Origin of the sequence: Marinobacter zhejiangensis, assembly GCF_900114775.1 — a bacterium.
GTDB classification, from domain to species: Bacteria; Pseudomonadota; Gammaproteobacteria; order Pseudomonadales; family Oleiphilaceae; genus Marinobacter; species Marinobacter zhejiangensis.
Genome location: NZ_FOUE01000004.1, coordinates 169171 through 226210 on the forward strand (window position 1 = coordinate 169171; position 57040 = coordinate 226210).

Sequence of the window (57040 nt, forward strand, 5' to 3'; positions counted from 1 at the left end):
ATCAACGACTGTCAGCAACTGAGCATTTTGCCATTGCCGAGGCGTTGATTATTGGAAACCGGGGGTGGGTCACACCAGCCCAGTGGCAGGTGTTCCAGCAAACCGGCACGATTCACCTGGTGGCTATCTCAGGGCTCCACCTTGGTTTGATTGCTACTGGGGTGGCGTTCCTTGCCCGTTGGATTCTCGGTTTTCTACCGCTCTCCTTGGTTTCTCCGGCTCGCCAACGCTGGTGCCTGACTGCCTCGGTGTTGATTGTCTGCCTTGGGTATGCGCTGCTGGCGGGCTTTACCGTTCCGACACGGCGGGCACTGATCATGGTGGCCGTGGCTTGTTGGGTGTTGGTTTGGCCTCGTCAGTCCCGCCCCTGGGCCGGGTGGCAGGTCGCCTTGTTCCTGGTGTTGTTGGTTGACCCTTATGCGCCTCTGGATCAGGGCTTTTGGCTCTCGTTTGGTGCGGTCGCCGTTCTGATTCTGGTCTTCAGTGGGTGGGTTGGGCGCTGCCACTGGAGCCTGGCTCTGATTCTGGCGCAAGCGGCCGTCTTTGTTGGGCTCTGGCCGGTACTTGTGGCGATTGGTCAGCCCCAGGTGACCATGGGAGCGCCGGCAAACCTGGTAGCGGTACCCTGGGTGTCGCTGGTGGTGATGCCAGTCGTGTTGTTGGGCGGGGCAGTGATCGCCCTGGTGCCTGACTCGGCCCACGTTGTTGGCCAGGGGTATGACCTGGTATTAGGAGTGCTTTGGCAGTTCTTGTCCTGGCTGGCGGTTTGGTCGGACCCCTTGCCTGCAGCTGGCGTGTGGGTCCCATTCCTCCTTGGCGTGCTTGTCTTGGTGTCGTTGGTCATCCCGGTTCGATTCGCCCGGGGGCTGGCTTTCGCTCTATGTGGCGTGTGGTTGGCGACGGGCGTCTTGGGTGGCGGCGAGAAGAAAGTGGCTAACCCGGACGTTGATGCGCCAGAGGTGTGGGTATGGGATGTGGGCCAAGGGTTGTCGGTGCTGGTGCGTCATCAGAGGGGCGTGCTGATCTATGATACCGGGCCGTCATATCCCGGTGGCTACAGTGCTGTTGAAAGTGTCCTGTTGCCCAATCTGTCTCGCCTGGGTGTTGGTCAAATAGATTGGTTGGTCGTCAGTCATGGTGATGCTGACCATGCTGGAGGGCTCGCGACGCTGTTGTCCCGATTCCTGGTTGCTGAATTTGCCAGTGGTGAGCCTGAGCGGGTTCGCCAACGGATTGGGGATGGCTATTCGGGACAAATCTCGTCGTGCAGCGGCCTCGATGGAATTCGGGTGGGGGAGATAGAGGTCACAGCCTGGCAACACGCCAACGTGGCGCCATCAGGGGGGAACGATCGATCATGCGTGCTAACCCTTCGCTATGGGGGTGTTGAATGGGTTTTGCCCGGCGACATATCTGCGGACACGGAACGGGCGTTTCTCGACGAAGTTCCACCCCGGTCTGCCTCCTACCGTGCTGTGGTTGCGGCTCACCACGGCAGTAAAACATCGTCGGATACGGCCTGGGTTAACGCGCTGAAGCCTGACTTAGTGATCTTCAGTGCGGGTTACCGCCACCGCTTCGGGCACCCTCATCCAACCGTTATCGATCGTTACCGGGAAGCCGGTAGTGCGCTATTGAACACGGCGGAAACCGGAGCGATACACCTTCGGTTTGAAACCGAGGGCGAGGCAATTGATGTGGCCCGTGACCGCCAGCCATTCTGGATAGCTCCACCGCCGCTGTCAGCTGCATATCATTAAAATACCGTGACATTCCAGGTGTGGCCTCTGTCGGTAGCTATGCTAAAGTAGCGCGGCTTGTTAATTATCATGGAGACCAAGCGTGTTCGAGCTCTTGAAAGCCGGTGGCATCCTTATGGTGCCGATCATTGCCTGTTCCGTTCTTGCCCTAGCGATCATCCTTGAACGCTTCTGGACCCTGCGCCCATCCCGTATAGCGCCGGAGCAGACCATTAATGAATTGTGGCGATGGATCAAAAAGAAAGAGCTGAATGGCAGAAAACTCAAAGAGTTGCAGGGTTCTTCTCCATTAGGTCGCATCCTTGCTGGCGGGTTGATGAACGCCAAGCATGGCCGTGAAATCATGAAGGAAAGCATCGAGCATGAGGCCAGTCAGGTCATCCATGATCTTGAGCGTTTTCTGAACCCCCTGGGGACGGTGGCTACGATTACCCCACTGTTGGGCTTGCTCGGTACCGTTATCGGTATGATCAAGGTATTTGCGGAAATCCAGCTCGCTGGGGTTGGTGATGCCGGCAACCTGGCGGGTGGTATTTCGGAAGCGCTGATTACGACCGCATCAGGCCTGAGCGTGGCCATTCCTGCCCTGATTGCTCACCGTTATTTCATTCGTCGTGTTGATGAACTGGTGGTTAACATGGAGCAAGAGGCCATCAAGCTGGTGGAAGTTGTTCATGGTGACCGAGAAATCGACGTGGAAGGAGCCTGAGCGCCGTGAAATTCAAGCGCCAGAGGAGTCAGGAGGTTGGGGTAGACCTGACGCCTCTTATCGATGTGGTCTTCCTGCTGCTGATCTTTTTCATGGTGTCCACGACATTTACCCGGGAAAGCCACCTGAAGGTGGAGTTGCCGGAGGCGAATGGCGATGTCGTGGAAGCTGAGGTCCGTCAGATTGATGTGGTCATCAATGCCCAGGGGCAGTACTCCCTGAATGAGCGTGCGCTGGTGAATAACCGCCTTGAGACACTCGAACGTGCCGTTCGTGAGCTGTCTGAGGGAGATAGCTCGCTGCCCTTTATCATTACGGCTGATGCCAATACGCCGCATCAGTTCGTTGTCCGCGCCATGGACGTAGCCGGACGTTTGGGGTTCGCCAAGTTGAGTATTACAACCGAGCGAATCAGTGAAGAACGTTGATCCTGAACCTGGAGCGGACATGGCTGACCAGCCCTCCAATTGGCAGACCTACAAGCGTTTGCTCAAATACGTGCGACCCTTCTGGGTCGCCTTTGTTTTTGCGGTTATTGGTAATGTTATCTATGCGGGAGCGTCAACTGCCATGGCGGCCGCCATGGAGTACGTTATCGAGGCCATCGAAAACCCGACGGATCAGAACCGTCTCCTGCTGACTGGGTTGATCGTGGGCGTTTTCGCCATGCGCGGGCTCGGTACCTTCATGAGTCAGTATTTCATCAGCTACGTTGGGCGGAACGTGATCAACGCACTGCGGGTGCAGTTGTTTGACCGCTTGCTGACTTTGCCTTCCCGTTATTTCGATGACAACGCTGCAGGGCGCCTTGTTTCCAAGCTCACGTTCAACGTTGAGCAAGTAGCGGAAGCAACGACGGATGCTGTTACGATCACCCTTCGGGAAGGGCTGACGGTCGTTGGTCTACTGGGTTTCATGCTCTATACCAACTGGAAGCTGACGGTGGTTTTCCTGGTTGTTGGACCGGTGATTGGCCTGGTGGTCAGTTACGCCAGCAAACGCTTCCGTCGTTTGAGTAAGCGCATCCAGGGTTCCATGGGTGATATTACCCATGTGGCCTCCGAAGGCATTTCCGGCTACCGGGTCGTACGCACCTTTGGCGGCGAAGACTATGAACGCGAGCGCTTCCACCAGGTCAGCCAGCACAACCTGGTACAGAGCCTGAAAATGGCGTCGACTCAGGCGATCAGTGTTCCGGTCATCCAGGTGCTGGTTGCCCTGGCTATTGCATCGCTGGTCTGGTTGATGCTCTCGCCGGAAATCCGCGGGTCTATGTCGACGGGTGAACTGATCGCCTTTATCACCGCCGCGACCACCATGGCCAAGCCGGTGCGTCAGGTCACCTCCGTACACGCAAAAATCCAGAAAGGTGTGGCGGCAGCCCATGATGTCTTTGAAACCATGGACCAGCCAACGGAGGAGAATAGTGGCCAATATGCACCTGAGCGGGTAACCGGCCAGATTTCCCTGAACCAGGTTTGTTTCCGCTATCGCGACCAGCTGGATGATGTGCTCCACAACATCAGCCTGGACATTCCTGCCGGTCAGAGTGTGGCGCTGGTAGGGCGCTCGGGCAGCGGTAAATCGACTCTGGTCAGCCTGTTGCCTCGTTTCTACGAGTATACCGGTGGTGAAATCTCCATCGACGGCCATGCCCTTGGTGATTATGAACTCAGGGCGTTACGCAGTCAGATTGCCCTGGTGACACAGAATGTTGTGTTGTTCAACGACACGATTGCGGCCAACATCGCCTATGGGGCTCTCAAGGATGCCACTCGTGAGCAGATCCGCGAGGCGGCTGCCAAGGCTCATGCCCTTGAGTTCATTGATCGCATGCCAGATGGTCTCGACACAGTCATTGGTGACAACGGCGTGATGCTTTCCGGGGGGCAGCGACAGCGGCTGGCGATTGCCAGGGCGTTGCTGAAGAATGCGCCGATCCTGATTCTGGACGAAGCGACCTCGGCATTGGATACCGAGTCAGAGCGTCACATCCAGGACGCGTTAGAGACTGTGATGGAAGGTCGAACTACCTTGGTGATCGCTCACCGGTTGTCGACCATTGAGAAGGCAGACCGAATTGTGGTTATGGAGGCTGGGCAAATCATTGAATCCGGTCGTCATGAGGAGCTTCTGGCGGCGGGTGGCGCCTATGCCAACCTTCACCAAACCCAGTTTTCTGAGTCGGCATGACCCTGTCGGTTGATCGCCTTTGGTATGGGGCGGGTCGCCCGCTGTGGTTTCTTTGGCCGCTGGCATGGCTGTTCCGTCGCGTCGCCCGTGCCCGGCGCGACCGTGCCGTAAGCCAGCCCCCAAACCCAAAGTTGACTCTGCCTGTGGTTGTCGTTGGCAATATCACTGCCGGCGGAACCGGGAAGTCGCCGTTGACCGCCTGGCTGGTTGAGACCTTGAGGGAGGCCGGTTGGTCTCCGGTGATACTGACCCGTGGTTACGGTGGAAGCTCCGATCATTACCCGCTGCTGGTTTCCCCAGACTCCGACCCTGCCGAGGCTGGAGATGAGCCGGTGATGCTGGCGCAGCAGTGTGGATGCCCAGTCGTGGTAGATCCGAAACGGTATCGTGGTGGTCAATGGGCTATCCGCGAGCAGCTTGGCAACATCCTGGTTTGTGACGACGGCTTGCAGCACTATGCATTGCCACGTGATCTGGAGTTGGCTGTATTTGATGGTCAGCGTGGCATTGGTAACGGGGCGCCGATACCGGTGGGCCCACTCCGGGAGCCGGTCGATCGCCTCGAGAGTGTTGATTTTGTCATCACCAATGGCCAGCTCCCCCTTCCTCTGGAACATCGGGCCCAGTTCTGCATGGCATTGAAGCCTGCGCTTATTCGGAACCTCTGTTCGGGTGAATCTCAACCCTTGGAGTGGCTACAAGGCCGTAAAGTGCGGGCTGTAGCGGGTATCGGCAATCCCCAGCGGTTCTTCGATACCTTGGCTGAGCTTGGGGCACTGGTGAGATCGAGGGCGTTGCCGGACCATCATCGGTTTCGCGGTGAAGACCTTGAAACGGCGCAAGATGAAGTGCTGTTGATGACCGCCAAGGATGCCGTTAAATGTAAGGCCATTGCGCCGGCGAATACCTGGGTACTGGAGGTAAGGGCGGAGCTGCCCGAAGCGTTCCGAAAAGACCTGCTGGACAGGTTACAATAGCCTGAGCCGAACTCCGGTGGCGTTACTGAATAGAACCTGAACCATTTGCGAGACCATAATCATGGATAAGAAACTGTTGGGAATGTTGGCATGCCCAGTGTGCAAGGGTGAACTCAAGCTTGATCGAGAACGCCAGGAGCTGGTTTGTTATGCCGATGCCATGGCTTTTCCGATTCGCGAAGGCATCCCGGTCATGCTGGCGGTTGAAGCCCGTACCCTTGGATCGGAAGAACGGCTTGAGCGCCACTGAATCTAGCCCCAACACTTTTACAGGGTAGCACCATGTCATTCACGGTAGTGATTCCAGCCCGCTATTCATCCTCTCGTTTACCCGGCAAGCCCCTTGCGGATATTGCAGGTAAGCCGATGATCCAGCATGTTTATGAGCGGGCTACTGAGAGCAAGGCTGACCGGGTTGTCATTGCAACGGATGACCAGCGGATTATGGACGCCTGTAAAAGCTTTGGCGCAGAAGCGGTAATGACCTCGGCGGACCACGCCAGCGGGACTGATCGCCTGGAAGAAGTGGCAAGAACCCTGGGTTTCTCTGCGGATCACCGGGTTATTAATGTCCAGGGTGATGAGCCGATGATCCCTCCCGCGCTGATCAACCAGGTAGCGGCCAACCTTGGTAGTAACCCTGAAGCATCCATCTCGACGCTTTGCGAACAAATCGACGATGTGGCCAGCCTGTTTAACCCCAATGTTGTAAAGGTGGTGTTTGATCACCGTGGCATGGCCCACTACTTCAGTCGTGCCCCGATCCCTTGGGCGAGGGACGCATGGAGTGAAGGCCAGCGGCCAGACAGCCTCCCCGAGGGCGCCAGTTATTACCGTCACATCGGGATCTATGGCTACCGTGTTGGTTTATTGACAGACTTTGTCACCTGGTCGCCTGCGCCCATTGAAACCACGGAGTGCCTGGAGCAGCTTCGTGCGCTGTTCAACGGAGCCCGCATTCACGTTGCTGAGGCTTGTCAGGCCCCGCCAGCGGGAGTGGATACCGAAGAGGATCTTACCCGTCTTCGTCGCCTGATGGCTGACACGGCCAACTCTTAACTCAGCAACCGGGGAGTGTCACCGCCATGAGTCAGGTAAAGGTTCTGTTTGTTTGTCTTGGCAACATCTGCCGCTCGCCGTCTGCACAGGGGGTGTTTGAGCGGGTCGTCGCTGATGCGGGGCTGACAGGGCAGGTCGTTGTGGATTCCTGTGGTACCGGGGACTGGCATGTGGGTAAGGCGCCTGACGCCCGCGCAATTGACGCGGCCCTTAGGCGAGGCGTTGATATTCGCGGCTTGCGGGCGCGGCAATTTGCGGTGGGCGACCTGGATACCTTCGACTATATCCTGGTCATGGACCGGCAAAATCTAGCAGACATAAAGTCGTTCTGGCGCCAGCAGGGTGGGACAGAGCCCCAGCTTTTCCTGAGTTACGGTGGTCAGTCGACTTTGCACGAAGTGCCTGACCCTTACTATGGCGGTGAGCAAGGCTTTGAGGAGGTTCTGGACCTGATTGAAGAGGCCAGCCGTGGATTGCTTGGGGCCATTCGGGAGCACCATTTGTGAGTGCTTCGCTGGTTGTTCGTGAATCGGTAGACCTGTCTCCCTTCAATACCTTGGGTATTCGTGCGCGTGCTCGATATTTCACTGAGGCCAGCTCCCTTGAGCAGCTCCGGCAAGCGCTTGACTGGGCAAATCAGCGGGCGCTTGAGGTGCTGGTTCTGGGTGGCGGCAGCAACTTGGTGTTTGCCGGGGATGTTGATGGCTTGGTGGTTCGTATCACGATTTCAGGACGTCGCTGGACCGAGGTCGATAATGACCACGCCAAACTGATTCTTGGGGCAGGGGAATGCTGGCACGATGCGGTGATATATGCTGCCAAGGCGGGTTACCGGGGCATTGAAAACATGGCTCTGATACCGGGCACAGCCGGCGCCGCACCCGTGCAGAACATCGGCGCCTATGGGGCGGAGCTCAAGGATACGCTGTCCAGTGTAACAGCCTGGGACAGGGAAAATGATGAGGTCGTCTCGCTGTCGAACGAAGACTGTTGCTTTGCTTATCGCGACAGTTTGTTCAAGCAATGCCCCGGCCGATACATCATTCTTGACGTTACCCTCTGCCTTTCTCGCAGTGCGCCGTTAAACCTGGGTTACGGCGACCTCAAGGACTACTTTTCAAACCGAAGCGACGACAAGCCGTTGACGCCCCTGGACGTGGCCGAAGGCGTCATGGCAGTACGTCGCCGGAAACTGCCGGACCCCGCAGTGCTCCCCAATGTAGGGAGTTTTTTCAAAAACCCAGTGGTGCCGCTGGAAACCTGGGATCGGTTGCGAGCGGATTTCCCGGATATTGCTGCTTATCCTGCCGAACATTCCGTTAAGCTGGCCGCCGCGTGGCTGATTGATCGTTGTGGATGGAAGGGGTTTCGCAACGGCAAGGTTGGGGTGCATAACCGCCAGGCCCTGGTGCTGGTCAATCATGCTGGGGGCAGTGGCAATGACATCCTGTTACTGGCTGGCAGGATAAAGGACGATGTCCGAGGGCGTTTTGGGGTAGAGCTGGAGATGGAGCCGCAGGTGGTGCTGGCGACAAGCGCCGCCAGCACCGACTTTCAATAATATCCGCGGGGATCAGAGGCCGCTGCGTGGGGATGCGTTGACCAGGAAGGACAGCGCGTCGGTAACCGCGATATCCTGTTTGTCGGCGTCACGGCGTCCCTTGTACTCCAGTGTGCCTGCGCTGAGGCCACGGTCCGAAACCACAAAGCGGTGAGGGATACCAATCAGTTCCATATCCGCAAACTTCACGCCTGGCCGCTCATTACGGTCATCCAGCAGAACATCGTAGCCGGCCTGACGCAGCTGGGTGTAAAGCAGTTCAGCGGCTTCCATCACCTCCGGCGATTTATGGGCGTTCAGGGTCACAATAGCGACTTCAAACGGAGCGATTGCGTCGGGCCAGATGATGCCGCGGTCATCGTAGTTCTGTTCAATGGATGCGGCTACGATGCGAGATACCCCGATGCCATAGCAGCCCATTTCCATAATGGCGGTTTTGCCGTGTTCATCCAGAACCGTGGCATTCAGCGCTTTGCTGTACTTGTTACCAAGCTTGAAGATATGGCCCACTTCAATGCCGCGCCGGATTTCCAGGGTGCCCTTGCCGCAGGGGCTGAGGTCACCTTCAACCACGTTGCGAAGATCTTCGACGCGCTCAATAGCGACATCCCGGCTCCAGTTGACGCCGGTGAGGTGGTAGCCTTCTTTGTTGGCGCCGCACACGAAATCTGCCAGGTGAGCCGCGCTGCGATCCACGATGACGGGAATGTTCAGACCAACAGGGCCAATGGAGCCAGGTTTGCAGCCAACCGCCTGTTCGATCTCTTCATCGGTTGCCATGGTCAGCGGCTCGGCGATGCCAGGTAGGTTCTCCGCTTTGATCTCGTTGAGAGAGTGGTCACCCCTGAGGATCAGGGCAATCAGGCCACCTTCTTCATCTTCCTCGACTTGCGCCTTTACAATCAGCGTTTTGACCGTTTGAGTAGCGTCAACCTTCAGGAAGGTTGCAACGTCGTCAATAGTACGCTGATCGGGTGTGGCAACTTCAGCGAGGGCCTCACTGGCGGCTGGGCGATCCCCGGCAGGGGCCACGGCTTCCGCCTTTTCGATGTTGGCCGCGTAATCGCTTTCGGTACTGAAAACGATGTCGTCTTCCCCTGAACTGGCCAGCACGTGGAATTCGTGGGACGAGCTGCCGCCAATGGAGCCGGAGTCCGCCTGCACAGGTCGGTAGTCCAGCCCCAGTCGGTCGAAGATGGCGCAGTAGGTGCGGTGCATGACCTCATAGGTCTCATCCAGGGATTGCTGGTTGAGGTGGAAGGAGTAGGCGTCCTTCATCACGAATTCCCTGGCGCGCATGACCCCGAAACGAGGGCGGCGTTCGTCGCGGAACTTGGTCTGAATCTGATAGAAGTTGGCGGGAAGCTCTTTGTAGCTTTTCAATTCATTACGGACCATGTCGGTAATGACTTCTTCGTGGGTTGGGCCAAAGCAGAATTCCCGACCATGGCGGTCATTGAGGCGCAGGAGTTCGCCGCCGTATTGCTCCCAGCGGCCAGATTCCTGCCAGAGTTCCGCCGGCTGCACGGCGGGCATAAGAACTTCCTGGGCGCCGCTCTTGTCCATTTCTTCACGGACGATGCGTTCAACCTTGCGCAACACCCTGAGACCCATTGGCAGCCAGGTGTACAGGCCAGCGGCCAGTTTACGGGTCATTCCAGCCCTGAGCATCAACTGGTGGCTGATGACCTCGGCATCGGCGGGGGTTTCTTTCAAGGTAGCAATCAGGTAGCGGCTTGCTCGCATCGTGTTTTCCGTTGTCAGTGAACCAGAGAATGCTGCCCTACAGCATCTTGCCCATTCGGACCTTGGTATTAGGCAGCTTTATTTGTTACATCGTGGGGGGTATTGTACGGAGCCCGTGGGTTAAGGTACAGATTGGGAGGATGGCTTCATGAGTCTTACTGCGATAGATATTGAGACGCTGATCAGGGATGGGGTTCCCATGGCCAACGATATTGGGTTTACTGTTGAAGAAGCCCGGTCCGGTTATGCCAGAACCCGCCTGAAGTTTTCCGACCGCCAGATCCGGCCCGGTGGAACGATCTCCGGCCCGGTGCAGATGGCGCTGGCGGATGCTTCTATGTATGCGGCAGTTCTGGCCTCTTTGGGCAAGGTAGAAATGGCGGTGACGAGTAACCTATCGATTAACTTTTTGCAGCGACCAGCGCCAGGTGACCTTTCCGCTGAGGCCATTGTGCTTCGGATGGGGCGGAGGCTGGCCTTCTGTGAAGTGCGTTTGATGTCCGGAGAAGGGAGTGATGAGCAGTTGGTGGCGCATGTCACCGGAAGCTATGCGCTCCCGGCCTAGTACAGAGAGCTAGCACCCTCGCCCAATACCCAAGTCTAGCCGCCCGGCCCAGTAACACAGCAGGACCCAGGATGAATGAAGAAAACATCGATGTAAAACCGCGACGCACGCCAGTACAGGCCCGAAGTCGAGAAAGGGTGAGTGCAATCCTTCGTCACGCGGCAGGTATATTCAATGAATTTGGCGTTGATGGTACCAGTATGTCGGCCATAGCGCGCAGTTCCGACATGTCACTGGCGTCCCTGTACCGCTACTACCCGAATAAGGCGGCTATTGTTAAGGCCATTGCTGAGACCCATGTAACAAAGATGGAGCAGGCATTGCGGGAGCGTCTTGCCGAAACCGATATGGTGCAGGCTGTCGATGTGCTGGTTGATCTGTATTACGACTTCTATCGAAATGAGCCGGCCTACTCGGCGATCTGGAGTGGAGTTGGCTCCATGCCTGAGTTGAGAGAGCTTGATCTCAGCGAGCTTCATACCAATGCCAGGGATCTGGATGCACGCCTGGAAAAAGATTTGCCGGAACTGTCCAGCGAACGTCGCTGGAGTGCCAGTCTGCTTTTACCCCGGTCCGTCGGAACCATGTTGAGGTTGGCTGTCACCTTGCCTGAACAGGAGGCGGAAAGCCTTGTGCGCGAGATTAAAATCATGGCGAAAGCCTATCTAGCCACCTTGGCCAACTAGCGTTCGAGGGAGGTGGCGATCTGGCGGTCTTGCGTCAGGTCAGATACCCCAAGGGCAGCGCCGTGTTGTCAATAACCCGGCGCAGAACAAAGCTTGAATGGACACCGCTAACCCCTTGAATCCGGGTTATCCGGTTGAGCAGGAAGTGGTGGTAGTGATCCATGTCCGGTACCACCACTTTGAGCATATAGTCAGCGTCGTGACCGGTAATCAAATAGCACTCCTGAACTTCCGGGTAGCCGGACACCTGCTCCTCAAAAGCGGCAAAGCGCTCTGGGGTATGGCGGTCCATGCCAATCAGCAGGATCGCCGTTAGCGACAGTCCCAGTTTCTTGTGATCAAGAATGATCGCTCGCTTCACGATAACCCCCGCGTCCTCAAGAGCCCGTACTCGTCTAAGACAGGGCGAGGGTGACAGCCCCACTTTTTCCGCCAGCTCCTGATTGCTCAGGGACCCGTCTTTCTGGAGTTGTTCCAGGATACTGCGGTCCATCTTGTCCAGTTGTACCAGCTCTTGCTTTTTGATCGACATAATCTGCGCTTTTTCCTTCGAATGGCGATAGGATATTGCGCACAATAGAGGGAATTAAGGCGAGAACGCAAGCAACTTTCGACTCGCTTAGCGTAATCTATAGATCTACTAACCCTCTCGGACAGTCCTTCAGAAGGAAGTGCTCAAATGTCTTTCGATCACAGCAAGTACGTTGCGTTTCCCCCCATCAAAAAAACAAACCGGCGCTGGCCTGACCAGGTTATCGAAAAGGCACCGACTTGGTGTGCGGTTGACCTGAGAGATGGCAATCAGGCTCTCGTTAAGCCGATGACGGTTGCTCAGAAACAGAGAATGTTTGATCTGTTGGTGAAGCTTGGTTTTAAAGAAATTGAAATTGGTTTTCCGGCGGCCAGTCAGCCCGATTTTGATTTTTGCCGCAAGTTGATTGAAGAGCAGCGCATTCCCGAGGGTGTGACCATTCAGGTTTTGACCCAGGCCCGTGAGGAACTGATCGAGCGAACATTCGAAGCTTTGAAGGGTGTGAGTCGTGCGGTGGTGCATGTATACAACTCCACCTCTACGGTTCAGCGGCAGCAGGTGTTCGGCATGGATCGAGCGGGGATTCGAGAGATCGCCGTCAACGGGGCAACGCTGGTCAGGGACATTGCCCGAGGCTTCCCGGATACGGATTGGACGTTTGAGTACTCCCCGGAAAGTTTTACCGGGACCGAGCTGGACTTTGCGGCTGAGGTGATTGACGCCGTAAACGACGTCTGGCGTCCGGATAACGGGCAAAAGGTGGTCATTAACCTGCCGGCGACCGTCGAGATGGCCACACCCAATGTGTTTGCTGATCAGGTGGAGTGGATCTGTGACCATATTCGGTACCGCGAGCATATCAGTATCAGTGTCCATACCCATAACGACCGTGGTTGCGCGGTGGCTGCTGCGGAGTTGGCGGTAATGGCAGGGGCTGACCGGGTTGAAGGTACCCTGATGGGGAATGGCGAACGTACGGGCAACATGGATTTGGTGACCATGGCCATGAACCTCTATTCCCAGGGTATCGACCCAGAGCTCGATTTGTCTGGTATGGCTGAAATTGCCGATGTTGTAGAAGCCTGTACCGAAATCCAGACCCATCCACGCCATCCCTATGCCGGGGAGCTTGTGTTTACCGCGTTCTCTGGCAGCCACCAGGACGCAATACGGAAGTGTCTCGCCCAGCGGGAGCCGGGGCGGGCCTGGAATGTTGCCTATTTGCCAATCGATCCCAGTGATTTGGGACGGCGCTATGAGGAAGTGGTTCGCATCAACAGTCAGTCCGGGAAGGGCGGAGTGGCCTATGTGTTGGAGCGGGATTACGGCATCAGTCTTCCGCGTTGGCTGCAGATTGAATTCAGCAAGCTGGTTCAGCGGGAGGCCGAACGTAACGGCGGAGAAATGGGACCGGATGCCATCCACGAGCTTTTCAGGACACACTACCTGGATGTTCAGCGGGACTGGGAATTGACGTCATACGATTTCCATCGTGATGACCAGGGGGTTCATGCTGAAGTTCGTGTTGGCGAAAAAGGTACGGTACTTTCCGGGCAGGGGCTTGGTGTGGTTGAGGCTGTTGTCCAAGGGCTCGGCCGGCAGCTGGGTGTGTCTGTCGCCGTAGAGGCTTATGATGAGTTCGCTTTAGGGGAAGGCACTGCAGCCAACGCGCTGGCATGCATTCGGGTTGTTTCCGGAGAGCAGGTGAGCAGTGCGGCGGCGCTGGCAGAAGATACCGCATCAGCTACCGTTCAGGCGTTGTTGACGGCTGTCTCAAAATTGGAACAGGTCGGACACGTTGGTAATGAAGCCGACGAAGCAGCGGAAGCGTTGGTTTCCTGACTCGAGGATGGAGACAATAAAAAGCCGGCTTACGCCGGCTTTTAAATACCACAGCCCGTGAGGGGCAGGGGGCAGAGTGAGAACATAACCTTAGACCGGGGTTACGTTTTCTGCCTGAGGACCTTTCGGACCCTGGGTCACGGTGAACTGTACCTGCTGACCTTCGGTCAGGGTACGGAAACCGGATGAGTTGATTGCACTGTAATGAACGAATACGTCACTACCGCCTTCCTGAGCGATGAAGCCAAAGCCTTTCGACTCGTTGAACCACTTAACGTGGCCAGTTTTAGTATCAGACATCGATATTTCCTGTATTTCTGAAGTTGTACCCTCACGGGACCTACGCTATTCCTGACGGAACAGCCAGTGCTGAGAAATCCAGAGAGTACCGAGGATGGAGCAACGAAAGCTGGCGAGCAGGACGTTGGAACACAACCACTTAATACCGCTGTCTTTTCACAGCAAATTCAGTATAGACCCTGTTTGAGGGTCGTCAACGCATTTTTTGGGGCTTTGATCACCAATTTTTACAGATAGAAAACAACACCTTGTAATATTCCCGGCCGGTATTGGATCTGGGCGTTTTAGGCGCCCCGATCCAATATGCTCGGCAGGGTTAGCTGGTGAAATGCTGGCTGATTTCCTCAAGAATTGCCGGGTCATCAATGGTGCTTGGCACGGAATATTGCTGGCCGTCTGCAATCTGCCGAATGACTCGCCTGAGAATCTTTCCAGAGCGGGTTTTTGGCAAACGGTCGACGATAATCGCCTGGCGGAAGCACGCGATGGCGCCAATGCGTTCCCGGACCATATCAACCAATTCCTCTTCCAGCTCGGTCTCAGAGATAGTGGCGCCATCCTTGATCAGCACCAACCCCAGTGGAACCTGGCCTTTTAACTCGTCGTTGGCACCGATCACGCAGCACTCCGCGACGGCTGGATGGGATGCGATGATCTCTTCCATTTCTCCGGTTGACAGGCGGTGTCCGGCCACATTTATGACATCGTCGGTTCGGCCCATGATAAACACGTAGCCATCTTCATCAATGTAGCCCCCATCCCCTGAGCTGTAATAGCCAGGAATCGGTGCCAGATAGGTGTTTTGGAAGCGGGCGTCGTCACCCCATACTGTGCTCAGGCACCCAGGAGGTAAGGGCAGCTTGATCGCGACATCGCCCTGTTCGCCAGCGGCCACGGGAATACCTTCCGGGTCCAGCACTTGAACGTTAAAGCCGGGAGATGGGAATGTCGCCGACCCAGGCTTGGTCTGTACCATGTCAATGCCGGTGGGGTTGCAGCAGATGGCCCAGCCAGTTTCTGTTTGCCACCAGTGGTCGAGTACGGGCAGGCTTGTGTGTTCCCGCAGCCATTCGTAGGTTGGCGGGTCGAGCCGCTCTCCGGCGAGATAAATACGTTTGAGCGAGCCGATGTCGTAGCGGTGGAGTTGATCGGCTTCGGGGTCTTCCTTGCGCACGGCCCGGAAGGCGGTGGGGGCGGTAAACAGGATGTTGACCTTGTGATCTTCACAGACCCGCCAGAATGCGCCAGCGTCGGGTGTGCGGACCGGCTTGCCTTCGTACAGGATGGTGGTGCAGCCGGTAAACAGCGGGCCGTAAACGATGTAGCTGTGACCGACTACCCAGCCCACGTCTGAGGCGGCCCAGAAAACATCACCGGGGCTGGCGTCATAAACCAGGGACATGCTGTAGCGTATGGCCACCGCATGACCGCCGTTGTCTCTCACCACGCCCTTGGGCTTGCCCGTCGTTCCTGAGGTATAGAGGATGTACAGCGGATCTGTCGACTTGACCGGGACCGGGTCGACGGCTTCAGCGTTGGCGACGAACGCATTCCACTCCAGGTCGCGCCCGGCTACCAGGCTTGCCTTGGCTTCTGGGCGCTGGAACAGAATGCAGCACTCGGGTTTGTGCTCAGCCTCTTTGATGGCATCGTCCACCAGTGGCTTATATTCGATGACTCGGTTCACTTCAATGCCGCAGGAGGCCGTAATGATGGCTTTCGGTTTGGCGTCGTCGATTCGCACTGCCAGTTCATGGGCCGCAAAGCCACCAAACACAACGGAATGTATGGCGCCAATGCGGGCACATGCGAGCATGGCAATGACCGCTTGCGGAATCATGGGCATGTATATGATGACGCGGTCACCTTTGGTGATGCCCTGGGCGCGCATTGCACCCGCAAATATGGCGACCTGATCGCGAAGCTCGAGATAGGTGAACGACTGCTGGGTGCCGGTTACCGGAGAATCATAGATCAGGGCGTTCTGTTCGCCCCGGCCAGCTCGAATGTTGGCGTCGAGAGCAATGTCGCAGGTATTCAACGTGCCGTCCGGGAACCAGTTGCCATGACCGTTATCGAGCTTTTCCCACATGATTTTCGGGGGCTGGATCCAGTCGATTGCATCGGCCTGTTTACCCCAGAACGCTTCTGGCTGGTCGATAGAGCGCTTGAATTCGGCGTGGTAGGTCATTCGTCCACCTCAACTCAATGTTTGTTGTCATTATTTTCCTGATAGGCTGATGACAGACTTTATGTGGTTTGAGGCGGGGAACCAGTAGACCAAAGGCTAAGGCAGCGCCAAAGGCGCCGCCCCCGTAGCCTTCAGGACGGGTTTGGGGTTGTGTTGGTGACAGTCGCGGTGACGCTGCCTTCCGCGACTCGGGCGCGGATCTGGTCCCCGGGGTTTAATTGGGAAACCTGGCGAATAATGGTGCCTTCACTGTCCTGGAGGATGGCGTAACCCCGGTCGAGCGTCGCGAGGGGGCTGACGACATGAAGGGTTTGGGCCGCGTGGGTAAAGCGCTCCTGGTGTTGGCGTAAAACCCGGCGAACGCCCTGGTGGAGCTTGGTTGTAAGCTGCTCGATCTCGCTCATGCGGGTTTTGAGTAGGCGGTTGGGCGACTGGGCGAGCAAGCGGGCCTGCTGATTGTCCAGGCGGTTGGCATCCTGGCGCTGTCGGATGGTCGTCAGGAGCCTGATCTCAAGGTCGTCCAGGCGTTGGGCTTTTTCCTGCAGCTCACGCCGGGGGTCTCTTAATCGTGCGGCCAGGTGCTGCAACTGGTTCTGCAGGCGCTGGGTATGGCGTGTAGCAGCCTGCCGCAGCCTGACTTCCTGATCCGCCAGTCGGCGCAACCATTCGCTTTGGTCGGGAGACACTTTTTCGGCAGCGGCTGAGGGAGTGGGTGCCCTAAGGTCGGCCACGAAGTCGGCAATGGTTACGTCGATCTCATGGCCCACGGCGCTGACCGTTGGGATAGCGCACTGGGCAATGGCGCGGGCCACTGCTTCTTCATTGAAACACCAGAGATCTTCCAGTGAGCCGCCCCCGCGACCAATGATCAAAACGTCCGCTTTGTTGTGGTGCTGTGCCAGCGTAATGGCGTTAACAATGTCTGTCGTGGCGGCCTGGCCTTGAACAGCCGTGGGATACAGGGTTACCGGAACCGCAGGGCATCGCCGGGCCAGTACGCTCAGGATGTCATGAATCGCTGCGCCCGTTGGTGACGTGACAACGCCAATGTGCCGAGGAGGAAAGGGGATGGGCCTCTTTCGCTCAGGGGCGAATAATCCTTCTTGCCCAAGCTTTACCTTGAGGGCCTCAAAGGCCTGCTGAAGCGCCCCGAGTCCGGCAGGCTCCATGTGTTCCGCGATGATCTGGAAGTCCCCTCGATTTTCGTAAAGGCTTACCTTGCCGCGAATTCGAACCAGGTCGCCCTCGCGGGGGATTGGCTGAATGCGCTGGTTGAAGCCCCGGAACATCGCGCACCGGACCTGACATTTGCTGTCCTTGAGGGTGAAATACCAGTGCCCTGAGGATGGGCGGGAGAAGCTGGACAGCTCACCTTCGATCCATGCCTGCATAAAGCTGGTTTCCAGCAGATGGCGGACCTGGTGGTTCAGCTCGCTGACGGTGAGCGCTCTGGGACGGGCGGGATAGTCGAAATTATCCATGGATTCCTTCAGGTTAGGCCAGTTACACGTAGGTGATTGCCGAAAATATGGGGCACCAAAAATAGCCAAAATTCAAAAAGATGCAATCCCGAGCCTGTATTGGTGCGGTTTACTGTTGTCAGTGACCTAATTTATAATCGCCCGATTAAGGTATTTGCTTTGTAACGGCCACCGGAAATAACGTTCCGGCGTTCGGGCAAATCCTCAACTTAGCATGTTCAAAAGGCGGGTCCCAATGCTGCGAATTGCCGAAGAAGCCCTCACATTTGATGATGTCCTGCTCATCCCCGGACATTCTGAAGTTCTGCCCAAAGATGTCAGCCTGAAAACCCAGCTGACCAAGGAAATTTCCCTGAATATTCCATTGGTCTCCGCTGCCATGGATACCGTGACCGAAGCTGATCTTGCCATTGCCATGGCTCAGGAAGGCGGTATTGGCATCATGCACAAAAACATGACCGTGGAGCAACAGGCTGCGGCGGTTCGCAAGGTTAAGAAGTTTGAAAGCGGCGTGGTCAAGGACCCCATCACGGTAACACCCGCGACAACGGTTCGGGAGCTGGTGGACATTACCTCCGCCAACAACATCTCCGGTTTGCCGGTTGTTGATGGCAAGGATCTGGTCGGCATTGTTACCGGTCGCGATATCCGGTTTGAGAGCCGTATGGATACGCCGGTCTCCGAGATCATGACGCCGAAAGACAAGTTGGTCACCGTAAAGGAAGGCGCCGATCTGGATGAAGTGAAGGAACTGCTTCACAAGAACCGGATTGAAAAAGTGCTCGTGGTTAACGACGACTTCGAGTTGCGTGGGCTGATCACGGTCAAAGACATCCAGAAGGCCAAAGACTACCCGCTGGCGTGTAAAGACGAGCACGGCCAACTGCGCGTTGGTGCTGCTGTGGGTACGGGCGGCGATACAGAGGCCCGTGTGGCGGCACTGGTTGACGCTGGTGTTGATGTGATTGTGGTGGATACCGCTCACGGTCATTCAAAAGGTGTTATTGACCGAGTTCGCTGGGTGAAGCAGAGCTTCCCTTCGGTTCAGGTTATCGGCGGCAACATCGCGACAGCCGAAGCGGCCATTGCATTGGCTGATGCCGGTGCTGACGCAGTGAAGGTAGGTATTGGCCCGGGTTCCATCTGCACCACCCGTATCGTCGCGGGCATTGGTGTTCCTCAGATTACCGCGGTTTCAAATGTAGCGGCAGCGCTTAAAGAGCGCGGTATTCCGCTGATCGCTGATGGTGGTGTTCGCTTCTCCGGCGATATTTCCAAGGCCATCGCTGCTGGGGCTTACTGCGTCATGGTCGGTAGCCTGTTGGCTGGTACTGACGAGGCGCCGGGTGAAGTTGAGCTGTTCCAGGGGCGGAGCTACAAAGCTTACCGCGGCATGGGATCTCTCGGGGCGATGGGGCAGGGCTCCAGTGATCGCTACTTCCAGGACGCAAGCGAAGGTGTTGAAAAGCTGGTTCCAGAGGGCATTGAAGGTCGTGTGGCGTGCAAAGGTCCGATGCGCAATATCGTGCACCAGCTGATGGGCGGCCTCCGTGCGTCCATGGGCTATACCGGAAGCGCGACCCTGGAAATTATGCGAACCGAGCCCCAGTTTGTCCGTATCACCAGTGCTGGCATGCGTGAGAGTCACGTCCATGATGTGACCATTACGAAAGAGGCGCCTAACTACCGCGTCGGCTAAGCCAACCTGCTTTGGCCTGACCCATTTCCGGGTCAGGCCATCTACTTTTTGACTTGAGGAACACATGGCTCAGAACATCCATGACCACCGCATCCTGATTCTTGATTTTGGCTCCCAATACACCCAGCTGATTGCGCGCCGTGTCCGTGAAATCGGTGTCTACTGTGAAATCCGTGCATTCGATATTAGCGACGATGAACTTGCCGAGTTCAATCCCAAGGGGATCGTATTGGCCGGTGGCCCCGAGTCGGTTACTCAGTTGGGTGGGCCGAGGGCTCCAGAGGGGCTGTTTGAGCGGGGTATTCCGGTCTTGGGTATCTGTTACGGCATGCAGACCATGGCGGAACAGCTGGGCGGCAAGGTTGCCAGCTCCGACAAGCGAGAGTTTGGCTACGCGCAGGTGAAGGTTCGTGCCGAAGGGCCGCTACTCAGAGACATCACGGACCACGTTGGTCCGAACGGCGAGTCGTTGCTGGATGTCTGGATGAGCCACGGCGACAAGGTCGTGGTTATGCCTGAAGGGTTTGAGCTGCTGGCCTCCACAGAAAGCGCGCCGATTGCGGCCATGCAGGATGTCAGTCGCAACCTGTACGGTGTTCAGTTCCACCCGGAAGTAACGCACACCCTGCAAGGTAAACGCCTGCTGGAGCATTTTGCCCTTGATATCTGTCAGTGCGAGCCACTGTGGACACCGGCGAAGATTGTCGATGATGCCGTTGAGCAAATTCGCGCCCAGGTTGGCGGCGACAAAGTTCTGCTGGGGCTGTCCGGAGGGGTGGATTCCTCGGTTACCGCCGCGCTCCTGCATAAGGCCATTGGTGATCAGCTGACGTGTGTGTTCGTTGATAACGGTCTGTTGCGCCTGAACGAAGGCGAGCAGGTGATGGACATGTTTGCCCGGAATATGGGCGTGAAGGTTATCAAGGCAGACGCCGAAGACCTGTTCCTTTCTCGTCTGACCGGTGTTCAGGATCCAGAGCAGAAGCGTAAGATCATTGGTAACACCTTTATCGAAGTGTTCGATGAAGAAGCAGCCCGGATTACCGACGTTAACTGGCTGGCGCAAGGCACCATCTACCCCGACGTGATTGAGTCCGCTGCAGCAAAAACCGGTAAAGCCCACGTCATCAAGTCTCACCACAATGTAGGTGGCCTACCCGAGACCATGAAGCTCAAGCTGGTGGAGCCGCTGCGGGAGCTGTTCAAGGATGAGGTCCGTAAAATTGGTCTGGAGCTCGGCCTGCCATACGATATGGTTTACCGTCATCCATTCCCGGGGCCTGGTCTGGGTGTTCGGATTCTCGGTGAGGTCAAGAAAGAGTACGCCGATATCCTGCGTCGGGCCGATGCGATTTTCCTTGAAGAGCTGCACCGTGCCGATTACTACCACAAAACCAGCCAGGCCTTCGCGGTTTTCTTGCCGGTGAAGTCGGTAGGTGTGGTCGGTGATGCTCGTCGCTATGAATACGTTGTTGCGCTTCGGGCCGTCGAAACGGTGGATTTCATGACCGCGCGTTGGGCTCACTTGCCGTATGACTTGCTGGAAACTGTTTCCAACCGGGTCATCAACGAGATTTCCGGAATTTCCCGCGTCACCTACGACGTGTCGTCCAAGCCGCCTGCCACGATCGAGTGGGAATAAACTTTCTTTATGGTGGGTGAGTCCGATGACCGGGCCTGGATGGCCCGGGCGCTGGAGTTAGCGAGGCTGGCGGCCGCAGCGGGAGAAGTACCGGTTGGCGCCGTGGTCGTTCGGGATGGCAAGGAGATTGGCGCTGGCTACAATTCACCAATCAGCGGTTGTGATCCCACGGCGCATGCAGAAATTCGGGCCTTGAGGGATGCAGCGGCGAGAGTGGGCAATTACCGGCTTTCTGGTGCGACGCTTTATGTGACCCTTGAGCCTTGTGGTATGTGTGCTGGCGCAATTGTACACAGCCGGGTATCGCGGGTGGTGTATGGTGCGACTGAGCCGAAAGCGGGCGCTATCGAGTCTACCCGGCGAGCCCTCGAAGATGCTTCGGTGAATTGGCGGGTAGAAGCTGCAGGCGGCGTTCTTGAAGCTGACTGTAGTCATGAAATTACGGCATTTTTTGCCAGGCGCCGGGTCGAGCATCGGCGACGACGCCAGTGCCAGGCTGACGCCTAATTAGAAACAGTGGTTCAGGGAAGGAGTGAGATCACACCATGAAAGTATTGGTCACCGGTGGAGCCGGGTACATTGGAAGTCACGTGGTTCGGCAGCTTGGGGCTGCTGGCCATGATGTGGTTGTCTTTGACAATTTATCGACCGGTTATCGCTGGGCCGTCACCTGTGGTGAGCTGATTGTTGGTGATCTGGCCGATGAGGATGCCCTGGAAGCGGTCTTTCAGGCGCATCAGTTTCAGGCTGTGCTCCATTTCGCTGCGAATATTGTGGTGCCCGAATCGGTCACCAACCCCCTGAAGTACTACAGCAACAACACCCGTAATACCCTCAATCTCTTAAAGGCGATCGACCGCCACCAGATCCCCTATATGGTGTTTTCGTCAACGGCCGCTGTCTATGGTATGCCGGAGCAGACAGTGCTGACGGAAGACCTGCCGCTCGCGCCGATTAACCCCTATGGCGCCTCGAAAATGATGAGCGAACGGATGATTATGGACTTGGCGGCCGCCACCAGCCTCAAGTATGTCATCCTGCGTTATTTCAATGTCGCAGGGGCTAATCCGGAGGGGCTGCTGGGGCAGGCAACGCCGGAAGCAACGCACCTGATCAAGGTTGCTTGTGAGTGCGTTACCGGTGCGCGAGAAGGTATGAGTGTGTTTGGCACGGACTACGAGACACGGGATGGAACCTGTATTCGCGACTATATCCATGTCGAGGACCTGGCCAAGGCCCACGTCATGGCGTTGGATTACATGGCGGATGGCGGCAAGTCGGATGTTCTTAATTGTGGCTACGGGCGCGGGTTTACCGTGCGCGAAGTTATTGATGTGGTTCAGCGGTTGTCAGGTGTTGAATTCCCTGTGCAGGAAACCGGGCGACGAGCTGGAGACCCGGCGGCGTTGATGGCTGATAACCGGCGTATCTCAAAAGTGCTCGGCTGGGCGCCGGATCATGACGATCTTGAAACGATCGTGCAGACAGCTCTGAACTGGGAAAAGATATGGCAGGCCAGGAAGAGCTCCTGATCGCCAGCTTCCTTTGCGTCGGTGTTAACCGACCGAATATTTGAATAGATTGGGATCCAAGAAATGAAGATAACGATTTTTGGTACAGGGTACGTAGGTCTGGTTACCGGTGCCTGCCTCGCGGACGTGGGGCACGACGTGATCTGCATGGATGTTGACCACGGCAAGATCGAAAAGCTGCGCAATGGCCATATCCCCATCTATGAGCCCGGGCTGGAGCCGATTGTTAAGCATAACGTTGAAGCGGGCCGGCTCTCTTTCACAACAGATCCTGAAGAGGCTGTTCGTCACGGCTTGATCCAGTTCATCGCAGTGGGTACGCCGCCAGACGAAGACGGATCGGCAGACTTGCAGTATGTGACGGCGGTTGCTCGGACTATCGGGCAGTGCATGGATGACTATCGGGTGGTTGTCGACAAGTCTACAGTGCCGGTTGGCACTGGCGACAAGGTGAGTGCCGCGGTTCGCTCCGAACTCGATAAGCGCGGTCTGGAGCTTGAGTTTGACGTGGTGTCCAACCCCGAATTCCTCAAGGAAGGTGCCGCAATCAGTGATTTCATGAAACCGGACCGGATTGTCGTGGGTACTGATAGCGAGCGTGCTCGGGAGTTGCTGCGGGAAACCTACTACCCGTTCAACCGCAATCATGATCGGATGATCTTCATGGACATCCGGTCAGCGGAGCTGACCAAGTACGCGGCCAACGCGATGCTCGCCACCAAGATCAGTTTTATGAATGAAATCGCCAACCTGTCCGAGCGCCTGGGGGCAGACATTGAGGCGGTCCGGCGTGGTATCGGGTCGGACCCGCGCATTGGCTATCATTTCATTTATCCCGGTTGTGGCTATGGTGGTTCCTGTTTTCCGAAGGATGTCCAGGCGTTGGCTCGTACCGCACGGAGCTGTGACTATGATGCAAAACTGCTGAACGCGGTCGAGGACGTGAACCTGGCCCAGAAGCACGTGTTGTTCGATAAGATCAGTCACTATTTCCAGGGAAATCTCGAAGGAAAAGTGATTGCCCTGTGGGGACTGGCGTTCAAGCCGAATACCGATGACATGCGGGAAGCATCATCCCGTACCTTGATGGAGTCTCTATGGAAGGCCGGTGCCAAGGTCCAGGCTTTCGACCCAGAGGCGATGGCAGAAACCCAGCGTATCTATGGTGACCAGGAAGGGCTGGCACTGAGTGGCACCAAAGAGCAGGCGCTCAAAGGCGCGGATGTTCTGGTTATCTGTACCGAATGGAAGGAATTCCGTTCGCCAGACTTTGCCAGTATTGCTGCTGTCCTCAGCGAACCAGTGGTGTTTGATGGTCGTAACCTGTACGAACCGGAAATGCTGGATCGTCATGGCCTGATCTACTACGCCATTGGTCGTGGCCATAACCAGTTCCGGGCGGGCTGAAAGACAGGGAGTAAGTGACAATGGGGTTCCAGCTTCACGAAAGGTTGCAGGCAGACACCGTTCAGATCGGTAGCACCGATTTGTGTGAAGTGTTGCTGATGAACGATTCGGCCTGGCCGTGGGTGGTGCTGGTGCCGCGCAGAGAAGGCATAAGGGAAATCTATGAGCTCCCTGATGCTGATCAGGTGCAGTTGTTGAAGGAATCGTCAGCGTTGGGGCAGGGCCTTATGGCGCTGTTCGGGGGCGATAAGCTTAATATCGGTGTCCTCGGTAACATGGTGCCCCAGCTGCACCTGCACCATATTGTTCGGTTTGAGGGCGACCCGGCGTGGCCGGGCCCCGTTTGGGGAAAGCAGGCTCCGGTTCCCTATAGTACGGATCAGCTTGCGCAAAAGCTGGACGAGCTCAAACCGGTTGTTGACCGGCTGTTGTCGGTTCGTTGATCTCCTCGGAGGGCTGCCTAGTTCTGGCTCATACTCGCCAGGGTTTGTGAGCCCACCAGGATCATCCGCAGTTCCTGTTTCAGCTTTGTTTTGAGGATGTCCCGCTCTTTGGGGGTGCAGTCCAGTGCCTCCGCCCCCTGATTAAACACCAGCGTGACCATGGCTTCAGCGACTATTCTGGGGTCTGAAAGTAGACGCCCCTCCTCGTCGGCAAAGCGGCTTAGGTCATCTGCCAATTCTGTGACAAAGTGGTCGATTTCGGCGCGAATGGCCGTTCGGAAAGGTTTCGAAACACCGGTCCGCTCCCGCAACATCAACCGGAACAGGTTGGCGTTGTTGCCAAGATATTCCATAAACGTATCGACGGAGGTGCTGATGGCGCTTCCATTCCGCGCGATACGCTTGCGGGCCTGGCGCATTAATTGACGCAGGGCTACGCCACCCTCATCAACGAGGGCCAGTCCTAATTCATCCAGTTCCGAAAAGTGGCGGTAAAACGACGTTGGCGCAATGCCGGCTTCACGAGCGACTTCCCTCAGGCTGAGGCTGCCAAAACCTCGGTCGGCACTGAGTTGGGCCAGGGCCGCGTCCATCAATGCTCGCCGTGTTCGGAGTTTTTGTTCAGCTCGGGATGACACTCGCGTTCTCCAGTCAGAAAGTGCGAAAGCTGGCTATTCTAGCCCCTGACTCCGCAACCGTCATCTTTGAGTACGTATTGGCGTTTGACTGAGCGCTCATCGCTGAAAACGAAGCCTGATTTTCAGGGGCATTGTGTTTATAATGTCCCGCTTTTCCTGCGGAGTTGAGTTGAGACTCATTTAGCGGGTCTGATTTGTTGTCAGGGTATACACGATGCCAATTTATGAATACGTCTGTGACGCCTGTGGTTTCGAAAAGGACGTGATCCAGAAAATGAGCGATGCGCCATTGAAGGATTGTCCGACCTGCAGTGAACCCTCTTTCCGTAAGAGGATATCGGCAGCAGGTTTTCGGCTTGCGGGCTCCGGCTGGTATGAAACCGATTTCAAAACCGGTAGCAAGAAGAACCTGGCGGATAACAGCAAGTCATCTCCTTCAGAATCAGCCGCAGGCTGAACCAACAATTTACGCACATTGAAATTAATGGGAATGGGTATGCGCAGTCATTATTGCGGTGGAATCAACGAGTCTCATATTGATCAGGATGTAACCCTGTGTGGTTGGGTTCATCGTCGTCGGGATCACGGTGGTGTTATTTTCCTTGATCTGCGTGATCGGGACGGTATTTCCCAGGTCGTATTCGACCCCGATACCCCGGAAAGCTTTTCACTGGCGGAAAAGGTTCGCAGTGAGTTTGTTATCCAGGTTACCGGTCGTGTCCGTCGTCGTCCTGCCGGCACCGAAAATGACAATATGCCCACCGGTCAGGTGGAACTGTTGGGTAAGCAGCTGACTATCCTAAACGCCGCTGTAACGCCTCCGTTCCCTCTGGATGAGCACGTTGATGTGGGTGAGGACGTTCGCCTGCGCTACCGTTTTATCGACCTGCGTCGTCCGGAAATGCTGAACCGTCTTCGCTTCCGCTCCAAGGTAACCAGTTACATTCGTAACTACCTGGATCGCAACGAATTCATGGACGTTGAAACCCCGATTTTGACCCGTGCGACACCGGAAGGGGCCCGAGACTACCTGGTACCGAGCCGTACCCATAACGGTTCTTTCTTTGCGCTGCCGCAGTCTCCACAGCTGTTCAAACAGATGCTGATGGTGTCTGGTATGGATCGCTACTACCAGATCGCCAAGTGCTTCCGCGACGAGGATCTGCGCGCAGATCGTCAGCCGGAGTTTACCCAGATCGACATGGAGGCCTCCTTTGTAAACGAAGAAGACCTGATGTCGATCACCGAAGGCATGATTCGTGAGCTGTTCAAAGACCTGCTGAAGGTTGAATTGCCGGCGTTCCCACGCATGCCCTACGAAGAGGCGATGCGCCGCTATGGTAGCGACAAACCAGACCTACGGATTCCGTTGGAACTGATTGATGTTGCTGATCTGGTTGAAGGCGTTGACTTCAAGGTGTTTGCTGGTCCGGCCAAAGATCCGAAAGGGCGTGTGGCGGCACTGCGTGTACCTCAGGGTGGCGAACTCACCCGTAAGCAGATTGATGAGTACACCAAGTTTGTTGGCATCTATGGCGCCAAGGGGCTGGCTTACATCAAGGTGAACGATCTGAGCAAAGGAGCTGAAGGGCTTCAGTCTCCAATCGTCAAATTCCTGGGTGACGACGTTGCGCTGGCCGTTATCGAGCGTGTTGCCGCTGAGGATGGCGATATCGTGTTCTTTGGCGCGGACAGCCGGACCGTCGTTAACGAAGCCCTTGGCGCACTGCGAATCAGAGTGGGCCACGACCTCAACATGCTCACCAGTGAGTGGGCGCCAATGTGGGTGGTGGACTTCCCGATGTTTGAAGAAACGCCGGATGGTGGCCTGACGGCTATTCACCATCCGTTCACCGCTCCGTCTTGCTCTCCGGAAGAGCTGGAAGCGTCACCGGCGACTGCACTGTCCCGGGCCTATGACATGGTATTGAATGGAACAGAGCTGGGCGGCGGATCGATTCGTATCCATGACGAAAGCATGCAGGAGACGGTATTCCGCATCTTGGGCATCAATCATGAAGAGGCCCGAAGCAAGTTCGGCTTCCTGTTGGATGCGCTCAAGTTTGGCTGCCCGCCGCACGGTGGGTTGGCGTTCGGCCTCGATCGTCTGATCATGTTGATGACCGGTGCAGCGTCCATTCGTGACGTTATTGCGTTCCCGAAAACCCAGAGCGCAACCTGCCTGATGACCCGGGCACCGGGTATCGTTGACGATAAGCAGCTCAAGGAGCTAAACATTCGTCTGCGTAAGCCGGCTGCCAAGGCGGAAGATGCCAAGGCCGAAAGTACAGAGAACGCTGAAGGCTGATATTGGCCTGAGATAGGGCTCGCCACGGCGAGCCCAAGCCCCCATCCGTCAGGTTTCGCTCCATCCTGACGGGCGGAGGCAAAGTGCCGACTGGCTGTTTAGCCAGTTTTCAGACCAGGAGAGTTTGTGGCCATTATTCTTGGTGTGGACCCCGGTTCCCGAATTACCGGGTATGGCATTATCCGAACCCAGGGGCGTCAGCTGGAGTACCTTGATAGCGGGTGCATTCGTCTTGGCGAAAAGCCGCTTGCAGAAAGGCTCCAGACCATCTTCCACAGTCTTGCGACACTGATTGGCGAATACCGTCCCGACGAATTTGCCATTGAGCAGGTGTTCATGGCTCGTAATCCAGATTCGGCATTGAAGCTTGGCCAAGCCCGTGGCGCTGCCATTGTTAGTGCGGCAAACAGCGGCTTGCCGGTCTTTGAGTACTCCGCTCGTCAGGTCAAGCAGGCCGTGGTGGGGCGGGGGAGTGCAGAGAAATCTCAGGTTCAGCATATGGTGCAGGCCATTCTAGGTTTGTCGCGAAAGCCGCAGGCGGATGCCGCTGACGCCTTGGCCATTGCCATGTGCCATGCTCACATGAGCCAGAGTGTAGTCCGGGTCGGCGCGGGGTCACCGCAGTCGGGCGCCGGTGCTCGTGGCAAGGTTCGTGGCGGTCGAATCCGCTGACGGCCTAACGATCATAAGGTTTGAGGAGAGTTTCGTTGATTGGACGTATTCGAGGCGTATTGATAGAAAAGTCACCGGCCCAGGCGTTGGTGGAAAGTGCCGGCCTCGGTTACGAAGTCGATATTCCCTTCACAACCTTTTTCCATCTTCCGGAGGTGGGGGTAGAAGTTACCCTTCACACCCATTTTGCTGTCCGCGAAGATGCGCAGAGTCTTTACGGCTTTTCAGCGAAGCTGGACCGGGACCTGTTCCGTTTGTTGATCAAAGTTAACGGTGTTGGGCCCAAGCTGGCGTTGGCTATTCTTTCAGGGCTTGATGCCAACCAGTTTATCCGGTGTGTAGAAACGCGGGATGCAAATTCCCTGGTTAAGTTGCCGGGAGTTGGTAAAAAGACCGCTGAGCGATTGCTGATCGAAATGGCTGATCGCATCGGGCAACTTGAAAGCCAGTTTGCGGTTGGGGCGGACGCTTTCATGAAAGGCGCGGAAGCTCCCATCGCTGCGGACAGTGCGATTGAAGAGGCCGAGTCGGCACTGATCGCACTTGGGTACAAGCCCCAGGAGGCCAGTAAGGTGGTTGGCAAAGTGGCGGAGGAGGGCATGAGTCGCGAGGATCTTATCCGTCAAGCGCTGAAAAGCATGATCCCTGCAGGTCGATAAGGACTCTAACGCACTGACTTTTTGAGCGAAAGTTCCTCGGAATCTGTATAGAGCGTAACGTGACAGCCATTGAGGCGTTTGTACAATAAGGACCAAAGGTTTGGCCCACAGCATCCAGTGCCGGGCTGAGTCCCAACACAACTGGCAGGCACATGATTGAATCCGATCGTCTGATTTCCGCACAAGGCGGCCTCCATGAAGAGGTCCATGACCGCGCCATACGCCCGACGCTGCTCAATGATTACGTTGGTCAGCCAGCGGTTCGCGAGCAGATGGACATTTTTATTTCCGCCGCCCGTCGCCGCGAAGAGGCGCTCGACCATGTCCTGATCTTCGGTCCGCCAGGCCTGGGCAAGACAACGCTGGCCAATATCATTGCCAACGAAATGGGCGTGGCCATCAAGACGACGTCCGGGCCGGTGCTGGAAAAAGCCGGTGACCTTGCCGCCATGCTCACAAACCTTGAAGAAGGGGATGTGCTGTTTATTGACGAGATCCATCGCCTTAATGCTGCGGTGGAAGAAGTCCTTTATCCCGCGATGGAGGATTATCAGCTCGACATCATGATCGGCGAAGGGCCGGCTGCACGCTCTATTAAACTGGACCTGCCGCCGTTTACCCTGGTGGGTGCGACCACCCGGGCAGGGTTGCTGACGTCTCCCTTGCGGGACCGTTTCGGTATCGTGCAACGGCTCGAGTTCTACAATACCCAGGATCTCACCAGTATTATTCAGCGATCAGCGCGTTTGTCTGGCGTCCAGATCGATGAAAACGGTGCATTCGAAATTGCCCGCCGGTCCAGGGGCACCCCCCGAATCGCTAATCGTTTGCTGCGGCGGGTGAGGGACTATGCGGAAGTTCGCCACAATGGCCATATCAGCGCTGAGGTATCGGATGCCGCGCTTAATATGCTGAAGGTGGACAGCGAAGGGTTCGACCATATGGACCGGCGCTTGTTGCTGGCCATGATCGAAAAATTCGACGGTGGGCCGGTGGGTGTGGAAAGTCTTGCCGCTGCGATCAGTGAGGAGCGGGGAACCATTGAAGACGTTATTGAGCCGTTCCTGATTCAGCAGGGGTTCATGGTCCGTACTCCCAGGGGGCGAATGGTCACCTCTCATGCTTATCTGCACTTTGGGGTGACGCCACCAGGCGCCACTCAGGAGGGGGCCCTTGATTGATAATACGGGTGCCAATAGGATTTTCGAACTACCGCTAAGGGTCTATATCGAAGATACCGATGCCGGTGGTATCGTTTTTCATGCCAAGTATTTGCACTATATGGAGCGGGCCAGAACCGAATGGGTGCGTACTCATGGCGTCGGTTTGCGGGATGGCCTCGCGGACAATGTCAGTTACGTGGTGCAAAAGCTTAGTATTCACTACGCCGCGCCGGCGCGATTGGATGATGAAGTGCTGGTAACTGCCGAGCCAGTGGGCTATGGCCGGGTCTGGATGGACTTCCGTCAGCAGGTGCTGGGGCGGCACGACCGCCAATTGTTTGCGGAAGCCAGCGTCAGGGTTGCCTGTATCGCATTCGACTCCGGGCGGCCCCGGCGTCTGCCGGATAATCTGGCTGAACTGTTAAAGAATTATTCAAACCAAAACCCTGTTACTGGAACACGCCAGGAGTAAATCGTGGAATCAGAACTTTCTGTATGGTCGCTGATTGCCAATGCGGGCCCGCTGGTCCAGTTGGTTATGCTGTTGTTGATGGCTGCCTCTGTGGCGTCCTGGGCGTTGATCTATCAACGGCTGCAAGTATTCAACAAAGCCAAAAAAGCACAACTGGCGTTTGAAGAACAGTTTTGGTCTGGAATGGATCTTGGGCAGCTATACCGGGATGTGAATGCGAATCCGACGCCGTTCTCAGGTATGGAGGCAGTGTTCCGTTCTGGGTTCAAGGAGTTTTCTCGCCTTCGTCAGCAAAGCCGTGATGCAGATGCGGTGATGGAAGGGGCCCAGCGTGCGATGCGCGTGGCCTTTTCGAGAGAGCAAGAGCGCCTGGAGCACCATTTGCCGTTCTTGGCTACGGTTGGTTCCACCAGTCCTTATGTCGGCCTGTTTGGGACTGTGTGGGGCATCATGAACTCATTCCGTGGGCTCGCCCAGGTTCAACAGGCCACGCTGGCAACGGTCGCGCCGGGGATATCGGAGGCGTTGATTGCGACGGCCATGGGGCTATTCGCGGCAATCCCTGCCGTTATCGCCTACAACCGCTTTGCTGCCAAGTCTGATGCCTTGCTGAAAAACTATGAAACCTTCGCCGAAGAGTTTTCGAGCATTTTGCACCGCCGGGTTCACAGTAATGAAAGCCAAGCACGTGGGTAATCCTGGGCACTGGGGAGGTCGAACATGAAAGGCATGGGAATGATGCCCTCCAATCGGCGTAAGCCGATGTCGGAGATCAACGTGGTGCCGTACATCGACGTCATGCTGGTGCTGCTGGTGATCTTTATGGTGACGGCGCCGATGTTGACCCAGGGGGTCAAGGTTGAGCTACCTGAAACCACGTCTGACCCCATCCAGGCCCAGAAGGATGTGGAGTCGATTATTGTTACCGTGGACTCAACCGGCGCCTATTACCTCGAAGTTGGGGATCGGGGCAGCGATCCGATGACGCTGCCGGAAGTGCGTGATCAGGTGGCGAAAATATTGTCTGAGCGTAGCGATCGCCAGGTTTTGGTGCGCGGCGATCAGCATGTCGAATACGGCCGGGTTGTCCGCTTGATGGCGGAACTTCAGTCTGCCGGAGCGAGCAGTGTGGGGCTGATCACAGAAGCTCCGGATCAGGACAGCTGAGGCGAATGACCTGTGACAGGTAAGGAACGTGATTACACCGGTGCCGGCCAGGAACCCTGGAAGTCTCCAATTGCCTTTTCGGTGGTGTTGCACGGAATACTGCTGATTGTTGTACTCGTAGGCTGGAAGTGGTCGTCACCGGTTCACGAAGAAACCCCGCGCAGTATTTCGGCAACCCTGGTGCTTCAGCAGCCAGAGGTACAGGCTCCCCAGCCTCCGCAGCCAGACCCGGCAGCGGAGCGTCGGCGCGAGGAAGAGCAGCGCCGGCAAGAGGCTGCGAGACAGGCGGCTGAGGACGAAAGGCGTCGCCAGCAGGCACAGCAGGAAGAGCAGGAGCGTCGCGCTGCTGCTGAACGTGAGCGTCAGCGGCAGGCCGAGGCTGAAGAAGCGGCGCGACGGAAGGCTGAGGCTGAAGCCCAGGCGTTGGCGAGGCAGCGGGCTGACGAAGAGCGACAGCGAGAACAGGAAGCGGCCCGCCGGGCGGAAGAAGAGCGTCGTCGGGCCCAGGAAGCAGAGCGTCAGCGTCAGGCTGAGCAGGAGCAAGCCAGAGCGGAAGCCGAGGCTCGCCGCCTTGAGGCTGAGCGCAGGCTCCGGGAACAACAATTAGAGGCGATTGCCGAGCAAGCGGCTCGGGACCAGGCTGAAGCTGCCCGCCAGCGGGCGGCTGCGGCGGAAGCTGCCCGCGTTCGTGAAGCTCAGATGGCCAGCGAGAAGGATCGCTTCCTTGCACTGATCAAAGATAAGCTAAGCCGGGCCTGGTACAAGCCGCCCTCAGCGACTGAGACGATGGAGGCCAGGTTGCAAATCACGCTATTGCCCACCGGTGAATTATCGGATGTGCAGCTGGTTCGGAGTAGTGGGAACGCTGCCTTTGATAATTCGGCTCTGAGTGCGGCCAGGTCAGTAGGCATTTATCCGGTGCCTCGGGATCGCGATACCTTCGAACGGCATTTTCGGCAGTTCACCATCAGATTCACGCCCAGGGAGTTAAGGTGAGAAACATTATGTTTTTGGACATGAATGACCGACCGTGCAGTCGCAGTTTGAAAGCAGCAATTTCTGGTGCCAAGCGATGGCTGGCTGCACTGGTACTCTCTCTGGCGTCTTTGCACGCTCAGGCTGAACTGATGATTACGATCAGTGAAGGGGTTGAAAGTGCAATCCCGGTGGCCGTTGTTCCTTTTAAGGAAACGGGTGTTATGCCCGAGGGTGAACGGTTTAGTGATATTGTCCGATCCGACCTGACCATGAGTGGTGAATTCAGCACACTTTCTCCTGCCAAGATGCTTAGCTTGCCATCACGCGGTGATGATGTGTATTACCGTGACTGGCGACTTCTGGGGCAACGCTATCTGGTTATTGGTGAGGTCACGAGGGTGGGTGATCGTCTCAATACCCGCTTCGAAGTGTTTGATGTGGCCAGTCAGGAGCGCATTCTGGGCGAGACTGCCGGCGCCCCGGTGAGCAGTGCGCGCTCTCTCGCGCATTACATCAGCGATAAAGTATATGAAGCGATTACCGGCGTGCCTGGGGCCTTTTCAACACGCCTGGCTTACGTGACTCTGCAGTCCGATAACGGTCAGCCGCTTTACAAGCTGCAGGTGAGTGATGTGGATGGCAAGCGGGCCAGGGTTCGCCTGGAGAGCCGCGAACCAATCCTTTCTCCTGCATGGTCTCCCGATGGCCGCAAGCTCGCGTATGTGTCTTTTGAAACGGGTAAGCCAGTGGTTTATATCCATGAGCTTGCCTCTGGCCAGCGCACGGCGATAGCCGATTTCCCCGGCTTGAACTCCGCACCGGCCTGGTCGCCGGATGGCCGCTCGCTGCTGTTGACGCTGTCGAAGGACGGCAACGCGGAAATATACAAAATGGACATAGCGAGTCGGTCGTTGACCCGGCTGACAACGCATTGGTCGATTGATACGGAAGGAAGCTGGGGCGCCGACGGCCGGGGGGTTTTCTTTACCTCTGACCGGTCGGGTGGGCCGCAGATCTATTACATGGAGCGTGAAGGGACGGAACCGCGTCGAATCACGTTCGGTAGCCGCTACAACGCAAGGCCGAGGCCCAGTGACGACGGGGCATACGTTTACTATGTCCACCAGCGCGAAGGCGCGTTTCATATCGCCAGGACCAACCTCGAAAGCGGTGAGGAAACCGTGCTGACCCGGACATTGCTGGATGAGTCCCCCAGTGTGTCTCCAAATGGTCGGATGCTGATCTATGCCACCAAGCAAAATGGAAGAAGTGTACTGACTGTAATCACATCAGAAGGTGGTTCCAGTTACACTTTGCCAGCGTCTGAAGGCGATGTGCGCGAACCCGCTTGGTCGCCAATAGTTCGGTAATATCAAAATGTATGATAATCAACGAAAACAGAAGGAAGAAAAAATGAGCATCTCTATGAAGACTAAGGCATTCGCCATGGTAGTGTCTCTGGGTCTGGTTGCTGGCTGTAGCTCTACCGGTGACACGACGGAAGGAGGGGATGCCTACGGTTCGGATGTGTCTGCTGTCGATCAGGCTGGTGGCACCGTCTACGGTGGCGGCGATGATTCTGGCATTTCCGGTGGCGGCCTGACTGAAGCCGAGCGCGAGCAAGCGCGAATTGCTGCAGAGCAAGCAGCTGAAGCGGCCCAGCGCGCCATCACAACCTTCTACTTTGACTTCGACACCTCCGAAATCAAACCAGCAGCTCGTGATGTGTTGATTGCGCATGCCAAGTTCCTGCAAGCGAATCCGGGCCAGCAAGTGCGTCTGGAAGGTCATGCAGATGAGCGTGGCACCAAGGAATACAACCTGGCTCTGGGTGAGCGTCGTGCCAGTGCGGTTCAGCGTTTCCTGGTCGTTAACGGTGCCAACCGTAACCAGATCCAGACTGTAAGCTATGGTGAAGAGAAGCCTGCGGTTATGGGTTCAGGTGATGGTACTTGGGCACAAAACCGTCGCGTTGAGCTGATTTTCAAGTAAGGTACTGTTTTAATAGTACGACTGAAAGTCAATGCTGACAGGAAATCCCATGAGAAAGATACTCATGGCGTCCGTCGCACTATCGCTTTGCGGTAGTGCGTTGGCGCAATCTGCAACACCTGCCTACCAGGATAGTCGCTCTCAGGCTCAGCAGAATGCCGGTGCAAGCCAGGCAAACGCAGAGCTGTTCTACATGCTGGAGCAGCTCCAGCGTGAAGTTCGGCAGTTGCGGGGTGAGCTTGAGGAACAGCGTAACCAGTTGGACCGATTATCCCAGCAGTCCAGAAGCCGTTATATTGATCTGGACCAGCGTATCCTGGGGTTGAATGAAAAAATCAGTGAGCCAGGTCCTGGCGAAGCCGCCGCTGCTGCCTCGGATGTCGACGTACCGGCTGCATCGCGCCCCGAGCCTCGCGACTACCGCGCTCCGTCGGCGGAAGAACAGCAGGCGTACCAGCAGATCCAGTCGTTGATCCGAGAGCAAAAGGACTACGACGCGGCCATCGGGAAGTTGTATGACTTCATTGGCCAATACCCGGAAGGGGACCTCACGGTGAACGCCTATTATTGGTTGGGGGAGGTTTATCTGGTCAAGCCTCAGCTGGAACAAGCTAAGCAGGCGTTTACCATTGTCGCCAGCCGTTTTGCCGATCACCGAAAAGCCCCTGATGCGGCCTACAAGCTGGGTATCACCCTGGATAAAATGGGGGATGCTGAAGAAGCGCGGCAACAAATGGATGCAGTCATTCGCAGCTACCCGGAGTCTGGTGCGGCAGAGTTGGCCCGGAAATTTTTGGCCACTGAATAAAAACTAAAATTTTCCCGAAAAAGGGGTTGAACGGCGCAAAAATATCAGTACTATATGCGCCTCGCTTGGGTCGTTAGCTCAGTTGGTAGAGCAGTTGGCTTTTAACCAATTGGTCGAAGGTTCGAATCCTTCACGACCCACCAAATTAGGACTTTCTGCGAATCTGAGCCGCAGTATAGTTCGGGCGATATCAGGCAGCTGCCTGATGTTGTCCAACCTGTTACGGGTCGTTAGCTCAGTTGGTAGAGCAGTTGGCTTTTAACCAATTGGTCGAAGGTTCGAATCCTTCACGACCCACCAACAGGATTCGCATGGCATGCCCATGGCGGATCGGAAAAAAGAGCCTTCGGGCTCTTTTTTTTTGCCTTTTAAACCATACGCTTGGGCTCGAAGTGATAGAAATACCAGGCTTTCATGAAGGGCACGTGAATTGTTGGTCAGTGGTATACTGGGCCGAGGAAAGCTTAACTCGAGATATAGGCTATGACACGATCTGAAGACAGAATACTGGTACAGGAACACTTGGCCCATGCGGCTGAGCCAAAGGCGCTCAGCGGCGAGGAAAAGCAGCGTCTGGAAGTAAAAATTCGTGAAGCCTTGAAAGCTCAGGACGCTGTTCTGGTTGCTCATTACTACACCGACCCGGATATCCAGCGGTTAGCCGAGGAAACTGGGGGTTGCGTTGCGGATTCGTTGGAGATGGCCCGGTTTGGCAATCAGCACCCGGCCTCCACGGTGGTTGTTGCCGGTGTTCGTTTTATGGGCGAGACCGCCAAGATCCTGAACCCAGAGAAGCGTGTCCTGATGCCAACCCTTGAGGCAACCTGTTCGCTGGATGTGGGGTGTCAGGCCGATGAGTTTGCTGAGTTCTGTGATCAGCACCCCGATAGGACTGTTGTGGTTTACGCCAATACATCGGCGGCAGTCAAAGCGCGGGCCGACTGGGTGGTTACGTCGAGTTGCGCCCAGGCGATTGTTGAGGCACTGGAAGCCAAAGGCGAGAAGGTTCTTTGGGCTCCGGACAAGCACCTGGGGCATTACGTCAAAAAGACCACTGGCGCTGATATGTTGCTCTGGGATGGTTCCTGCATCGTGCATGAGGAGTTCAAATACCGGGGTCTTGAGGATCTAAAGGCTCTGTACCCTGACGCTGCCGTACTGGTTCACCCGGAGTCTCCCGATGCCGTTGTTGAGATGGCCGATGTTGTTGGGTCAACCTCTCAGCTCATACACGCCGTGCAGACTCTGCCAAATGAGCAGTTTATTGTTGCAACCGACAATGGCATTTTCTACAAAATGCAGCAGCTGGCCCCTAACAAGACGCTGATTGAGGCTCCGACGGCCGGTAACGGGGCGACGTGTCGCAGTTGCGCTCACTGCCCCTGGATGGCCATGAACGGGCTTGAAAACCTTCTGGCGGTGCTGGAGAAGGGGGATCAGGAGGTGTGTGTTGACGACAGCCTCCGTGAGCGCGCACTGGTTCCGTTGAAGCGCATGTTGGACTTCACCGCTGACATGAATCTGAAGGCAGCGGGTAACGCCTGATTAATCCGGCGCTACCTAGTTACTGCCTGATTGAGTCCCGCCGCGGCTGCCAAGTGCGGTCAGTCGCTCGGTGATCGCCTGATAGTTTGGGGTTCCCGGAGGCTCTTTATCCTGAGCCTGAAGCAGCTGCCTACGTGCGGCAGGGTAGTCTCCCATCAGGAGGGCATATTCTGCGCGGGCCTGGTGAACGCCAACAATATTTCTGGCCTGGCCCTCAGCCTCGGCCAGCCTTCGCCACAGAGTTTCTTTTCCTGGTTGCTCCCGGGTCAGCCTTTTCAGGGTTGCGACGGCCGCCGCGCTATCACCAATCGCCAGTTCAGTCCTTGCCAGCATGTCGCTGATCGGAAAATTGTTAGGGTTTCGGGTCAGGGCCTGCCGTGTTAGCTGGTTTGCCTCTTCGGATTGGCCCTGTGCAAGCAGAGCTTCGGCGAGTGTAACTGTATAGGTGATTCGCCCCGGCTGGTGTAGCAGCATGTCACGGAGGAGTTGTTCCGCATCCGCGGCACGCCCACCTGACAGCAGTGCTACAGCCAGCCCATAGCTGGCCGCCGGGTTTGTCTGGAGGGTGGCTTGGGCTGTTAGTTGCTTAAAGTGTTCAATCGCAAGTTCCGGTGTACGCAGGTAGTGTACTTGGAGGCGAGCCCGAGAGAGGTGGTACTCGAGGGTGTCTTCTGTGCGCCGGTTTGGGTATTGCTCTGCGCGGGCCCATGTGTCCGATACGCGGCTCTGAGTGAGTGGGTGGGTAGAAAGGTATTCCGGTACCTGGTTTCCTTGTAGCCGGTTCTCGCGCATCATTTCTTCGAACATCTGCGGCATGCCTTTGGGGTCGAGGCCGGAGTTCACCATGATTTCGAGGCCAATTCGATCCGCTTCTTTCTCGTGAGCGCGGCTGTACTGAAGCATGTTCTGGGCAGTCAGGGCCTGAGTGCCGGCAATGGCGGCTATCCCGAGGTCCGATTTGGTGACCGCTGACAACACGATTCCAGCAATCATGCCGGCCAGGGCCATGGGGGTGCTCGTTTGCTGTTGCTCGAGCCGGCGCGCAAAGTGGCGTTGGCTAAGGTGGGCAAGTTCGTGGGCAACCACCGAGCTGAAGGCCTGCTCACTGTTCGCATGCAGAAAAAGCCCGGCGTTGACGCCAACAATATTGCCGGGAACGGCAAAGGCATTCAGCTCCGGGCTGTCGATGAGTACGAGATGAATGTTCTTATCGTTTAGTGGAACTGCTGGCAGCAGGCGGAAAATCAGCGATTGCAGGTAGTCTTCGGCCAGGGGGTCCTCTACGCGGGCTTCGCTGCGGCGGAGGTAGGCCAATACTTGCTGGCCAATTTCCGCTTCCTGTTGCTCTGAAATCAATCCCCCTCCAAGGCCGCCAATGGTCGGTAGATCTCTTTCCTGGGCGTCGGTCGGAAGGGCTGCGGAGAATAGCAGGGCGCATGAGAGCAGGCCGGTGGCGGTGAGTCGACGGTATTGGCTGGATCGAATGGGCTTGGCGGTCATATTGAATGCTAACGTTCCTGTGCCGGTCTTGGGGTGGCGCTGCTGGTTATTTGTACGTGTAAGGTCGACTTGGTTCAATGCCATACAATGGCTGTTTGCATCTTTTCTTAGTGGTAAGATGCTGAGCAGGCCGCTGCTATCACGGTGAGCTTCCTGGTTTTATCCATGTCCAATGTTGGTGACTTCCTACTGTGCCAGATCGAATTCTTGATGCTTCCGGGCTCCATTGCCCCATGCCCCTGCTTAAAACCAAACTTGAACTCAATGGGATGAGTCCTGGTCAAGAGCTGGAGGTTATCGCCACCGATGCAGGGTCTGCCCGTGATATTCCTGCCTTTCTAAAACTGTCCAGCCACGAACTGATGAGCTCCTCGGAAGCGGATGGCTGCTACCACTTTGTAATACGTTGCGGCCAACGGTAAGTACCCAGAGGATGGTTCATGGTTAGAATTCTACGTGGTCTCGCGGATAAATACTTTTCAGATGACGAAGCTGTCATCCTTTTGTTATTGCTGGTGTTCGGCACACTGGCCATTGTGTATCTCGGTGCCATGCTGGCGCCGGTCATCGCGGCCGTTATTGTTGCATTTATCCTTCAGGGGCTGGTAGTGAAGCTCCTCAAACTCGGTGTTCCCCAGGGTGTTGCGGTGATAGGGGTATTCCTCTTGTTTCTGGGGATTCTCGTGGGTTTCCTGTTTGGGTTGCTGCCTCTGGTATGGGCGCAGGTGACCTCCCTGGCTGGAGAGGCTCCTCGAATTATGAGGGAGTTACAGAGCTACATGGAGGTGTTGCCTCAAGAATATCCTAACCTGGTGTCCATTGAAGCTCTGCATACCGTGTATCAGGAGGTCACTGCCGAGGCTGCACGAATGACCCAGTGGCTTGTGTCATTTTCGCTCAGTAGCATTCCTGATCTGGTTGCGATCATGATCTACATGGTTTTGTTGCCGATTCTGGTGTTCTTTTTCCTCAAAGATCGGCAGGTTTTGCTGTCAGCACTTGCGCGTTTGCTGCCTCACCAAAGACCGTTGATGTTGCATATCTGGGAGGAGGTGAATCTCCAGTGTGCCAATTACGTTCGCGGTAAGGCGGTTGAGATTCTGATTGTGGGGGGCTCAACCTACGTAGCATTCAAGTTGCTGGGGGTGCCCTATGCGGCGCTGCTGTCGTTCCTGGTTGGGTTGAGCGTGGTGATCCCCTATATTGGTGCGGCTGTTGTGACGGTGCCTGTTGCAATCATTGCGCTGGTGGCCTTTGGGTGGGGCAGTCACTTTATCTGGGTCATGGTGATCTACGGGATTATTCAGGCGCTGGATGGCAACGTTCTGGTCCCGCTTCTGTTTTCCGAAGTTAACAACCTGCATCCGGTGGTGATTATCGTAGCCGTGTTGTTTTTTGGTGGTGTGTGGGGGCTCTGGGGGGTGTTCTTTGCGATCCCGCTGGCGACCATGCTGAAGGCAATCTTTTCCGCCTGGCCGGTTAAGGATGAGCTGCCGCCGCCCAGCGGGGCGGGGCAGGCTTAAATTGCCGTGTGTACTCAGAGGTTTTGGGCGCTTTCCAGAACCTCGTCAACATGTCCTTTGACTTTGACGGTGCGCCACTCCTGGCGCAGGACGCCGTCTTTGTCGATCAGGAAGGTGCTGCGGTCGATCCCCATATACTCCTTTCCGTAAAGCTTTTTCAGTTTGATGACGTCAAACTGCTTGCAGAGCGCTTCTTCCGGGTCTGAAATCAGGTGGAAAGGGAATTCGTGCTTGGTGCGGAAGTTGTTATGGGTCCTGACGCTGTCTCTTGAAACACCGAAAATCACGGTGTCAGCGGCTTCAAACGCCTGATGCCGGTCGCGAAAGTCCTGACCCTCGGTGGTGCATCCTGGGGTGTTGTCCTTGGGATAGAAGTAAATGACAACGTTTTTTTTGCCCTGGAAATCCGAAAGCCGAATGGTTTGGTCGTCCGTTGCGGAAGCTTCGAAGTCGGCAACCGGTTTGTTCAGTTCAACCGTAGACATGGGTTCTCCTCTATTTCCCTTGTGTCAGTCAGCACCCAACATTACCATAACCGTTTTATCTGGACGGAGTCTTTATGATTACTGGTAGCCTCGTCGCACTCGTGACGCCAATGCATGCGGATGGCAGCATCCACTGGGAGCATCTGGACGCGCTGGTGGACTTCCATCTTGAAAACGGAACCGACGGCATTGTTGCGGTTGGTACCACCGGAGAGTCGGCGACTCTGGACCCCGAAGAGCATTGTCAGGCGATCGGTCATATCATCAAGCGGGTGCAGGGCCGGATTTCTGTCATTGCTGGAACCGGTGCCAACAGCACCCGGGAAGCGATCGAGTTAACCTCGGAAGCTCACAAGCTCGGCGCAGATGCCTGTTTGCTTGTTGTACCTTACTACAACAAGCCGACACAGGAAGGACTCTATCAGCACTTCAAGGCGATCGCTGAGGCTGTCCCGGTTGACCAGATTCTCTACAATGTGCCGGGGCGAACCGCCTGTGACATGTTGAACGACACAGTCCTGCGCCTGGCCGATATTCCCAATATTGTCGGTATTAAGGATGCCACCGGGGATGTTCCGAGAGGGGTTGAGTTGATCCGTGGGCTGAATGGCCGCCTTGCCGTCTATTCCGGTGATGATGCCACAGCAGCAGACCTGATGCTGGCTGGCGCGAAGGGCAATATCTCGGTGACTGCCAACGTTGCACCGAAAGCCATGGCGGACCTTTGTCGCGCCGCCATCGCTGGCGACCGGGACGAAACTGGCCGCTTGAACGACCTGCTCATGCCGTTGAATCGGAAGCTGTTTGTTGAAGCCAACCCGATTCCTGTGAAATGGGCCTTGAGTCGCATGGGTCTCATCGGAGAGGGTATCCGCCTGCCGCTGACGCCGCTGGACGCAAAGTTCCATGGTGAAGTTGAAGACGCGATGCGTGCATCAGGCGTGCTCAGCTGAGCAAGATTACGGTACGAACTGGAGAAAGTTGATGGTAGTTCCTGTCCGGAAGCGGTCGCAGTCGCGGCAATGTATGGCGAGTGCGGCTGCTGCCATGGCCTTGTTGGCTGTGTCAGGGTGCAGTTTTCTGGAGGATCGATCCGAGCGCTATGTGACTGCGCCTGTCGGACAGCCTTTGAAAACGGTCGATGAGCGGCAACGCAACCGGATCGGTGAGGCTTATCCCATCCGTGAGATTGAGAATGCGGATACCGGCCGGATGTACCCGGATGAGCTGCCGGTGCCTCCGGATATGACCTCCGATATCCTTGAGCAGAACTACCTGGTGGAAGAACTCGATGACCAGGCTTGGTTGCTGGTCAATGAGTTACCAGGACAGGTTTGGCCTGGCGTGACTTCGTATATGAACGAGCGAGGGTTTGGGGTGGCGTTTGATAATCCCGCCCTGGGGCTGGTTCAAAGCGAACTCGCCAACTACAGTCGTCAGGCCCGAAGCCTGCTGGGGATGTCTGACACGGCCGGGAGCGAGTCGCTGGTTGTGGTTCAGGCCAGGGTCGCACCGGGCGTGCGTCGAAAATCCACGGAAATCCAGCTCCGTCCAAGGATTGTGACAAACAACCCCGAGCGTTTATTTGGGTGGCAGTCGGTGGCTGCTGACCTTGCGATGGAAAAGACCTTGCTTGCGGATCTTGCGGACTTCCTGCAAGCCCGCGAAGGCACCAAGTCTTATTCCCGTGCAGCGCTCGGGATCACCAGCGAACCTCTGGTGAATCTGGTGACTGAGGACGATCTCCCTGTTGCCATACGCATGGATCTTGATTACGGGCGAGCGTGGAGTGAAGTCAGGCGAGCGCTGGGTGATGCCAGCGTCGATGTGGTTGATCTTGATCGTAGCTCTGGTCGTTTCTTTGTTGATTACCGCTCCAGCGAGGAGCGTGATCCTGGCATGTTTAGCTGGTTCTCCGACAAAGCCGAGGCGGAGTACACCTTTGACGTTCAGTTGGTGCAGCAGGAAGGATTTGTGCTGGTAACGACTGGGCGTGCCCCGGCGTACCAGGGAATTGATCGCTCAACTTTGTTGTTAAGCCAGCTCTTTGATCATCTTTATTAAACCTATAGACAGGGCGGTGTTTGGCTGTCCTGGTGTTTGGAGTCAGTAAATGGAAAAGCGTGAAGAGCTTTACGCAGGTAAGGCCAAGTCTGTCTATCGCACCGATAGCCCGGACCTGTTCGTACTCGAGTTTCGTGATGACACTTCAGCCTTTGATGGCGAAAAGAAGGAGCAGCTCAACCGCAAGGGCATGGTGAACAATCGCTTTAACGCGTTCATCATGGAAAAGCTTGAACAGGCCGGTGTGCCGACTCATTTTGAGGGGCTTCTGTCACCAACGGAATCGCTGGTTAAGAACCTCGATATGATTCCTGTCGAGTGTGTGGTTCGGAACATATCGGCCGGAAGCCTGTGCCGTCGTCTTGGTGTGGAAGAGGGGATAAACCTCACTCCGCCTACCTTCGAGCTGTTCCTGAAAAATGATGCCTTGCACGACCCGATGGTGAACGAATCGCTGGCGGTGAGCTTTGGTTGGGCAACGGAAGCTGAGCTTGCGAAAATGAAAGAGCTCACCTTTAAGGTCAATGAGGTGCTCAAGACTTTGTTTGATGACGCCGGTATGCTGCTGGTGGATTACAAGCTGGAATTTGGGCGCTCCGGTGGTGAAATCGTGTTGGGTGATGAGTTCAGTCCCGACGGTTGTCGTATCTGGGACAAGGAAACCCGCAAGAAAATGGATAAAGACCGGTTCCGTCAGGGGCTAGGTGAAGTAATTGAAATGTACGAAGAAGTCGGCCGTCGCCTTGGTATGACATTTGAGTGATCGGTCGAAATTATAAAAAGCAGAAAAACATAAGGGTTTGTTATGCGTAAGTTGTTTGTTGCGGTTGGTGGCTCCCTGTTGTTGGCGTCTCCGTTGGCTAATGCGGACATTGTCGGTGTTGGCGCATCGGTAAGTTATTGGGACTCTGAAACGTCCGGTCAAGCCATGACCGGTAACGATGTTACAGATTTGGAAAACGACCTGAACCTGGATAGTGACAGCAACACCAACGCGACGCTTTACTTTGAGCACCCTGTGCCACTGTTGCCGAATGTGCGCCTGAACCTCACGTCGATTGATCAAAGCGGGCGCGGTGAACTGTCGACTGGGTATGGCCCGATTTCCGCCGGCACTCCGGTGGTTTCAGATCTTGAACTGCAGCAGATTGACCTGACGCTGTACTACGAAGTGCTGGATAACTGGGTAAACCTGGATCTCGGCCTGACCGCGCGGGATCTGTCTAGCGAGCTGACCATTAAGTCGGTTGGCGGCCTGAATGCTTCGAAAACCGAAGTGGATGCGGTGATTCCGATGGGCTATGCCGCTGCGCGGTTTGATCTGCCCTTTACTGGCCTGTCGGTCGGTGGTGAACTCAATGCCATCGGCTATGGCGGTGACTCCGTGTACGACGTCACGGCCTACGGCCAGTATGAAATTTCCCTGCTGCAGTTGCAGTTGGGCTATCGCCAGATCTCTGTCGACTATGAAGATGGCGACGACCAGTTGGACATCGATATCGATGGTCCTTTTGTTAGTGCTGGTCTGGCATTCTGATCATCGTCAGCTTTGGAAAGCGCCTCTCGGGGCGCTTTTTTTATGGGCCAAGGGTGGGCTGCAACCTATACTTTCTATTCGGTAGAATATGGGCCATCAATATTAATCGAGCTTTGGAGAAGGCATTTTGAAAATTCTGGTTACAGGGACTGCAGGATTCATTGGTTCACACCTTGCTCACCGGCTGCTTGACCGTGGTGATGAGGTGATCGGCGTGGACAACGTCAACGACTACTATGATGTCTCTCTCAAGGAAGCGCGGTTGGCTCGCCTGACCGGCAAGCCAGGGTTTACTGAAGTTCGCCAGGACGTTGCCGATCGCGAAGTCATGGAGGCTGTATTCCGGGAGCATAAACCGGAGCGGGTGGTGCATCTGGCGGCTCAGGCAGGTGTTCGCTACTCCCTTGAAAACCCTCACGCCTACGTGGATGCTAATCTTGTAGGGTTTATGAATATCCTTGAGGGGTGTCGCCACAATGATGTTAAACACCTTGTGTACGCTTCAAGCAGTTCGGTCTATGGGGCCAATGAGGCCATGCCGTTTTCAGTCCATGACAACGTGGACCACCCCCTGAGCCTCTATGCAGCTTCGAAGAAGGCCAATGAGCTCATGGCGCATACCTATAGTCATCTGTATGGGCTACCAACCACTGGGCTTCGCTTCTTTACTGTTTATGGCCCTTGGGGGCGTCCGGATATGGCCCTGTTTATCTTCACTCGCAAGATCCTCGCTGGCGAGCCCATCGACGTCTTCAACCACGGTCATCACAAGCGGGACTTCACTTACATTGATGACATCGTGGAGGGCGTGATTCGTACTCTGGATCACGTTGCTGAACCCAATGACGCATGGTCGGGAGAAAATCCTGACCCAGGCACCAGTAAGGCGCCGTATCGCATCTATAACATTGGAAGTAACAATCCTGTGGAGCTTTCCCGGTTTATTGAGATCATCGAGGAGCGGGTAGGGCGAAAGGCAGAAAAGAACCTGCTGCCCCTGCAGGCTGGTGACGTACCGGCAACTTACGCCGATGTAGACGCGCTCATCGACGACGTGGGCTACAAGCCTTCGACGGCAGTCGAAGAAGGTATCGCTAACTTCGTTGATTGGTACCGGGATTTTTACAAGGTCTAAGGGTTAGTTGGATTCTATTTGTGCGCTCTGGAGGGGTGAGGTCCTCTCTGGAGTGCTTTGCGGTTTTCAAGGGTCTTGCAGGCTGTTTTTTGTTGAGCCTGGACGCAAAAAAGCCGCTCACTGTATCCAGTAGCGGCTTTTTCTAATTCTTTTGCAGAATTGGTAGGACCACCCAGATTCGAACTGGGGACCTCTACCATGTCAAGGTAGCGCTCTAACCAACTGAGCTATGGTCCTGTGTCCTGCAACGGGGACGCATTATGCTGATTGAGGTGGGTGCGGTCAAGCCCTTTTTGTTATCCATTTTCTGGCGACCCTCATCAGAGTGTTCCAGCGGTTTACCAGCAGCGCGGCAAAGATCAGTCCGCAGCCGATCATCTGGGTGGGACTCATGGTTTCTCCGAACCAGTTGGCGGCAAAAATGGCGACCCAAACGGGCTCGAGAACCATGATGACCACACCGTGGCTGTGGTTGGACAGGCTTTGTGCATAAGTTTGGAGAAAGAAACGGCCAGCCGTGCCAATGATGGCGCTCGCGAGCACCCAGCCGCTCAGGGTCCAGCTCAAGTTAGGCAGTGTGTCGTGCCAGGGCTCTGTCAGCGCCGATTCGGCCAGGGCAACCAGTCCCACGGTCAGCAGGGTGATAGCGCTCAGAGGAAGTGCTGGAACCGGTCCAAGGGCCTTTGTGCTTCCATCGGGCAGGGTTACGCAGCGGCTGTTTGCTGCGCGGGTGTTCATCAGGAAGAACAGGGCGAAGATGCTGGCGGCCAACACATAGTAGATTTGCCCGATCTCAGTACGAAAACCGTTTTCTAGTGACAGACAGGCCAGCCCACCAACGGCAATTGGAATTGCGGCCCAGGTGCTCCATGGTTGTGGCTGGCGGAAGACCAGGCGGTCAACGATGGGAACCAGTACCACACCCAGGCTGGTTAGGAAGGCGCCTTCGCCCAGGTGCTCGCCGTAATAGAGTCCCTTGATCCAGAAGCTCATGGCGATGCCAAAGACGAGACCTACCATAAAGCTTCGGCGTAACTGTTCGCTGCTGAGGCGTTGAAGCGAAGGGATGGCAACGATGGCAAGGGTGGCGCCCGCTATGAGGAAGCGAAATGCCATAAACATAACCGGGGGCATCAACAGCACGGCTTCTTTGGAGAACATCCAGCTGATGGCGGCAAGGAGGGTGACGCAGACCAGTAGAAGATCGGATTTATGAGTATTGGTAAGCGCCATAGGTAGCAACCTTGAAGTTGGTCGAAAGTGCCGGTGCCCGGCGAGCATATCACGGGTGGTGAGATACTGACGGCGTCGTCGCGGAATTGTGGCGAAAGGTTTGTCAACCTGGCAATAGTTAGTTGTAATGCTGAAGGTTTTTCCTGAGGAGCTGCTCGAAGGCTCGCTAACCGACCATAAAGGTAGTGTAACGATGCGTTATATGGAGTCTTTTAATCGACGGCTTAGAGCGGTTCGTGATCGATTGTCGCTGACGGTCGGAGAGTTGGCCGAGTTGTGTGGGGTGGAGGAGCGAGAGGTGCTGGCTTGGGAGGCCTCTGATCCAAGGCGTCGCCAATTCCCCAGTGTTTCGGAGCTGATGGATCTGTGCGTGTGCACCGAAACGCCTCTTGAATCCCTGCTGGACTTTGCCGAACCCTACGATGAGGGGCAATTGGAGCTTCCCGGGCTGGCTTTTGGTAACGGGCAGGATCTGGTGAGGGCGCTGGATGACCTCGATAAGGAGCTTCAAAAGGTTCAGCTGACTGGGGATGAGGCGGAATTGCTTCGACGCTTCCGGAAGTCCAGTGACGAGAACCGTAAGATGATTCTGCAGTTGCTGGGAGAGTAGAGGGGGGCTCAGGGTGTGAGGCCTGCCCTGAGCCTGAGCTGTTACTTTTCGTTCTTGTAGATGTGTTCGTACACGTAGTTGGTGGCTTCAACGAAACCGTCGATGCTGCCGCAGTCAAATCGCTTGCCTTTGAATTTGTAGGCCAGCACGCAGCCATTTTTGGCCTGTTGAAGCAGGGCATCGGTGATCTGGACTTCGCCATTCTTGCCGGGGGGTGTTTGCTCGATGATGTCGAAGATGTCCGGGGTCAGGATATAGCGACCAATAATAGCAAGGTTGCTCGGGGCTTCTTCCGGCGCTGGTTTTTCAACCATGTCCGTTATCCGGTATAGGCCATCCTTCATGGACTCGCCAGCAATGACACCGTATTTGTGGGTTTCATTCTGAGGTACCTCCTCAATCGCCACAATCGAGCACCGGAACTGGTTGTACAGCTTCACCATTTGGGTCAATACACCTTCACCTTCCTCATCGGCAACGCAGAAGTCATCGGCCAGGACTACGGCAAACGGATTGTCGCCAATGAGGTTGCGGCCGGTGAGAATCGCGTGGCCAAGGCCTTTCATCTCGTTCTGCCGGGTGAAAGCGAAGGTGTTGTTGTCAATCAGTTCGCGGATTGATGTCAGTAGGTTTTCTTTGCCTGAACCGGCAATCTGGTGTTCGAGCTCATAGCTGATATCAAAGTGATCTTCAATCGCGCGCTTGCCGCGCCCAGTCACAAAGCCAAACTCATTGATGCCTGCGTCTGAAGCTTCCTCAACGCCATACTGCACCAGAGGTTTGTTAACAATGGGTAGTATTTCCTTGGGCATGGCTTTGGTGGCGGGGAGGAACCGGGTTCCGTAGCCAGCAACGGGGAACAGGCACTTCTTGATCATCTGGGCATCCTTATACAAGGGGGCGGTACGTAAGCGTATGAGGGCAGAGTTTAGCGGAGTTGGAAGGTAAGGGGAAAGGTGCATCCTTTTGGCTGGTGTTTTGTTATCAATAAAGGTGTTCCAGTCAGATGGATTGTTGACAATATTGAATTATCGGCGTAGTTTTCTTCAAAACCTACCAACTATTGTCAACAAATTATGGCCGAGACTCCTGCTTCCGTAATGACCCGTGCTGATGAGGCCTTTGATTGTCTGCAAACTGCAATCGTCAAGGGGGAGTTGGCGCCAGGCGAAAAAATTGGCGAAGTGGAGCTCTGCGCACGTTTCAACCTGACCAGGGGGCCCTTGCGTGAAGCGCTGGGGCGCCTGGAATCACGAGGGTTGCTGGTCCGTCGCCCGCATGCTGGCGTCAGTGTGGTTTCAGTGAGCGTCGCCGAGCTGCTTGAGCTCTACCGGATTCGTGAGGTAATGGAGGGGCTGGCGGCCCGTCAGGCAGCCGAGCGCATGACGGACGAAGAGATTTCTGCCCTTCAGTCCACCCTGGACAGCCACGAGCGTTTGATCGAACAGGCCCAGGGGCAAGCGTATTACCAGGCGGAGGGTGACTACGATTTTCACCACCGCATCGCGACCGGCAGCCGCAACACCAAACTTGCCCAAATGCTGCTGGGTGATCTGTACTACATGGTTCGAATGTACCGCTATCGGCTCAGCACTTCGGCAGGAAGGCCTCATATGGCGCTGGGTGAACACCGCCGTATTGTCGAGGCGATTGCTCAGCGTGACGGTGAGCTGGCGGAGTTTCTCATGAAGCGGCATATCAATGCCGCGCGACGCAATATCGAGAAAAAGATTGAGGAAGGTCTTTTATCTTTTTGAAATTAAATAAATTTCAACAGCCATCAGGCTAAGGAGTTTGGAAATGTCTACCATCTTGTCCCCCGGTGCCCGTTTTCGGAAAGCCCTTGAAGAAAACAAGCCTCTTCAGATTGTTGGTACGATCAATGCCTACGCGGCCATGATGGCTGAGCGGATTGGGCATCAGGCGATCTACCTGTCCGGTGGTGGTGTTGCCAATGCCTCCTATGGTTTGCCTGACTTGGGAATGACTAGCCTGAACGACGTGCTGGAAGATGTTCGTCGCATTACCTCTGCCAGCTCCCTGCCACTGCTGGTGGACATTGATACAGGCTGGGGTGGTGCATTCAATATTGCCCGTACGGTCCAGCAAATGGAAAAGGCTGGCGCAGCGGCCGTTCACCTAGAGGATCAAGTGGCCCAGAAGCGGTGCGGTCATAGGCCCAACAAGGAAATTGTTTCCCAGGCTGAAATGGTGGATCGCATTAAAGCCGCTGTCGATGCGCGTACCGACGAAAGCTTTTTCATCATGGCTCGCACGGATGCTTTCGCCCAGGAAGGTCTGGATGCTGCCATTGAACGAGCTCAGGCTTGTGTAGAGGCGGGTGCAGACGGAATATTTGCGGAAGCGATCAAGACCGAAGAACACTACCGTGCCTTCTCCGAAGCGCTGAATGTGCCGATTCTTGCCAATATCACCGAGTTTGGTCAGACCGAACTCTGGAACCGTGAACAGCTGGGTGAGTGGGGTGCCGCCATGGTGCTGTATCCTCTGAGTGCTTTCCGGGCGATGAACAAAGCAGCGGAAACGGTGTATAAGAGCATTCTGGAAGAAGGTGATCAGAAAAAGGTCGTCGACATGATGCAGACTCGCATGGACCTGTACGATTACCTGAACTACCACGACTTTGAACAGAAGTTGGACGCGCTGTTTGCCGAAGGCAAGAACAAGTAAGCGACACAAAGATCCCAAACCCATTACAAGGCGGGATTCCGGATTCCCGCCGAGAACAGGAGTCTAGAACGATGGCAAAAGAACTGAGTGGCGCTGGCCTGCGTGGTCAGGTAGCTGGCAAAACCGCACTTTCCACCGTAGGTAAGAGCGGTTCTGGCCTGACGTATCGTGGCTATGATGTTAAGGATCTGGCGAACAACTGCATTTTCGAGGAAGTGGCTTACCTCATCCTCAAAGGTGAACTGCCCAACCAGGAGCAGCTCGCTGCCTACCAAAGCAAGCTGAAAGGTCTGCGTGGGCTGCCTCAGGCACTGAAAGAAGTGCTGGAGCGTATCCCGGCCTCAGCGCACCCGATGGATGTTATCCGCACCGGTTGCTCCATGCTGGGCAACCTGGAAACCGAAGAAAGCTTTGATCAGCAGCAGGACGCGACTGACCGCATGCTGGCGGCGTTCCCTGGCATCATTAACTACTGGTACCGTTTCTCCCACGATGGTGTGCGGATTGAAACCGAAACCGACGATGACACCATCGGTGGTCACTTCCTGCATCTGCTGCATGGCGAAAAGCCCAGCGAGCTGCATGAGCGGGTCATGAATGTTTCCCTGATCCTGTATGCGGAGCATGAGTTTAACGCGTCCACCTTTACTGCCCGCGTATGTGCCTCGACCTTGAGCGATATCCACTCCTGTATTACCGGTGCCATTGGCTCTTTGCGTGGTCCGCTGCATGGCGGCGCCAACGAAGCGGCGATGGAACTGATCGAAGGCATGAATGACCCTGAACATGCTGAAGAATCCCTGATGGGCATGCTGGCCCGTAAAGAAAAAATCATGGGCTTCGGGCATGCGATCTATAGCGAATCCGATCCGCGGAACGAGATCATCAAAATCTGGTCTGAAAAATTGGCGGGTGAGAAAGGCGACGCCAAGCTGTACGACATTTCCGTACGTTGTGAAGCGGTCATGTGGCGCGAGAAGAAGCTGTTCTGCAACGCGGACTTCTTCCATGCCTCAGCGTACAACTACATGGGTATTCCGACCAAGCTGTTTACCCCGATTTTCGTCTGCAGCCGTCTGACAGGCTGGGCAGCTCACGTGATGGAGCAACGTGCGGATAACCGTATTATTCGCCCAAGTGCCGAGTACGTTGGTGAAGAGCCCCGCAGCGTTAAGCCGATTGCCGAGCGCTGATCTGGTCGCGACATAGCTGAAGGAAAGCCGGCTGCGCCGGTTTTCCCTGTTTCAGCCAAAAAAATTGAGAGAGTTTCCTTGCGATGAACACCGAATACCGTAAATCCCTCCCAGGCACCGAGCTTGATTACTTCGACACCCGCGCGGCGGTCGAGGCTATTCAGCCGGGCGCCTATGCAAAACTGCCGTACACATCTCGCATCTTGGCGGAACAACTGGTTCGCCGGTGTGAGCCGGAAGCGCTGACCGATTCCCTCAAACAGCTGATCGAACGTAAGCGGGACCTGGACTTTCCCTGGTACCCGGCCCGGGTTGTGTGCCACGACATCCTTGGTCAGACCGCGTTGGTAGACCTTGCCGGTCTGCGTGATGCGATCGCTGAGCAGGGTGGCGACCCGGCCAAGGTCAATCCGGTTGTCCCAACCCAGTTGATTGTGGATCACTCCCTGGCGGTAGAGCACCCTGGTTTCGAAAAGGATGCCTTCCGCAAGAACCGTGAGGTTGAGGAGCGCCGTAACGCCGACCGTTTCCACTTCATCAACTGGACCAAAACGGCCTTTGATAATGTGGACGTGATCCCGCCGGGTAACGGCATCATGCACCAGATCAACCTGGAGAAAATGTCTCCGGTGGTTCAGGTCCGTGGTGGTGTTGCCTTCCCTGACACCTGTGTCGGTACCGACAGCCACACCCCAATGGTGGATGCGCTGGGTGTAATATCCGTGGGTGTTGGTGGTCTGGAAGCCGAAAACGTCATGCTGGGTAACCCCTCCATGATGCGCCTCCCGGACATCGTAGGGGTGGAGCTGACCGGCAAGCTCAAGCCCGGCATTACCGGGACTGACCTGGTGCTGGCGCTGACCGAATTCCTGCGCCGTGAGCGAGTGGTCGGAGCCTATCTCGAGTTCTATGGTGAAGGGGCAGACAGCCTGTCGGTTGGGGATCGCGCCACGATTGCCAACATGACACCTGAGTACGGTGCAACCGCGGGTATGTTCTTCGTTGATGGCCAGACCATCGATTATCTCAAACTGACCGGTCGCGAAGACGAGCAAGTCGCACTGGTCGAAACCTTTGCGAAGGAAACCGGCCTCTGGGCAGACAGCCTCAAGGATGCGGAATACGAGCGGGTTTTGACTTTTGATATGTCGACGGTTGGTCGCAACTTGGCTGGCCCTTCAAATCCTCACGCCTTGCTGCCGGTTTCCGAGCTGCACAACCGTGGTATCGCCAAAGCGTGGGAAGAGAAAGAGGGTGAAATGCCGGATGGTGCCGTGATCATCGCGGCCATCACCAGCTGCACCAACACCAGCAACCCCCGCAATATGGTCGCCGCGGGCCTGATCGCCCGTAACGCGAATAAGCTGGGACTGGTACGCAAGCCTTGGGTGAAAACCTCCCTGGCACCGGGCTCCAAGACGGTCAAGATGTACCTCGAAGAAGCCAACCTGCTGCCTGAGCTGCAGGAGCTGGGCTTTGATGTGGTGGCCTTTGCCTGCACGACCTGTAATGGCATGTCCGGAGCCCTGGATCCAAAAATCCAGAAAGAAGTCATTGACCGAGACCTGTATGCGACAGCGGTACTGTCCGGCAACCGTAACTTCGACGGCCGTATTCACCCCTATGCCAAGCAAGCCTTCCTGGCATCTCCGCCTCTGGTCGTTGCCTATGCGATTGCCGGTACCATTCGGTTTGATATCGAGAAGGATGTGTTGGGACACGACCAGAACGGTAACCCGGTGACCCTGAAAGATATCTGGCCGAGTGACGAAGAGATTGACGCCATCGTCAAGCAAAGCGTCAAGCCTGAGCAATTCCGCCAGACCTATATCCCGATGTTTGATATCACCAACAAGGAGAAGGAGCAGGGCAACCCGTTGTACGACTGGCGGCCCATGTCGACCTATATCCGTCGCCCGCCGTACTGGGAAGGCAACATGGCCAAGCAGCGGGAGCTCAAGGGCATGCGTCCGTTGGCGATCCTGCCGGATAACATCACCACGGATCACCTGTCGCCATCCAACGCCATCCTGCTGGACAGTGCGGCTGGCGCCTACCTCGACAAAATGGGGCTGCCTGAGGAAGACTTTAACTCCTACGCAACCCACCGTGGTGACCACCTGACTGCCCAGCGGGCGACCCTGGCCAATCCGAAGCTGTTTAACGAAATGGTGAAGGACGATGAGGGCAATGTGAAGCAGGGCTCACTGGCGCGCGTCGAGCCGGAAGGCGAGGTGATGCGTATGTGGGAGGCCATCGAAACCTACATGACCCGCAAGCAGCCGCTGATCATCGTGGCCGGTGCCGACTACGGCCAGGGCTCCTCCCGTGACTGGGCGGCCAAAGGGGTAGCGTTGGCAGGCGTTGAAACCATCGTCGCTGAAGGGTTTGAGCGGATTCACCGGACCAACCTCGTGGGTATGGGAGTGATGCCTCTGCAGTTTGAAGAGGGTACGACCCGCAATACCCTGGGGCTGGACGGCACGGAAGTCTTCGACGTTGAGGGCGAGCCTGCGCCTCGTGCAACCCTGACGCTGGTGATCCATCGTCAGAATGGCGACGTTGAGCGGGTTCCTGTGATCTGCCGCCTTGATACTGCAGAAGAAGTCTCGGTCTATTCCGCCGGCGGTATCCTGCAGAAGTTCGCCAAGGAGTTCATGGCGACCGCAAGCTAAGGGCGACTGCTCTTTATGGCTAGGCCCTCCCCGGAGAACGGGGAGGGCTCAAACGATTCATGCAAAAGGCCTTGTCCTTTCCCATCTTCAAGGAACAAACACATGCCCCACGCCCCTCAAGTCAGAATTCCCGCCACTTATATGCGTGGTGGCACCAGCAAAGGCGTGTTCTTCCGCCTGCAGGATCTCCCGGAAGCTGCCCAGACTCCGGGCCCGGTCAGGGATGCGATCCTGTTGCGTGTGATTGGTAGCCCGGACCCCTATGGCAAGCAGATTGATGGCATGGGCAATGCCACCTCCAGCACCAGCAAGACGGTCATTCTGTCGCAGAGCGCTCAGCCGGACCACGACGTCGACTACCTTTTTGGTCAAGTGTCGATCGACCAACCCTTTGTGGACTGGAGCGGGAACTGTGGCAACCTGACGGCGGCCGTAGGTGCATTCGCAATCAACAGCGGTTTTGTTGCAAAGGATCGGATTCCTGAGAATGGCACCTGCACGGTTCGGATCTGGCAGGCCAATATCAAGAAAACCATCGTCGCCCACGTACCAATTACCAACGGCGAGGTTCAGGAAACCGGAGACTTTGAGCTTGATGGTGTGACCTTCCCGGCTGCGGAAGTGCAGATTGAGTTCATGAATCCAGCCGACGGTGAGGGATCAATGTTTCCGACGGGTAACCTGGTGGATGACCTGGAAGTGCCTGGGGTCGGAACCTTCAAGGCGACCATGATCAATGCCGGGATACCTACTATCTTCTTGAACGCTGCAGATATCGGTTATCAGGGAACTGAGCTTCAGGAAGCCATTAACGGTGACCCCGAGGCATTGGCCAGATTCGAGACGATTCGTGCCCATGGCGCCCTGAAAATCGGACTGATTGGCTCCGTCGAAGAAGCTGCAGCCCGCCAGCACACTCCCAAGATTGCCTTTGTTGCTCCTCCTCAGGATTACCTGTCGTCAAGCGGCAAGCAGATCTTGGCGTCGGATGTGGATGTCCTGGTTCGCGCTTTGTCCATGGGCAAGCTCCACCATGCCATGATGGGTACGGCTGCTGTTGCTATTGGTACTGCTGCTGCTATCCCAGGAACTCTGGTCAACCTGGCTGCAGGTGGTGGTGAGCGAAAGGCCGTTCGTTTTGGCCATCCCTCCGGAACCCTTCGAGTAGGTGCAGAGGCTCGGGAAGAAGGTGGTCAGTGGGTGGCGACCAAAGCGGTGATGAGCCGGAGTGCCCGCATTGTGATGGAAGGGTGGGTGAGAGTGCCGGGGGACACAATCAACTTGGCCTGATCACCCATGGTGGCGCGGCATTTGGAGGGAAATTCGTCAGAATGCCGTGACCTTATCGAGATTCACTCCGGTAAACTGTGAGCCAGTGGGGGTGGTCAATAATTGCAGTTTGAATCATTTGCGGTACAATCCCTAGGAATTTTTTAATCGCCGCGGCATCGGATGCCCGGAGTCCTTTTAAGTGTGGAACGGCGCAAGGAGTTGACGTGGCTCACGTCAGGTTGTTTAGGCACTACATACACTTACCCTTCCTAATACTCGGCTTGCTGGATTTTCTGGTGCTGGCCGGAGCTTTCTCAGGTGTCGTCTTCTTTCGTTACTTTGGTGAGTTAACGTTCTTCCTGAATAATCTGGTTTACGTTATTCCCTCAGCGATTGTATTCGGGCTGATGAACCTGCTGGTCATGACCGCAATTGGTGTTCACCAATCCAAGCTCGAAGAAGGTATGTCTGGCATGATGCTGCGTACCATTCTTGCGCTGATTGTCAGTATTCCTCTGTCTGGAATTGCCTACTTCTTTGCGAGTGACTGGTTGTGGTACCTGGGGGCGGTTGGTGTCCTTACCAGTGCCTCCGTTCTCGCCGTGTTTGCGCTTGGGTTGATGCGCATGCTGTTTTTCACACTGCTGGGCCCGGATGTTTTCCGGCGTAAAGTGCTGGTGCTTGGAGCGGGGACAAGGGCAAGGCAATTACTCGATGACCTGACGACGCCCTTTAATCGAAAAGGATTTCAGCTTGAGGGCTTTGTCCCGATCCCTGACACCCCATTAGAAATCCCGGAAAAGCACCTGGTGCGCCCGGCAGTCAGTATTCATCAGTACATTTTGCATAATCCGGTTCGTGAAATCGTGGTGGCGGTTGATGACCGACGTAAAAACCTGCCGATGGAAGACCTCCTTGAGTGCAAGATGGAGGGTGTTCGCATTGTCGACGGTGTGACGTTTTACGAACGGGAGTCCCGCAAGGTGGCGCTTGAGATGATTACCCGGGGCTGGCTCGTCTTTACCGATGGCTTCACGGTATCCACCGTGTCTGGGTTTGGGAAAAGGGCGATTGATTTGTTGGCGTCGGGGACGTTATTCCTCTTGGCATTGCCAATCATGGCGCTGACGGTTTTGGCGATCAAGCTCGAAGAGGGCCTTAAGGCTCCGATTTTCTATAGTCAGGAGCGGGTAGGGCTGGACGGTAAGGTTTTCAAGGTCCATAAGTTCCGGTCCATGCGTGTTGATGCCGAGAAAGGCGGAGCGGTGTGGGCGCAGAAAAACGACACCAGGGTAACCAGGGTAGGAGCCTTCATTCGTAAGGTTCGCATCGATGAATTACCACAGGTGTTCAACGTACTTAATGGCACCATGGCGTTTGTTGGACCGCGACCCGAACGACCGGTATTCGTCGATAAACTCGCCGAAACAATTCCTTTCTATAATGAAAGACATCGGGTTAAGCCCGGCATAACCGGTTGGGCTCAGCTATGCTTTGCATATGCAGATAATGAAGAGGATTCCAGGGAGAAGCTCCGATACGATCTCTACTACATCAAGAATCAAAGTCTGTTGCTGGATTTGCTGATCATTATCCAGACGGTAGAGGTAGTGCTGTTCAAGAAGGGCTCTCGCTAACGGTTTCATAGGGACAGTGAAGTGAAGGAATATCCATACAATCAAAGGTGGCGGTGAGGAGAGCGTAGATGTCTAAGTTGTTTCGTGTGGGAATGGCAATATTTTCCTTGGTTGCGGCGTTAGCACTGAGTGCCTGTGTTGGGCCAGCGGTCTCCTCTCCTGAGCAGATTCAGCGAGCGCTGAACATGAATACTTCAGGCGCCTCAGGGCAGTATGTGCTTGGCTCTACCGATGTTGTCTTGGTGTCGGTTTGGCGGAACCCCGATTTGAGCATTACTGTACCGGTTCGCCCGGATGGCAAGATCTCAGTACCGCTGGTTGGTGATGTGTTGGCCAGTGGAAAGACTCCTCAAGAGCTGGCTCGGAGCATTGAGGTCGCCCTTGGCCACTATATCCGTGAACCTCAAGTCAGTATTGTTGTGACCTCCATGGGTAGCCATGAGTATACCGACCGGGTGAGGGTCACTGGAGCAGTTATGCAGCCGATGTCTGTCCCGCATCGCGACGGGATGACGGTGTTGGATGTATTGCTGAGTGCTGGCGGCATTAACCCCTATGCAGCCGCGAACGATTCACGCCTTTATAGAGTTGCTCAAGGCGAAGTGGTTGCCATCCCGGTACGCCTGAATGACATTCTCAATAAAGGTGATATCAGCACCAACTACCCGCTCAGAGCCGGTGATATCCTGACGGTACCTGAGCGCAGTTTCTAGGTGTCCGTTGCGTTCCTTTATCATCTACCAGTGTGTCAGGCTCTA

56 protein-coding genes and 3 tRNA genes (1 of these 59 cut by a window edge) are annotated in these 57040 nt (G+C 55.9%); 48 read left to right on the top strand and 11 right to left on the bottom strand.

All coding sequences use genetic code 11. The features are described 5' to 3' along the window. The 9 genes from BMZ67_RS13650 to murB form a co-directional block, all read left to right on the top strand. Positions 1-1760: the 3' portion of a DNA internalization-related competence protein ComEC/Rec2 gene (locus tag BMZ67_RS13650; RefSeq protein WP_281246616.1), read on the top strand. It extends 550 nt beyond the left edge of the window; 1760 of the gene's 2310 nt are visible here — the last part of the coding sequence; its start codon lies beyond the left edge, outside the window; it ends in the stop codon at positions 1758-1760. An 82-nt stretch (positions 1761-1842) separates the two neighbouring features. After that, the gene (locus BMZ67_RS13655; protein ID WP_092023589.1) at positions 1843-2469 is read left to right on the top strand and encodes a MotA/TolQ/ExbB proton channel family protein; all 627 of its coding nucleotides are present in this window, start codon (positions 1843-1845) and stop codon (positions 2467-2469) included. Positions 2470-2474: 5 nt separating this feature from the next. Further along, on the top strand, positions 2475-2897 hold the full coding sequence (locus tag BMZ67_RS13660) for an ExbD/TolR family protein (RefSeq protein WP_092023591.1): 423 nt from the start codon (positions 2475-2477) through the stop codon (positions 2895-2897). A gap of 19 nt (positions 2898-2916) precedes the next feature. After that, entirely contained in the window at positions 2917-4662 is a 1746-nt protein-coding gene (msbA, locus tag BMZ67_RS13665; RefSeq protein ID WP_092023593.1) for a lipid A export permease/ATP-binding protein MsbA, read from the top strand. Then, the gene (lpxK, locus tag BMZ67_RS13670; RefSeq protein WP_092023595.1) at positions 4659-5639 is read left to right on the top strand and encodes a tetraacyldisaccharide 4'-kinase; all 981 of its coding nucleotides are present in this window, start codon (positions 4659-4661) and stop codon (positions 5637-5639) included. The genes msbA and lpxK overlap by 4 nt, the downstream gene beginning before the upstream one ends. 61 nt (positions 5640-5700) lie before the next feature. Beyond that, entirely contained in the window at positions 5701-5889 is a 189-nt protein-coding gene (locus BMZ67_RS13675) for a Trm112 family protein (RefSeq protein WP_092023597.1), read from the top strand. 32 nt (positions 5890-5921) lie between these two features. Further along, positions 5922-6698, top strand: coding sequence for a 3-deoxy-manno-octulosonate cytidylyltransferase (gene kdsB / locus BMZ67_RS13680; RefSeq protein ID WP_092023599.1), 777 nt, complete (start codon positions 5922-5924; stop codon positions 6696-6698). A gap of 26 nt (positions 6699-6724) precedes the next feature. Then, positions 6725-7204, top strand: coding sequence for a low molecular weight protein-tyrosine-phosphatase (locus BMZ67_RS13685; protein ID WP_092023601.1), 480 nt, complete (start codon positions 6725-6727; stop codon positions 7202-7204). After that, a complete protein-coding gene (gene murB, locus BMZ67_RS13690) occupies positions 7201-8259 on the top strand; it encodes a UDP-N-acetylmuramate dehydrogenase (protein WP_092023603.1) in 1059 nt (352 codons plus the stop codon). The genes BMZ67_RS13685 and murB overlap by 4 nt, the downstream gene beginning before the upstream one ends. Positions 8260-8271: 12 nt before the next feature. Here the strand turns inward: murB and BMZ67_RS13695 are convergent, their stop codons facing one another. Then, positions 8272-10005: a proline--tRNA ligase gene (locus tag BMZ67_RS13695; RefSeq protein WP_092023605.1), complete on the bottom strand. Its 1734-nt coding sequence runs from the start codon at positions 10003-10005 to the stop codon at positions 8272-8274. Between the two features lie 148 nt (positions 10006-10153). On the opposite strand from BMZ67_RS13695, the gene BMZ67_RS13700 reads away from it, so the two are divergent. Then, complete coding sequence (locus tag BMZ67_RS13700) at positions 10154-10570, top strand: PaaI family thioesterase (protein ID WP_092023607.1); 417 nt, start codon at positions 10154-10156, stop codon at positions 10568-10570. Positions 10571-10641: 71 nt separating this feature from the next. Beyond that, positions 10642-11256 carry a TetR/AcrR family transcriptional regulator gene (locus BMZ67_RS13705; RefSeq protein WP_092023609.1) on the top strand — a complete coding sequence of 205 codons (615 nt, stop codon included), beginning with the start codon at positions 10642-10644 and terminating at the stop codon, positions 11254-11256. A 34-nt stretch (positions 11257-11290) separates the two neighbouring features. Here BMZ67_RS13705 and BMZ67_RS13710 read toward each other — a convergent pair whose 3' ends face one another. After that, on the bottom strand, positions 11291-11788 hold the full coding sequence (locus BMZ67_RS13710) for an Lrp/AsnC family transcriptional regulator (RefSeq protein WP_092023611.1): 498 nt from the start codon (positions 11786-11788) through the stop codon (positions 11291-11293). A 147-nt stretch (positions 11789-11935) separates the two neighbouring features. Here BMZ67_RS13710 and leuA point away from each other — a divergent pair, with 147 nt between their 5' ends. Further along, the gene (gene leuA / locus BMZ67_RS13715) at positions 11936-13630 is read left to right on the top strand and encodes a 2-isopropylmalate synthase (RefSeq protein WP_092023613.1); all 1695 of its coding nucleotides are present in this window, start codon (positions 11936-11938) and stop codon (positions 13628-13630) included. A gap of 90 nt (positions 13631-13720) precedes the next feature. On the opposite strand, the gene BMZ67_RS13720 is transcribed toward leuA, so the two are convergent. From BMZ67_RS13720 to xseA, 3 genes are all read right to left on the bottom strand, one after another. After that, positions 13721-13930 carry a cold-shock protein gene (locus BMZ67_RS13720; RefSeq protein ID WP_091812013.1) on the bottom strand — a complete coding sequence of 70 codons (210 nt, stop codon included), beginning with the start codon at positions 13928-13930 and terminating at the stop codon, positions 13721-13723. Positions 13931-14246: 316 nt separating this feature from the next. Next, positions 14247-16121, bottom strand: a complete 1875-nt coding sequence (locus tag BMZ67_RS13725; protein ID WP_092023615.1) for a propionyl-CoA synthetase — start codon at positions 16119-16121, stop codon at positions 14247-14249. 131 nt (positions 16122-16252) lie between these two features. Next, positions 16253-17602 carry an exodeoxyribonuclease VII large subunit gene (gene xseA / locus BMZ67_RS13730; RefSeq protein ID WP_092023617.1) on the bottom strand — a complete coding sequence of 450 codons (1350 nt, stop codon included), beginning with the start codon at positions 17600-17602 and terminating at the stop codon, positions 16253-16255. A 235-nt stretch (positions 17603-17837) separates the two neighbouring features. Between xseA and guaB the strand changes: the two genes are divergently transcribed. The 6 genes from guaB to BMZ67_RS13760 all read left to right on the top strand — a co-directional run bounded on the left by guaB (position 17838) and on the right by BMZ67_RS13760 (position 24325). Beyond that, the gene (gene guaB / locus BMZ67_RS13735; protein ID WP_092023618.1) at positions 17838-19301 is read left to right on the top strand and encodes an IMP dehydrogenase; all 1464 of its coding nucleotides are present in this window, start codon (positions 17838-17840) and stop codon (positions 19299-19301) included. Between the two features lie 64 nt (positions 19302-19365). Beyond that, entirely contained in the window at positions 19366-20943 is a 1578-nt protein-coding gene (gene guaA / locus BMZ67_RS13740; RefSeq protein ID WP_092023620.1) for a glutamine-hydrolyzing GMP synthase, read from the top strand. A gap of 9 nt (positions 20944-20952) precedes the next feature. Further along, complete coding sequence (gene tadA, locus BMZ67_RS13745; protein ID WP_092023622.1) at positions 20953-21450, top strand: tRNA adenosine(34) deaminase TadA; 498 nt, start codon at positions 20953-20955, stop codon at positions 21448-21450. Positions 21451-21488: 38 nt separating this feature from the next. Beyond that, complete coding sequence (galE, locus tag BMZ67_RS13750) at positions 21489-22475, top strand: UDP-glucose 4-epimerase GalE (RefSeq protein WP_092023624.1); 987 nt, start codon at positions 21489-21491, stop codon at positions 22473-22475. Positions 22476-22538: 63 nt separating this feature from the next. Then, entirely contained in the window at positions 22539-23882 is a 1344-nt protein-coding gene (locus BMZ67_RS13755) for a UDP-glucose dehydrogenase family protein (RefSeq protein ID WP_092023626.1), read from the top strand. A 20-nt stretch (positions 23883-23902) separates the two neighbouring features. Next, positions 23903-24325 (top strand): HIT domain-containing protein, encoded by a 423-nt coding sequence (locus BMZ67_RS13760; protein ID WP_092023628.1) that lies wholly within the window; start codon positions 23903-23905, stop codon positions 24323-24325. A 17-nt stretch (positions 24326-24342) separates the two neighbouring features. Here BMZ67_RS13760 and fabR read toward each other — a convergent pair whose 3' ends face one another. After that, positions 24343-24963, bottom strand: a complete 621-nt coding sequence (gene fabR, locus BMZ67_RS13765) for an HTH-type transcriptional repressor FabR (protein WP_092023630.1) — start codon at positions 24961-24963, stop codon at positions 24343-24345. Positions 24964-25177: 214 nt separating this feature from the next. Between fabR and BMZ67_RS13770 the strand changes: the two genes are divergently transcribed. The 15 genes from BMZ67_RS13770 to nadA all read left to right on the top strand — a co-directional run bounded on the left by BMZ67_RS13770 (position 25178) and on the right by nadA (position 36727). Continuing rightward, positions 25178-25420 carry an FmdB family zinc ribbon protein gene (locus tag BMZ67_RS13770; protein ID WP_092023632.1) on the top strand — a complete coding sequence of 81 codons (243 nt, stop codon included), beginning with the start codon at positions 25178-25180 and terminating at the stop codon, positions 25418-25420. 39 nt (positions 25421-25459) lie between these two features. Continuing rightward, on the top strand, positions 25460-27271 hold the full coding sequence (gene aspS, locus BMZ67_RS13775; protein ID WP_092024141.1) for an aspartate--tRNA ligase: 1812 nt from the start codon (positions 25460-25462) through the stop codon (positions 27269-27271). 126 nt (positions 27272-27397) lie between these two features. Further along, positions 27398-27943, top strand: coding sequence for a crossover junction endodeoxyribonuclease RuvC (gene ruvC / locus BMZ67_RS13780; protein WP_092023634.1), 546 nt, complete (start codon positions 27398-27400; stop codon positions 27941-27943). A 35-nt stretch (positions 27944-27978) separates the two neighbouring features. Continuing rightward, complete coding sequence (gene ruvA, locus BMZ67_RS13785) at positions 27979-28602, top strand: Holliday junction branch migration protein RuvA (RefSeq protein WP_092023636.1); 624 nt, start codon at positions 27979-27981, stop codon at positions 28600-28602. Between the two features lie 152 nt (positions 28603-28754). After that, positions 28755-29783 (top strand): Holliday junction branch migration DNA helicase RuvB, encoded by a 1029-nt coding sequence (gene ruvB / locus BMZ67_RS13790; protein WP_092023638.1) that lies wholly within the window; start codon positions 28755-28757, stop codon positions 29781-29783. Continuing rightward, positions 29776-30237 (top strand): YbgC/FadM family acyl-CoA thioesterase, encoded by a 462-nt coding sequence (locus tag BMZ67_RS13795; protein ID WP_092023639.1) that lies wholly within the window; start codon positions 29776-29778, stop codon positions 30235-30237. Before ruvB ends, BMZ67_RS13795 begins: the two co-directional genes overlap by 8 nt. A 3-nt stretch (positions 30238-30240) precedes the next feature. Beyond that, a complete protein-coding gene (gene tolQ, locus BMZ67_RS13800; RefSeq protein ID WP_092023641.1) occupies positions 30241-30933 on the top strand; it encodes a protein TolQ in 693 nt (230 codons plus the stop codon). 24 nt (positions 30934-30957) lie between these two features. After that, on the top strand, positions 30958-31404 hold the full coding sequence (gene tolR / locus BMZ67_RS13805; RefSeq protein WP_092023643.1) for a protein TolR: 447 nt from the start codon (positions 30958-30960) through the stop codon (positions 31402-31404). Positions 31405-31416: 12 nt separating this feature from the next. Next, positions 31417-32400: a cell envelope integrity protein TolA gene (tolA, locus tag BMZ67_RS13810; protein WP_245749984.1), complete on the top strand. Its 984-nt coding sequence runs from the start codon at positions 31417-31419 to the stop codon at positions 32398-32400. Positions 32401-32447: 47 nt separating this feature from the next. Further along, complete coding sequence (gene tolB / locus BMZ67_RS13815) at positions 32448-33752, top strand: Tol-Pal system beta propeller repeat protein TolB (RefSeq protein ID WP_281246617.1); 1305 nt, start codon at positions 32448-32450, stop codon at positions 33750-33752. Between the two features lie 43 nt (positions 33753-33795). Continuing rightward, the gene (gene pal / locus BMZ67_RS13820; RefSeq protein WP_092023645.1) at positions 33796-34374 is read left to right on the top strand and encodes a peptidoglycan-associated lipoprotein Pal; all 579 of its coding nucleotides are present in this window, start codon (positions 33796-33798) and stop codon (positions 34372-34374) included. A gap of 49 nt (positions 34375-34423) precedes the next feature. Next, complete coding sequence (ybgF, locus tag BMZ67_RS13825; protein ID WP_092023647.1) at positions 34424-35182, top strand: tol-pal system protein YbgF; 759 nt, start codon at positions 34424-34426, stop codon at positions 35180-35182. Positions 35183-35249: 67 nt separating this feature from the next. Beyond that, positions 35250-35325, top strand: a tRNA-Lys gene (locus tag BMZ67_RS13830). Between the two features lie 81 nt (positions 35326-35406). Continuing rightward, a tRNA-Lys gene (locus tag BMZ67_RS13835) sits at positions 35407-35482 on the top strand. Between the two features lie 183 nt (positions 35483-35665). After that, positions 35666-36727, top strand: a complete 1062-nt coding sequence (gene nadA / locus BMZ67_RS13840) for a quinolinate synthase NadA (protein WP_092023649.1) — start codon at positions 35666-35668, stop codon at positions 36725-36727. A gap of 15 nt (positions 36728-36742) precedes the next feature. Here nadA and BMZ67_RS13845 read toward each other — a convergent pair whose 3' ends face one another. Further along, on the bottom strand, positions 36743-38227 hold the full coding sequence (locus BMZ67_RS13845) for a M48 family metalloprotease (RefSeq protein WP_092023651.1): 1485 nt from the start codon (positions 38225-38227) through the stop codon (positions 36743-36745). A 191-nt stretch (positions 38228-38418) separates the two neighbouring features. Here BMZ67_RS13845 and BMZ67_RS13850 point away from each other — a divergent pair, with 191 nt between their 5' ends. Together BMZ67_RS13850 and BMZ67_RS13855 are read left to right on the top strand one after the other, a co-directional pair. Next, on the top strand, positions 38419-38649 hold the full coding sequence (locus BMZ67_RS13850; RefSeq protein WP_092023653.1) for a sulfurtransferase TusA family protein: 231 nt from the start codon (positions 38419-38421) through the stop codon (positions 38647-38649). 18 nt (positions 38650-38667) lie between these two features. Beyond that, complete coding sequence (locus tag BMZ67_RS13855; protein WP_092023655.1) at positions 38668-39750, top strand: AI-2E family transporter; 1083 nt, start codon at positions 38668-38670, stop codon at positions 39748-39750. Between the two features lie 14 nt (positions 39751-39764). Here the strand turns inward: BMZ67_RS13855 and BMZ67_RS13860 are convergent, their stop codons facing one another. After that, on the bottom strand, positions 39765-40235 hold the full coding sequence (locus BMZ67_RS13860; RefSeq protein WP_092023656.1) for a peroxiredoxin: 471 nt from the start codon (positions 40233-40235) through the stop codon (positions 39765-39767). Positions 40236-40309: 74 nt separating this feature from the next. Here BMZ67_RS13860 and dapA point away from each other — a divergent pair, with 74 nt between their 5' ends. The 5 genes from dapA (at position 40310) to BMZ67_RS13885 (ending at position 44971) form a co-directional block, all read left to right on the top strand. Then, positions 40310-41188 (top strand): 4-hydroxy-tetrahydrodipicolinate synthase, encoded by an 879-nt coding sequence (gene dapA, locus BMZ67_RS13865; RefSeq protein WP_092023658.1) that lies wholly within the window; start codon positions 40310-40312, stop codon positions 41186-41188. A 31-nt stretch (positions 41189-41219) separates the two neighbouring features. Continuing rightward, entirely contained in the window at positions 41220-42299 is a 1080-nt protein-coding gene (bamC, locus tag BMZ67_RS13870) for an outer membrane protein assembly factor BamC (RefSeq protein WP_092023660.1), read from the top strand. 49 nt (positions 42300-42348) lie between these two features. Then, a complete protein-coding gene (gene purC, locus BMZ67_RS13875) occupies positions 42349-43062 on the top strand; it encodes a phosphoribosylaminoimidazolesuccinocarboxamide synthase (RefSeq protein ID WP_092023662.1) in 714 nt (237 codons plus the stop codon). 42 nt (positions 43063-43104) lie between these two features. Beyond that, positions 43105-43836, top strand: a complete 732-nt coding sequence (locus tag BMZ67_RS13880; RefSeq protein WP_092023664.1) for a TIGR04219 family outer membrane beta-barrel protein — start codon at positions 43105-43107, stop codon at positions 43834-43836. Positions 43837-43963: 127 nt separating this feature from the next. Next, positions 43964-44971 carry an NAD-dependent epimerase gene (locus BMZ67_RS13885; protein WP_092023666.1) on the top strand — a complete coding sequence of 336 codons (1008 nt, stop codon included), beginning with the start codon at positions 43964-43966 and terminating at the stop codon, positions 44969-44971. Positions 44972-45131: 160 nt separating this feature from the next. On the opposite strand, the gene BMZ67_RS13890 is transcribed toward BMZ67_RS13885, so the two are convergent. Then, positions 45132-45208: transfer RNA gene (locus BMZ67_RS13890), tRNA-Val, on the bottom strand. 45 nt (positions 45209-45253) lie between these two features. After that, a complete protein-coding gene (locus BMZ67_RS13895) occupies positions 45254-46204 on the bottom strand; it encodes a DMT family transporter (RefSeq protein WP_092023668.1) in 951 nt (316 codons plus the stop codon). Between the two features lie 127 nt (positions 46205-46331). Here BMZ67_RS13895 and BMZ67_RS13900 point away from each other — a divergent pair, with 127 nt between their 5' ends. Beyond that, on the top strand, positions 46332-46814 hold the full coding sequence (locus tag BMZ67_RS13900) for a helix-turn-helix transcriptional regulator (RefSeq protein ID WP_245749985.1): 483 nt from the start codon (positions 46332-46334) through the stop codon (positions 46812-46814). Between the two features lie 41 nt (positions 46815-46855). Here BMZ67_RS13900 and galU read toward each other — a convergent pair whose 3' ends face one another. Next, positions 46856-47692 carry a UTP--glucose-1-phosphate uridylyltransferase GalU gene (galU, locus tag BMZ67_RS13905; protein WP_092023670.1) on the bottom strand — a complete coding sequence of 279 codons (837 nt, stop codon included), beginning with the start codon at positions 47690-47692 and terminating at the stop codon, positions 46856-46858. Positions 47693-47890: 198 nt separating this feature from the next. Between galU and BMZ67_RS13910 the strand changes: the two genes are divergently transcribed. The 7 genes from BMZ67_RS13910 (at position 47891) to BMZ67_RS13940 (ending at position 56995) form a co-directional block, all read left to right on the top strand. After that, positions 47891-48571 carry a GntR family transcriptional regulator gene (locus BMZ67_RS13910; protein WP_092023672.1) on the top strand — a complete coding sequence of 227 codons (681 nt, stop codon included), beginning with the start codon at positions 47891-47893 and terminating at the stop codon, positions 48569-48571. A gap of 43 nt (positions 48572-48614) precedes the next feature. Then, positions 48615-49505 (top strand): methylisocitrate lyase, encoded by an 891-nt coding sequence (prpB, locus tag BMZ67_RS13915; protein WP_245749986.1) that lies wholly within the window; start codon positions 48615-48617, stop codon positions 49503-49505. A 71-nt stretch (positions 49506-49576) separates the two neighbouring features. Then, the gene (gene prpC, locus BMZ67_RS13920) at positions 49577-50698 is read left to right on the top strand and encodes a bifunctional 2-methylcitrate synthase/citrate synthase (protein WP_092023674.1); all 1122 of its coding nucleotides are present in this window, start codon (positions 49577-49579) and stop codon (positions 50696-50698) included. 83 nt (positions 50699-50781) lie between these two features. Continuing rightward, positions 50782-53373, top strand: coding sequence for a Fe/S-dependent 2-methylisocitrate dehydratase AcnD (acnD, locus tag BMZ67_RS13925; protein WP_092023676.1), 2592 nt, complete (start codon positions 50782-50784; stop codon positions 53371-53373). A 102-nt stretch (positions 53374-53475) separates the two neighbouring features. Beyond that, the gene (gene prpF, locus BMZ67_RS13930) at positions 53476-54663 is read left to right on the top strand and encodes a 2-methylaconitate cis-trans isomerase PrpF (protein WP_092023679.1); all 1188 of its coding nucleotides are present in this window, start codon (positions 53476-53478) and stop codon (positions 54661-54663) included. 278 nt (positions 54664-54941) lie between these two features. After that, positions 54942-56282: a TIGR03013 family XrtA/PEP-CTERM system glycosyltransferase gene (locus tag BMZ67_RS13935; RefSeq protein ID WP_245749987.1), complete on the top strand. Its 1341-nt coding sequence runs from the start codon at positions 54942-54944 to the stop codon at positions 56280-56282. A 68-nt stretch (positions 56283-56350) separates the two neighbouring features. Further along, positions 56351-56995 carry an XrtA/PEP-CTERM system exopolysaccharide export protein gene (locus tag BMZ67_RS13940; RefSeq protein ID WP_092023683.1) on the top strand — a complete coding sequence of 215 codons (645 nt, stop codon included), beginning with the start codon at positions 56351-56353 and terminating at the stop codon, positions 56993-56995. Positions 56996-57040: the final 45 nt, after the last annotated feature.

Coding starts and splice junctions, on each gene's coding strand:
- msbA (WP_092023593.1), top strand. CDS start 2,917: ATGGCTGACCAGCCCTCCAATTGGCAGACCTACAAGCGTTTGCTCAAA.
- lpxK (WP_092023595.1), top strand. CDS start 4,659: ATGACCCTGTCGGTTGATCGCCTTTGGTATGGGGCGGGTCGCCCGCTG.
- BMZ67_RS13675 (WP_092023597.1), top strand. CDS start 5,701: ATGGATAAGAAACTGTTGGGAATGTTGGCATGCCCAGTGTGCAAGGGT.
- kdsB (WP_092023599.1), top strand. CDS start 5,922: ATGTCATTCACGGTAGTGATTCCAGCCCGCTATTCATCCTCTCGTTTA.
- BMZ67_RS13685 (WP_092023601.1), top strand. CDS start 6,725: ATGAGTCAGGTAAAGGTTCTGTTTGTTTGTCTTGGCAACATCTGCCGC.
- BMZ67_RS13695 (WP_092023605.1), bottom strand. CDS start 10,005: ATGCGAGCAAGCCGCTACCTGATTGCTACCTTGAAAGAAACCCCCGCC.
- BMZ67_RS13700 (WP_092023607.1), top strand. CDS start 10,154: ATGAGTCTTACTGCGATAGATATTGAGACGCTGATCAGGGATGGGGTT.
- BMZ67_RS13705 (WP_092023609.1), top strand. CDS start 10,642: ATGAATGAAGAAAACATCGATGTAAAACCGCGACGCACGCCAGTACAG.
- BMZ67_RS13710 (WP_092023611.1), bottom strand. CDS start 11,788: ATGTCGATCAAAAAGCAAGAGCTGGTACAACTGGACAAGATGGACCGC.
- leuA (WP_092023613.1), top strand. CDS start 11,936: ATGTCTTTCGATCACAGCAAGTACGTTGCGTTTCCCCCCATCAAAAAA.
- BMZ67_RS13720 (WP_091812013.1), bottom strand. CDS start 13,930: ATGTCTGATACTAAAACTGGCCACGTTAAGTGGTTCAACGAGTCGAAA.
- BMZ67_RS13725 (WP_092023615.1), bottom strand. CDS start 16,121: ATGACCTACCACGCCGAATTCAAGCGCTCTATCGACCAGCCAGAAGCG.
- xseA (WP_092023617.1), bottom strand. CDS start 17,602: ATGGATAATTTCGACTATCCCGCCCGTCCCAGAGCGCTCACCGTCAGC.
- guaB (WP_092023618.1), top strand. CDS start 17,838: ATGCTGCGAATTGCCGAAGAAGCCCTCACATTTGATGATGTCCTGCTC.
- guaA (WP_092023620.1), top strand. CDS start 19,366: ATGGCTCAGAACATCCATGACCACCGCATCCTGATTCTTGATTTTGGC.
- tadA (WP_092023622.1), top strand. CDS start 20,953: ATGGTGGGTGAGTCCGATGACCGGGCCTGGATGGCCCGGGCGCTGGAG.
- galE (WP_092023624.1), top strand. CDS start 21,489: ATGAAAGTATTGGTCACCGGTGGAGCCGGGTACATTGGAAGTCACGTG.
- BMZ67_RS13755 (WP_092023626.1), top strand. CDS start 22,539: ATGAAGATAACGATTTTTGGTACAGGGTACGTAGGTCTGGTTACCGGT.
- BMZ67_RS13760 (WP_092023628.1), top strand. CDS start 23,903: ATGGGGTTCCAGCTTCACGAAAGGTTGCAGGCAGACACCGTTCAGATC.
- BMZ67_RS13770 (WP_092023632.1), top strand. CDS start 25,178: ATGCCAATTTATGAATACGTCTGTGACGCCTGTGGTTTCGAAAAGGAC.
- aspS (WP_092024141.1), top strand. CDS start 25,460: ATGCGCAGTCATTATTGCGGTGGAATCAACGAGTCTCATATTGATCAG.
- ruvB (WP_092023638.1), top strand. CDS start 28,755: ATGATTGAATCCGATCGTCTGATTTCCGCACAAGGCGGCCTCCATGAA.
- tolR (WP_092023643.1), top strand. CDS start 30,958: ATGAAAGGCATGGGAATGATGCCCTCCAATCGGCGTAAGCCGATGTCG.
- pal (WP_092023645.1), top strand. CDS start 33,796: ATGAGCATCTCTATGAAGACTAAGGCATTCGCCATGGTAGTGTCTCTG.
- ybgF (WP_092023647.1), top strand. CDS start 34,424: ATGAGAAAGATACTCATGGCGTCCGTCGCACTATCGCTTTGCGGTAGT.
- nadA (WP_092023649.1), top strand. CDS start 35,666: ATGACACGATCTGAAGACAGAATACTGGTACAGGAACACTTGGCCCAT.
- BMZ67_RS13845 (WP_092023651.1), bottom strand. CDS start 38,227: ATGACCGCCAAGCCCATTCGATCCAGCCAATACCGTCGACTCACCGCC.
- BMZ67_RS13855 (WP_092023655.1), top strand. CDS start 38,668: ATGGTTAGAATTCTACGTGGTCTCGCGGATAAATACTTTTCAGATGAC.
- BMZ67_RS13860 (WP_092023656.1), bottom strand. CDS start 40,235: ATGTCTACGGTTGAACTGAACAAACCGGTTGCCGACTTCGAAGCTTCC.
- dapA (WP_092023658.1), top strand. CDS start 40,310: ATGATTACTGGTAGCCTCGTCGCACTCGTGACGCCAATGCATGCGGAT.
- bamC (WP_092023660.1), top strand. CDS start 41,220: ATGGTAGTTCCTGTCCGGAAGCGGTCGCAGTCGCGGCAATGTATGGCG.
- purC (WP_092023662.1), top strand. CDS start 42,349: ATGGAAAAGCGTGAAGAGCTTTACGCAGGTAAGGCCAAGTCTGTCTAT.
- BMZ67_RS13880 (WP_092023664.1), top strand. CDS start 43,105: ATGCGTAAGTTGTTTGTTGCGGTTGGTGGCTCCCTGTTGTTGGCGTCT.
- BMZ67_RS13895 (WP_092023668.1), bottom strand. CDS start 46,204: ATGGCGCTTACCAATACTCATAAATCCGATCTTCTACTGGTCTGCGTC.
- BMZ67_RS13900 (WP_245749985.1), top strand. CDS start 46,332: ATGCTGAAGGTTTTTCCTGAGGAGCTGCTCGAAGGCTCGCTAACCGAC.
- galU (WP_092023670.1), bottom strand. CDS start 47,692: ATGATCAAGAAGTGCCTGTTCCCCGTTGCTGGCTACGGAACCCGGTTC.
- BMZ67_RS13910 (WP_092023672.1), top strand. CDS start 47,891: ATGGCCGAGACTCCTGCTTCCGTAATGACCCGTGCTGATGAGGCCTTT.
- prpB (WP_245749986.1), top strand. CDS start 48,615: ATGTCTACCATCTTGTCCCCCGGTGCCCGTTTTCGGAAAGCCCTTGAA.
- prpC (WP_092023674.1), top strand. CDS start 49,577: ATGGCAAAAGAACTGAGTGGCGCTGGCCTGCGTGGTCAGGTAGCTGGC.
- acnD (WP_092023676.1), top strand. CDS start 50,782: ATGAACACCGAATACCGTAAATCCCTCCCAGGCACCGAGCTTGATTAC.
- prpF (WP_092023679.1), top strand. CDS start 53,476: ATGCCCCACGCCCCTCAAGTCAGAATTCCCGCCACTTATATGCGTGGT.
- BMZ67_RS13940 (WP_092023683.1), top strand. CDS start 56,351: ATGTCTAAGTTGTTTCGTGTGGGAATGGCAATATTTTCCTTGGTTGCG.